Here is a 55,905-nt window from a genome sequence, read left to right as displayed (position 1 = left end):
TCGAGCGCGCGTAGCTGACCAGAGTGCAGCCTCACGCCGACCTGATCCCGACGACATCTGCGGGAATGGGACGGATCGCCCCGCGCGTGGCTAGGTGCACGACCTCGCACGGATGGCAGCGCGGCGGGCGGCGGCATACACGCGAGCCAGCGCCAGCATGACGCGGCGCCGTGTTCCGGTGACCCATCACGTACGACGCCGGCCGCTCAACGACGGAGAAACTGGCCCTCTGTCGTGCTTGTGGACAGGGGCGCCAGGGCCCCGGCCGTTGTCGGTGGGCTCTGGAAGAGTGCTCTCATGACGGCGCTCCCTCACTCCTTCGACCACCAGGTCGCGGCCGCCGCGCGCCGGTGTGCCGACGCCGTCGAGTCGGTCGCGGAAGTGCCGTTGTGGTCGATGGGCTCGGGTGAGGCGGGGGAGACGCTGGTGGTCCTGACCCGGGCGCGGGCGCAACTGGACGAGCTGTTGATGCGGGTCCTGCGTCATGGCGAGACGGTCGACACCGGGCTCGACACCGGGGCCGTGTCGACGACGAGCTGGTGGTCCCACGAGACCCGGACGACGCGCGCCGAGGCGCACCGCACCCGCCGGCTGGCGGAGTCTCTCGAGCGACACGGCTGCGTCCGTGACGCGTTGGCTGGGGGTGGTCTGTTGACCGATCAGGCGAGCGTGATCGTGGACGCGGTCGATGCGCTGCCCGATGACGTCGCCGAGTGGGTGTCTCCGGCAGCGACGGAGTTCTTGTTGGACAAGGCGCGTGACCATGACGCGAAGGCGTTGCGGATCCTGGGTCGGCGGCTGCTCGAGGTCATCGATCCCGAGGCCGCTGATGCGGAGGAGGCGCGTCGGCTGGAGGCGGAGGAGCGCGAGGCGCGGGCGGCGGCGTCGTTCACGATGAGCGACGACGGGCACGGGAGGTGCCATGGCCGGTTCACGTTGCCGACGCTGCACGCGGAGATGTTGCGCAAGCACCTGATGGCGTTGGCCTCGACGTCCCGCCCAGCGACCGAGCCGGGGGAGCGGGTGTTGTCGCGTCACCGGATGGGTCGCGCGTTCATGGACTACATCGAGTCCCGCCCACCCGACACGGTGCCGTCGGCCGGCGGGGTGCCGGCCACGGTGGTGGTGACGATGGAGCTGGAGACGCTGCTGGGCGGCCTCAAGGCCGCGTCGTTGGACACCGGCGGGCGGATCAGTGCCGGTGAGGCTCGTCGTCTTGCGTGCAGGGCCGGGGTCATCCCGGTCGTGCTGGGCGGGCGGAGCGTGGTCCTCGACGTCGGGCGCAAGCGACGCTTCCACTCCGAGGCCCAACGGGTCGTGATGGGTGTGCGCGACGGCGGCTGCACCGCGTTTGGCTGTGATGCCCCGCCCGGTCTGTGTCACGCCCACCACGACGTCGCCTGGTCGAAGGGCGGTGGGACGAGCGTCGAGCAGGGGAGGTTGCTCTGCTCCAGGCACCACACGCTGATCCACGACCCCGCCTTCCAGCACTCCCTCGACAAGCACGGGAAGGTGCTCTTCAGCAGGCGGACCTGAGCTGCAGAGGGTGAGAGACCCGGGCGAGGTCGAGGAGAACGGATCGCAAGACCTCTCGATGCCCATCCCGTCCGGGCCAGGAACGCCGTCGGCTGGAGCTCACCGAGCGCGGTCTCGAAGGCGGTCAAGCCCCGCTGACGCCCGGGGCTAGCCCATGCGCGCGGCCTTCTTGGCCGCCGCCTCGTCCCGCCGCTCGACGAACCGCGTGGCCTCGCCGTCCAGCGCCGCCACGGCTTCCGCGAGCTCGTCGCGCGCCTTCTCCCCGTCGGCGTCGAGACCCTCGAGCTCCCAGACTCCCCACTGCCGCAGCAGCGGAGTGACGATGTCGTCGTGGTGGATCCGCAGGTCATAGATCCCCGCCTTCGCCATCTGGACCGCCTTGCGGGCGAAGCCGGGGATGATGTTGCCCGGCATCTGGAAGCCGACGACCTCCTCGGTGATCGCGCGCATCGTCTGGCTCGGGGCCAGCTGGAGGGCCGCGGTGACGATGTTGCGATAGAAGATCATGTGCAGGTTCTCGTCCTTGGCGACCCGGCTGAGCAGCTTGTCGGCGATGGGCTCCTCGGTGTAGCGCCCGGTGTTGCGGTGCGAGACCCGGGTCGCGAGCTCCTGGAAGGACACGTAGGCGCAGACGTTGAGCAGCGGCTTGTCGATGGCGTCATAGCCGATCTCCATCGTCTCCATCCGTGCCCGCTCCAGCTCCACCGGATCGACGCCCCGGGTGACGAGGAGGTAGTCGCGGATGCAGAACGCGTGCCGTCCCTCCTCAGCGGTCCATCGGTTGACCCAGGTGCCCCACGCACTGTCGCGGCCGAAGGCCCGGTCGATCTCGCGGTGATAGCTGGGCAGGTTGTCCTCGGTCAGCAGGTTGACCTCGAGCGCCGTCCGGGCGATCGGTGACAGCTGGGACTGGGCCACCTCCCATGGGTCGCCGCCGAGGTCGGCGAAGTCCCGCCCGAGGCTCCAGGGCACGTATTCGTGCGGCATCCACTCGTCGGCGGTCGCCAGGTGGCGGTTGAGGTTCTCCGCGACCGCGGGTTCGAGCTCCGCGAGCAGCTGGGCGGTTTCCAGGACGGCCATGTTCCATGCCTACACCCGTCGCGGCTTCGTGACCATGGGCCTGGGCGAGGCCGCGACGCACTGAGCCCCATTGTCCGTCTTGTCCACGGACGCAATCGGGAGCATCGTGGGGAGGAGCAGAGGTCCGCGAGAAGAGGCAGGTGTTGAGATGCACGCGCAGGTGGGCGACACCCTGGTCGCCGAGAGCAACAGGACCGGCACGGCGGCCAAGCGGGGCGAGATCGTCGAGGTCCGCGGCGAGGACGGCGCACCGCCATACGTCGTGAAGTGGAACGACGGGCACGAAGGGCTCGTCTATCCGGGCGCCGATGCCCACGTGCTGCCCGGGAGCCAGTGAGTCGCGGACCAATACCACATCTCCAGGTCGGTCGCGGGGTGGGACGATGCGTCCATGGTCAGGTTCCCAGCCCCGCTCCAGCCCGGTGACCGCATCGGCGTGACCGCCCCCTCGCAGGGCGTCGAGGGTGCCGCCGAGGCGCGCATCGACTTCTGCGTCTCCACGCTGCGCGACGCCGGCTTCGACGTCGTGGTCGGCGAGATGATGGACGGGTCGGGCATCACCTCGGGTCCCGCGGCCGAGCGCGCCGCCGAGCTGACCGACATGCTGTGCGACCCCGCCATCCGGTGCGTGATCCCACCGTGGGGCGGCGAGACCGCCATCGACCTCGTCGACCTGCTCGACTGGGACGCCCTCGCGGCCGCCGAGCCGACCTGGCTGGTCGGCTACTCCGACCTCTCCACCGTCCTGCTCCCGATCACGACCCGCCTGGGCTGGGCGACCCTCCACGGCGACAACCTCGCCGACACGCCCTACGAGGCGCCCGCCGGACTCCTGAAGTGGCTGGACCTCGCCTCCGGACCGGGCCCGCACCGCCAGCGCGACTCGGGACTGATCTCGGAGTGGGTGCGGTTCGAGGAAGACGCACACGCCACCGAGTGGAAGCGCGGCAGCACCGGGCAGTGGAGCCTGCACGGCAGTGACTCGCTGGACGTCAGCGGTCGGCTGATCGGTGGGTGCATCGACACCCTGGTCAACCTCGCCGGCACCCCGTACGGCGATGTCGCAGCCTTCGGGCGTGAGCACGCCGACGACGGGCTGATCGTCTATCTCGAGGCGGCGGAGGACGAGGCGGCCACCATCTGCCGCAACCTGCACGGCATGCGGCTCGCCGGCTGGTTCGACCACGCGCGGGCGATCCTGATCGGCCGGACCAAGGCCCGGGACAACGCGAGGCTGACCCAGCGTGACGCGGTCCTCGATGCGCTGGGCAGGCTCGACCTCCCGATCGTCTTCGACCTCGAGATCGGGCACGTGCCACCGCACCTGCCGCTCGTCAACGGCGCCCTGGCGACCGTGACGTTCGACGGGGACACCCGTGAGATCGTGCAGCACCTGCGCTGATCAGGGATCACGAGACCAGCACGAGCAGCACCGCGTCGACCAGTGCGATGACGATCGCCGCCACGAACGGCCACCGGCCCGGGGCCACGAGGACGACGACGGCGAGGGTCAGCACGACTCCCGACACGGTTCCGACGACCGGGACGGCCGGCGAGGCGCCGACGAGGATGACCGCAGACGCGGTGACCAGCACGAGCGCCGCGACCGGGGCGATCCAGCGGCGACCCAGACGGTGCGGCAGGCCCCTGACCCCCGTCGCGGCGTCGTCGGCGAGGTCGGGCAGCACGTTGAGCAGGTGGGCGCCCACGCCCAGCAACGCCGCGGCCGTGGGCCACCACCACGGGGGCTGACCTGAGCCGGCGAGGCCCACGAACACCGTCAGCCCACCGAACGCCACGGCATAGGGCAACCACGACCAGGGCGTCGCCTTCAAACCCAGGTTGTAGGCCCAGCCCGCAGCCACGCAGGCCAGGTGCACCAGCCCGGCGACGAGGCCGCACGCCAGTGACAGGCCGACGCAGGCCACCACCGCCAGCGCACACGCGACCCTGGCCTGCTTGGCCGAGGCCGTGCCGGCTGCGAGCGGCTTGTCGGCGCGCCCGGTCTGCCGGTCGCGAGCCAGGTCGATCAGGTCGTTGCTCCAGCCGATCGACAGCTGCCCGGAGAAGACGGCGCCGACGACCAGCACCCAGCGGACCGGGCCCACGTCGGCCGTGACCGCCAGCAGGCCGGCCAGCACCGTCACCGCGAGGGCGGGACCGGGGTGGGTGGCGCCGGCGAGTCCGCGCAACCCCGCTGCGGGTGTCTCACGGTCACGAGCCTGGTCAGCGGTCAACGTGCCGACCTCTCCTTCGGGTCGACGATCGATGGGGTGACGCTACCCAAGCCGACTGGCCTTCCCCGCAGACGTTGCCTATGGTCGGTGTCATGGAAGGGACGATGGTGCTGCCGGCGATGACGCCCGAGCGCTCCCACCTGCCTTCCCACGTGCCGTCGGGTGCAGCGCTGCTCGCCCTGGCACTGAGCGAGGAAGCCCACGGCATCCGTGGTCTCGACGTGCTGCGTCGCAGCGTCGACCGCGCCCCGCCCAGCCAGTCCTGAGTCGAGCATCCCTGGGTGCGCCGCCCGTCGGCGTACCTGCCCCTTCACGCACCCCGACAACGGCCGCTGCGTGACGTTCCTCAAGGACTGAACATGACTGCCAACCCTGTTTCCCCCATCGCCGGACCGCGTTCTGTGACCCCCGTCGCCGGACCGCTCCTCCATCTCCCGAGGGCCGCCGGGCCCACCGCCAGGCTCAGGGCCCTGCCCCAACCACGACCGGACCAGGCCGCTGTGCCGTCGGACGTGGACGCCCACCTGGCCCGCCTCGAGGCAGCCCGTCAGGCCCAGCTCGCGACCCTCCCGCAGTCACCGGTCGACGTCGTCGCGGCGGCTCACCGCGGGGCCGTGGTCCGGATCCTCGAGCAGGTCCGCGCCGCTCGCCAGCGGCTTCGTGCCGGGACGTATGGCGAGTGCGCCAAGTGTGGCACCTGGATCGAGCCAGCCCGCCTGGAGCTGCGACCGTGGCTGGTCACTTGCACGGCGTGCGCGGAGGGGTGACGGCCATGTCACAGCGAGTTGCGGTCGTCGGGGCCGGGATAGTCGGGCTGTCCACCGCCTGGTTCCTCCAGGAGCACGGCTTCGACGTGACCGTCCATGACCGCACGCACGTCGCGGCCGGCTCCTCGTGGGGCAACGCCGGCTGGCTGACCCCCGCGCTGACGGCGCCGCTCCCCGAACCAGCCGTGCTGGCCTATGGCCTCAGGGCCGTGCTCAGCCCGGCCTCACCGGTCTATGTGCCCTTGCGCCCGGACCCCCGACTGCTGCGTTTCCTGATCGGCTTCGCCCGCCACAGCACCGCTCGGAGCTGGGGGCTGGGGATGCGCGCCTACGCCCCGATGAACCGGCGCGCGTTGGCTGCCTTCGACGAGCTGGTCGCGGGTGGGGTCGAGGTCCGCACCGAAGCCGCCGACCCGTTCCTGGCGTGCTTCCGGACAGCGGCGGAGCGAGATCCTCTGCTCGAGGAGCTGGCGCACATCCAGGCAGCGGGGCAGGACGTGAAGTTCGACGTCCTCGACGGCGAAGAGGCCAGCGCCGCGGATCCCGGCCTGTCCTCGGCGATCACGTCGGCTGTGCGGCTCCACGGGCAGCGCTACCTCGACCCGCCCGTCTTCCTCGACGCGCTGGCCGCGGCGGTCCGTGATCGTGGTGGCCGGATCCTCGAGGGGGCAGAAGTCACCGCCATCGAGGTGGACAGCGGCGGGGTGGCAGTGCTCGGCGCCGGGGCCCTGGACGGCGACAACCGGTTCGCCTCGGTCGTGATCGCCAACGGCGCCTGGCTCAGCAGGCTGGCGAGCAAGTTCGGCGTCCGACGACTGGTGCAGGCAGGTCGGGGCTACTCCTTCAGCGTCAGTGGGGACCGGCTGCCGCGAGGGCCGGTGTACTTCCCGACCCAGCGCGTGGCCTGCACCCCCCTCGCCACGCCCCGGGGTCCGCGGCTGCGAGTCGCCGGGATGATGGAGTTCAGGGCACCCGAGGCTGCGCTCGACCCCCGGCGCATCGACGCGATCGTCGACGCGGTCCGGCCGCTCCTGTCAGGCGTCGACCTCGACGGGCGAGACGACGAGTGGGTCGGCGCCCGGCCGTGCACGAGCGACGGTCTGCCGCTGATCGGCGCGACGAGCTCCCCCCGGGTGTTCGTCGCCGGGGGCCACGGCATGTGGGGGATCGCTCTCGGCCCCTTGACCGGCCAGCTCCTCGCCGGGCAGATCGCCCGTGGCATCACTCCGACCGAGCTCGTGCCGTTCGACCCGCTGCGCTGAGACCAGGCGGTCCGGGTTCACGGCGCGGCGACCAGCAGCGCAGTTTTGTGAATGTTCTGTGGTGAAGGACTGGGATCGGCGATTCCGCCCCTACGCTCGCGGGTCATGAGGACTGCCTTCGTCATGCGCACCGTCGCCAGCGTGATGGTGCTGATCGGTTGGGCGGTCGTCCTGGTGGGCCTGTACGTCATCCCGGTCTCGCCCGACCCCGAGCTGGACCTCGAGGCAGGGGGTCCTTTGCCGCCGGCTTCGCCATCTATCTGCCGGCCACGGCGCTCACGGTCCTCCTCCTCGGACTGCTGCCCACGGCAGTCTGGGCCAAGTGGGTCGGGCCGCTCGCGGTGGTGATGGCGGCGTGCCTCGTGTGTCCCTTCGGGTTCTGGATCCTCGCCCAGGACTACCTGCTCGACTACCGCCCCGGCCTCGAGGCCCTCGTGTGGTTCCACATCGGCCTCAGCGGAGCCGCACTGATCCTGGGCGCCACGGCTGCGGCCCTCACCCGTGAAGCCTCACTCGCGGCGCCCCTCGAGGTGGAGGTCAGTCCATCAGCTCGGTGACCAGCTGACGACCGGGCGGGCGATGACTCAGTCCAGCGCACCCGGGTCGGCCGGCACGTCCACCGAGTAGGCCTTCAGCACGTCGAGCGGGACGACGTCCAGCGCGCGCTCAGAGGTTGCGGCCAGGACGACGGGAGCGGCGAGCCCGGCGTCATACGCCTGCAGCCAGCGTATGGCGACGACACACCAACGATCGCCCGGCACGAGACCGGGGAAGCTCCACTCCGGTCGGGGCGTCGACAGGTCGTTGCCGACGGAGCGCTGGTGGGCCAGGAACTCCTCGGTCATCACGGCGCAGACCGCGTGCAGTCCGGCGTCGTGCGGGCCGACCGTGCAGGTGCCGTCGCGGTGATAGCCCGTCATCGGGTCGGTGCCGCAGGGCTCCAGCTCGCCGCCGAGGACGTTGCGCTCGCTCATGGACACAGCATGTCGGAACGTCAGCGACAGGGGAGGGACCCGAGCCGCGCGAGCCCCTCGAGGTCGCCGGGGCCGTGATCCACCTGCCCGCCGTTGCTGGCGTGCATCAGCTCCATCGGCTCGTTGACGTGTCCGAGCCCCACCACGTGGGCGATCTCGTGGAGCACCACTGCCTCCATCACGCGCGGCGACTGGGCGGATCGTGGAGTCGTTGAAGTGGGCGGTGTCGAGGACCACCCCGCCGGTCACGTAGTAGCGCCGGCCGGTGACGCCGCTCTCCGCGGAGGCGCCACCCAGCCCGGCGACGCTGCCGGCCAGCCCGGGGAACTCCAGCTCGTCGGCCCAGCCGATGACGACGGGGTCTTCGCCGCCGAGGGGCACGAAGCTGCCCGTGAACGGGCGTCGGTCGCTGTCACCGACGTCCTCGAAGGTCAGGCCGGTGACGGCCGAGGTGCGCTGGATCGCGCTCTCGACCAGGTCTCTGCCACCGACAGGCTCGCCGGTCGGGTTGACCGCGTACTCGATCGTCGAGCAGGGGTCCCAGCCGACCGGATCCTGCGACCCGGGCTGCGTCATGGCGAAGACGTAGTCGCCGCCGGCGGCGACGACCTCCGGCGCCGGCAACGACCGGGCTGGGCTGAGCCCGACGGCTCGGCGCACGGACTGGATCGAGTCGCCCGGATCGACCAGGACCACGACCGCGACGAGCGCGACGGTCAGCAGGGCGCCGACGAAGCGAGGGCGGACCGCGCGCGGCCGGCGACCGACGCCCGTCGCGGGCATCGCCCCCAGGCCGCGCTCCCGGTCGAGACGGTCGAGCGTGCGCATCGCCGCCTCCAGCTCGCGGGCGCGGCGACGTCGCTCCCTCGGCGACAGCTCCTCCCCGGTCACGGTGACGATTATTGCGCCCGGCCGGCTCTCTGACCGGGGTTCAGCCGCGGCGGCCCAGACGCGCGTCCGCGTGCTCGAGCATCCGCAGCATCACGCGGTCGGCGTCGTGGATCGTCGTCTCCAGGCTGGGCGCGGCCGCCAGCAGCTCGGCGACCTCAGGGGGAGGGGTGGCCCCGGCGGAGCGTGCGGCCCCGACGATCACACGGGCGGCTGCCAGGGCGGCGGCGCGGCGCATCGTGATCACCGCTTCATAGGTCGCCGGGCGTCCAGCCTGCGCGGGGACCTCCCAGGCGGCGAGCACCGCGGCGAAGGTGGGGGACAGGGCGACCACGGTCCACTCCCGGCGCATCGGCGAGACGTCCGAGAGCTGGCAGCGTGCGGGTCGGGCCTGCGGGTCGGCCGGCAGGTCGTCGTCGAACTCGGCGAGCACGGCCGACCACGTCGCCGTACGCGCGAGCTCCTCCCAGCGATGACGGGACCGGGCGAACTTGTGGCCCTCCTGGAAGGTGCCGAGGACCACCGACCGGTCGGCGCGAGCCAGGACCTCCTCCTCGATCGCGTGGGAGGCGGCGATGAGCGTCGCCTTGCCGAGCCGTTGTGGCCGCAGGTCGGGGAACTCGCGGATCAGCGTGGCGTGCACCGCCTCGCCGTGCTCCTGGCGGGAGCGCTGCAGGACCGCGTCGACGGCGAGGTGGAGCGGGACTCCCCGGTCGCGCGCCTCCTGCACCTCGCCGACCAGCAGCACGTCGGCCTCGGTGAAGCGCCGGTGTCCGGACGTGGTGCGCCGCCCTGCCGGGAACCCGAATCGGTGCTCCCAGGTGCGCAGCACGTTGGGCGTGACGCCCGTCCGTTGGGCCAGGACACCGATGCTGAAGTCGTCGGTCACGGTTGACCTTTCTCGTCGAACCTCTGGTAAAAACTCCTACATAGAGTTATACATGTCTGTAGAGGTTTTACCTAGTCAAGGAGCTCACCATGATCACCATGATTGTCATCAGTTCGGTCGCACTCTTCGTCGGCGTCGCCGGCAGCATCCTCATCTGGGGGTTCGACGCGTTGCGGGCCAACGAGATCGAGCAGACCTTGGTGGTCGCCGACCCGGCTGCACTGACCCAGGGGTCGGCGACGACTCCGCCCGCGATCACCCCGCGCTGATCAGCCGAGCCCGACGCGCGGTGACCGCACGCGCGGCGTCCTCGCCGGCCAGCTCGGCGTTGATGAAGGCGCCCACCCGCATGCCGTGAGCCGCGGAGGCCATGAGCGTCATGCTGATGTCGGTGCAGTTGCCGGCGGCATACACCCCACTCGCCGACGTCGCCCCTGTCATCTCCACCTGGATCACCGAGCCATACGCATGTCCGCCCATCTCGAACTGCGAGGGCTCGACGCCCAGCGGAGCGAGGATCTCGGCCCGCACCTGTGGCTTGGTCGCCACCACGATCGCCTCTCGCTCCAGGAGGGAACCGTCCGCCAGCCGCAGCCCGACGAGATGCTCGCCGTCGGTCACCACCTCGCGCGGTGTGCCGTGCACGATGCGGACGCCGATGGCCGTCAGCTTCTCCAGGTCGGCCTCGGGCAGCTCGGTGCCGTCGGTCACGACCATCACGACGTCGTCGGAGAGCTGGCGGAACAGCAGCCCGTGGTGGGCCGCCATCGGAGTGGTCGCGAGGACGGCGATCGCCCGGTCACGCACCTCCCAGCCATGGCAGTAGGGGCAGTGCAACACGTCGATGCCCCAGCGCTCCGCGAGCCCCGGGATGTCAGGCAGCTCGTCGACGACCCCGCCGGTGACCAGCACCCTGCGGGCGTCGACCTTCCTGCCGCCCTCGGTCGCGACCGTGAAGCCCGAGCCGGCGCGCTCCACGGTCACGACGCGGTCGGAGAGCAGCTCCACGCCATACGCCATCACCTCGGCCTGCCCGATCTCGAGCAGCTCGAGCGGGGAGTTCCCCTCGCGGCCGAGATAGTTGTGGGCGTGCTCGGCCGGGGCGTTGCGCGGCTCGCCGGCGTCGACCACCAACACGCTCCGCCGGGAGCGTCCCAGGGCCATCGCCCCGCTCAGGCCGGCGACGCCGCCACCGATCACCACCACGTCGAATGTCTTGTCCTGTGTCATGCCCACAGACTGCGCAGGAGCGTGCGTTATTGACAAACATCCTTGCTGGTATGGCAAAGTCTTCGCCATGGACGAGGACGTGCTGCGCGGCGTCGGGCCGCGCCTGCGCCAGCTGCGGCTGGAGCGTGAGGCGACCCTGAGCGACCTGGCCGAGGAGACCGGCATCTCGGTCAGCACGCTCTCGCGGCTGGAGTCGGGACAGCGCAAGCCGACCCTCGAGCTCCTGCTGCCGCTGGCCCGCGCCCACCGGGTCGCGCTCGACGAGCTCGTCGACGCTCCGGAGACCGGTGACCCCAGGGTGCGGTCGAAGCCGGTCGTGCGCCACGGCCGCACCTTCATCTCCCTCACCCGGCGCCCCGGCGGGCTCCAGTCGTTCAAGATGGTGCTGCCCGTCGAGGTGGCGACGACCCCGACCATGAAGACGCACGAGGGCTATGAGTGGCTCTATGTGCTCAGCGGCAAGGTCCGGCTCGTCCTGGGCACGCGCGACCTGGTCCTGGAGCCGGGGGAGGTCGTGGAGTTCGACACCCGCACACCCCACTGGATCGGCAACGGCGGGCAGAACCCCGCCGAGGTGCTGGCGATCTTCGGTCCCCAGGGCGAGCGCATGCACGTTCGCTCCTGAGGCGCCCGGCTCAGCGGCGGACCAGGCGCCGCAGGGCCAGGTGGGCCAGCGGCGCATAGGGGGCGAGGGCGATCGGCAGGTCGACCCAGGCCCGCGCTCCCTCCGGGACCTTGTCGACGCCGTGCTCCATCGTGACGCCCAGCGGCCGACCGACGCGCCACACCCAGCGCAGCTCGTCGCGGTCCACGACCAGGACCTCGAAGGGGATCCGCAGCAGCGCCGGACCGTGGGCCGTCCCCCTGCTGCCCGCGGTGATCACGCTGTCCGGACAAGTCACCCGGCGCAGCTGGGGCGCCCAGGTCGGCCAGAGGTCGGTCCTGGTGAAACGCTCCCAGACCTGCTGCGTGGTCGCCGGACCGGCGGCTGAGATTCGCATGCCTGCCACTGTGCCACTCCGGCTCGGCAGCGGGTCAGACCTTGCCGCGCAGGATGCGTCGGAAGTAGACCCACGGCAGCACGTAGCGGTCCACCCGCCACGTCGACCACCTGGGCCTGACCAGGTCGGGGAACGGGACCGAGGGCTGCGAACGCCCCTCGCGGTCGACCTCGACGAGCATGAGACGACGGCGGCTGAGGGTGATCGGCATGACCGTGTAGCCGTCGTAGTGCTGCATGGAGGCGTCGTCGGCGGCGCGCAGGTTGTGGGCGAGGACGTCGACCTGCTTGCGCAACGCGCCACCGGACGGTCGGGTGGCGACGTCAGCGACGTCGCCCAGCGACCAGATCGCAGGGAACCTGCGATGGCGCAGGGTGAGCGGGTCGACGTCCACCAGGCCACCGGGCGTGTCGCCTGCCAGGTCGCTGTCGGCGATCCACCCCGGCGCCCGGTAGTGGGGGACCACATGGGCAAAGGACAGCTCGTCCAGCTCTCGCTCACCTCCGGGTGTCGCGAGCCGGATAGTCCGGTCCCCGAGACCGACCACCCGGGCCTCCCGGATGACGTTGACCCCGTAGGACCTCAGCGCCTCTTCGACCAGCTCATCGGCACGAGGTATGCCGAGCGGTGTCGCCGTGGGGAGCGCCAACCAGACCTCGATGCGCTCGAGGACGCCTGATCGACGCCAGTGGTCGCACGCCATGAACAGCGGCTTGAGGGCGGTGGCAGCACAAGGAGCCGGTTCGGGCGGCACGGTGAACACCACCCGTCCCTGCTGCAGGTCGCGAAGTGCGGGCCACACGCGCGGGGCTGACTCCACCACGAACGTCGAGCCACCCCAGCCTGCGGCCTGGGACTCGACGAGTCCCGGGGTGTCGTCCCAGTCCTCCTCGAGTCCCGGGCAGAGCACCAGGGTGGTGGCCTGGATGCGACGCCCCTCGGCGGTGAGGACGCGGGGACCGGAGACGTCGACGGCCACGACGCGGTCCGCGATCGCCGTACACCCCTCGGGGACGACGTCGGCGGCCGGCTTCTCCAACGAGCCCATCGTCGCCTCGCCGACGCCGACGTAGTTCAGCAGCGGGCGGTAGCGGTGAACGGGCTCCGACTCGACCACGGCCACGTCGTGGGCTCCGTCTCGCAGGAGCCGGGCGGCGAGCGAGATCCCCGCGTTGCCGCCGCCCACGATCAGGATCTCGTGCTGCTCCACTGCTCCTCCTCGGTGTCCTGGTCGAGCTGATCCGTCGACCGTAGTCGCCACCCGGGAACAGGCCGTGAAGTCCACGAGACACCCACAGAGGTGCTCTTTGTGGTGCGAAGTTCGCCGTAAGTTCGCCCTCTCACCCATCGGGGGGATACTGGGTCAAATGGCTACCTCACCCGGCAACAAGCGCAAGCACCTCGCCAGCAGCCCGTTCCAGCCCGAGCCCGAGCTGGTGATCGAGGTGTATGCAGTGGACGACAAGGTCTGCCACGACCTCTACGGCGTCGGACGCGTGGTCGGTGTCGAGACCCACGCGGTGGCAGTGGACTTCGGATCCCGCACGGTTCGGATCCCCAGCCCCTACCGCAAGCTCCAGCAGCTCTGAGCGACCGGTCGCGCTACAACACCCGATGAGCGCGGCGCATGACCCGAACGGGTGGTTCGCTCTTGACTTCGGCTAGTCGCTTCGGATGAGATCTGTCGAATTTGAGGCGCTCGGCACGCTGCTCTCCCTAGGTTCGGGCGCGTGCCTGCTGCCCTACGGCCGCGTCTCGGAGGCTTCTCCGTCAGCGCGGCACTCATCGCGAGCGCTTTGGCGATCCCGGGAGCGGCAGTCGCCACCCACGCCGTAGCGGCTGGGCCAAGCACCTCCGCGTGCTCGTCGCCGATGCTCGAGCGGCCCACGAAGGTCGCGGCCCTGGTCAAGCAGGTCGGCAAGGACGCGCCCCTGCTCGCCCGGCTCGAGAACGCGGCGCTGCGCAGCTCGGGCCGGTCCGTCGACCTCGTCGAGCTGGCCGCAGACCCGACCGCATGGGTCGGCGGTTGCGGCGAGATCCACTTCGTCGAGCCCCTGCCCGAGGTCGAGGCGACCGACGCGCCCCAGCAGCTCGCGCCGCTGGACCAGACGTTCGGCCTCGAGTCGCGGCCCTCGGCCGGGCGCGTGATCTATCTCGACTTCAACGGCCAGACCGTGACGAACTCCTACTGGAACACGAACCCGAAGTATGGCGCCACGATCGTCGCCGCCCCCTTCTCGCTGGACGCCACCGTGAGCACGGACTTCAGTGAGCTGGAGCTGCGGCACATCCAGAACGTGTGGGCGGCCGTCGCTGAGGACTACGCCCCGTTCGACGTCAACGTGACCACCAAGGACCCCGGGACGGCCGGCATCAAGCGTTCGACCCTGGCCGACACCCAGTACGGCTCGCGGGTGGTGATGACGCAGGGCGGTCCCATCGCCGGCGCGTGCGGCTGCGCCGGCGTGGCCATGCTGGGCACCTTCGACCGCGTCGACGACAGCGAATACATGCAGCCGGCGTGGGTCTTCGGCTCCGGGCACGACACCTACGACGCCCTCACCGCGTCCCACGAGGTCGGCCACAACTTCAACCTCAGGCACCACGGCACGAGCAGCTCCGGCTACTACGCAGGAGCAGAGGCCTGGATCCCGCTCATGGGCGGCGGCGCACTCCGTCGGGTCTCGCAGTGGTCGGACGGGAGCTATCCCGACGCCAACAACGCCACCCAGGACGACCTGGCCCTGATCGCCGCCAAGGCGCCCTACATCCTCGACGACCACCCCGGAGCCGTCGGCGGCACGAACCTGGCGGTGGGCACCTCGGTGGCGGGCCGGATCGCCCGGCGGACCGACGTCGACCGCTTCTCCTTCACCGCCAGCGGTGCGACGACCGTCAGCGTCACCCACACCTCCTGGCTCCCGAACCTCGACGTCGGGCTGACCATCCTCGACGCCCTCGGAGCAACGGTCGCCACCGTCGATCCGATGGTCAGCAGTGACGGGCGCACCGGTCTCTCCGCCACCTGGTCCGGCACGCTGCCCCCAGGGTCCTATGTCGCCGTCGTGGACGGTGTCGGCACCGGTGACCCGAAGACGGCCGGCCGCTACAGCGACTACGCCTCCGTCGGCAGCTATGCCATCGGCCTGACCGCGTCCCTGACCCCGCCGACGACGCAGCCCCCGACCGTCGACCCCACGTCGACCACGGAGCCCACCACGACCGAACCGACCTCCCCGACCCCCACCCCGACGGTGGCCCCGACGCCGTCCCCGACGACGAGCGCGACCACTGCGCCGTTCGTCGGTGAGGTGCAGGTCGGCTCGCGGCCGAGCCGGATGGCGGCTCCGAGGGCCAAGGTACGGCGCACCAGGCTGGTCCTGACGTGGCTGCCGGCCACGTCCAACGGCAGCGCCGTCAAGGGCTACGTCATCGACTTCAAGCGAGGCCGGGACCGGGTCGTCGGCGTCGTCAAGAAGTCGGTGTTCAAGCACATGTTGCGTGGGCGCCACCGGGTCCGGGTCGCGGCCCGGAGCGAGGCGGGGACGTCGGCATACAGCAAGTGGGTCGTGGTCCGGATCCGCTGACCCCATGTCCGCCAGATGCGTCGTGGGCTAGCGTTGCGGCTGATGCCTGAGGATTACTGCGACCTGTGTGACCTGCCGCTGTCGACGTGCGTCCACGGGATGCCTGCGCCGCCCCCACCGCAGCCGGCCGCCCCCAAGGCCGCCAGGGCGCCCAGGACGGTCAAGCCCAGGGTCGCCCGGACGCCCGCTGCGCCGGCTGCTCCCACGCGGCGAGCCCCCCGGAAGTGGACCTCGCCCGAGGAGCTCGCCCCGCACATCGTGGGTGTCCTCCAGCACGCTGGGGGTGAGCTCGACGCGCCCGACCTCTTCGACGCCCTCGAGGCTCGACTGGGCGACGACCTGCTCGACGGCGACCGTCAGCTGACGCCCGAGGGCGAGCTGCGCTGGCGCTATGCCGCCCGCCGGGCCCGGCAGAGCCTGATCCGCGACGGTGTCATGGGCAAGGGCGCGCCCGGGACCTGGAAGCTTGGTTGACGTCCCCCGATCGGGGAAGTGCCCCACAAATGGGCTCCTCCGACCGTCCTAGCCCCAACTCGCCGGGACCAGTTCTCCAAATCCCGCACCTTGAGGCTCGCAAGTCTCTATCTTGAGTTTGGCCCAGTACTGGGCGAGCCGCCTCTCCCGGGCGGCGCGAGGAGAAAGTCATGGGGTTCACATGAGCGACCAGAGCCCGTCCGCCAAGGGGCGCGACTCCCGTCTGGCCATCGAAGGATGGCCGCTGCGACGAAAGGTTGCGCTCGCGCTCGCGGTCCCGCTGCTGCTGGCAGCTGTGTTCGGTGGCCTGCGAGTCACCAACGACCTTGAGAAGTCAGCCAACGCTTCGGCCAGCTCCAAGCAGGTCACCATTCTCGAGCCGGCGATCAAGTACCTGACCGCAGCCGAGGAAGGCATGGTGGCGGCCCAGTCGTCCACCGGCACCAGCCAGAACGACCTCGACGATGCCCTGGTGGAGATCAAGGCGGCCGGTGAGGAGCTCGAGGACACTCGTTCCGAAGCCGAGCTGACCCCCGGGCAGTCCGAGCAGGTCGCTGTCATCCTCGACCTGAGTCGTGCGCTCCGCGAGGGGTCGAGCGACCGGGTCAGCGCCAGCACCTGGATCGCCCAGCTGCGCCAGATGCAGTCTGGTGTCACCGAGCTGATCACGACGATCATCAACGAGCAGATCACTCCCGAGCCGCGCCTCGAGCAGCTCTCGCAGGCGCTCGGTGGTCGCTTCGCCCTGGCCATGCAGCAGGCCCTGACGGCCAACGAGGCCCAGGCCCGCTCGCGCTCCGGCGACCTCGCCCTCTATTCCGAGATCGGCGCCGAGAGCGCCGCCCTCGACCGTCTGGCCGGACAGGTCGGCGAGAAGGGCAACGAGTCCGTCGCCGAGCTGCGCTCCAACAACGGTCAGCGAAGCGACGCGCTCAGCACCGGCGAGACCATCGATGCGAGCAACGACGACTTCGACCCCTACAACCGGCTCCAGGGCCTGCTGATCCAGGGTGTCAACGACCAGCTCGCCGACACCGCGTCCGAGGCTCGCAACAGCGCGATCCTCAACGCCCTGCTGACGCTGCTCGCACTGATCGCCGCCATCCTGCTCGCCGTCACGGTCTCCCGCACCCTGGTCGGCCCGATCCGTCGGGTCCGCGAGGGCGCGCTCCGGGTCGCCAACTCCGACCTCCCGGCCGCGGTCGACCGCATCCGCAGTGGTGCCAGGCCAGCGCCCATCCGCCGCATCGACGTCACCACCGAGGAAGAGGTCGGTCAGCTCGCCCGCGCAGTGGACGACCTCCACCAGCAGGCCGTGACGCTCGCCTCGGGAGAGGCCGAGCTGCGTACGCAGGTCGGCGAGATGTTCGTGACGCTCTCGCGCCGCAACACCACGCTGATCAACCAGCAGCTCAACCTGATCGAGGCACTGGAGCGCGACGAGGAAGACCCGAAGCGTCTGGAGAACCTCTTCCGGCTCGACCACCTCGCCTCGCGCATGCGGCGCACCGCTGACTCGCTCCTCATCCTCGCCGACGCGCCCTCTCGTGCGGCCGGCTGGGAGCAGGTGTCGGTCGGCGAGACGCTGCAGGCAGCGACAGCGGGCGTCACCGAATACCAGCGCGTGCGCGTCGAGTCCCAGCTGGGCGTGCAGGTCGACGAGTCCGCCGCAGGCGACCTGGTCCACCTCGTCACCGAGCTGGTCGACAACTCACTGGCCTATTCCTCACCGCACACCCTGGTCACGCTCGGCGCATCGGAGGGCGACGCCGGCGTCACGATCACCGTTGCCGACTCCGGTCTCGGCATCCCGCCCGCCGAGCTCGAGCAGATCAATGAGAACCTCCGCAGCGGTGTCGAGGTCACGCCCGACACAGCCCGACGCATGGGCCTGTTCGTGGTCAGCCGCCTCGCGCAGCGCCACGGCATCAAGGTGACCCTGAAGGCCAACCGGGGCGACGGCATGACTGCCTACGTCCTGGTGCCGAACTCGATCCTCCCGGAGCGGGCACACCTCGCCCCGGTGGTCGACGCCGAGCCCGAGGTCCCCCTCAGCGCCCCGGTCGACGAGCCGGCCCAGGCCGCGCCCGTCGACCTCACGCCGGAGACGGTCGAGGTCGAGCAGCCCGAGCAGTTCGAGGCCGAGCAGTTCCAGCCCGAGCCCGAGCAGACCGAGCCCGAGCAGTTCGAGCCCGAGCAGTTCGAGCCCGAAGCTGAGCCCGAGCCCGAGCCCGAGCCGGAGCAGCCGGCGGCCAGCGACGACGACTCCGGAGTCGACAAGTCCGACCCGTTGGGCCTCGGCGTCCAGAGCATCTCGGCGCCGGGTGGCCTGCCGACCCGACAGCGCGGGGCAACCCTGCCGAGCCTCTCGGCCGCTGGGGTCGCCATCCCGACGGCCGATGGCGAGGAGGAGGAGAAGCCTTCCGTGTGGGGCAAGCGCCCCACCAGCGGCATCTCCCTGCGGTCCAAGCGCGACCTGACCCCCGTCCCCGACGCCACGGCCGCTGACGAACCCGCCGAACCCGCCGAGGAGCCTGCCGAGCCGCAGGACCTGGAGCAGGCTGCGGAGCTTCCGGAGACCTTCGAGCCAGTCGCGGTCGAGCCCGAGCCCGAGCCGGAGCCGGAGCCTGAGCCGGAGCCGGAGCCCGAGCCCGAGCCCGAGCCCGCCCAGGCAACCGTCGAGCAGGACGAGGCCTCGGCCGCGACCACCGACGACCCCGACGCGACGACGTACGGACAGATCGACGTCGAGGACGCTGCCTCCAACATCTCGGCGCTGATGGCCAAGATCCGCCCGCAGCGTGGTCGCCTGCCCATCCCCGACTACGACGAGGTCGATCACGCCGAGATCCTCGACGGTGGTGGACGCGACCGCGGCACCGCCGGTGACCCGTTGTCCGACCCGATGATTGAAAGTTCCCCCAACGGGACCCCGGTTGCGGCTACCGTTGGCTCATCGGTCGACGAGCCGGTCGCGGCCCACGCTGCGATCAGCTCGGAGCCGACTGCGACCACGGAGCAGCCGGCTCCGGCGGTCACGTCCGCCGGTGCGGACGACGGTCTGCCCCGCTCCTCGTGGCTCACCACCGACGAAGAGGCCCGGACCTGGGCCTCGACCGAGGTGGAGGCCGGGTGGGAGCGGACTGCTGATGTCCTCGAGACGCGGCATGAACCAACCAACGACGCCGGCCTGCCGGTCCGTCAGCCGGGTGCTCGCCTCGTGCCCGGAAGCGTGACCAAGCCGATCGGTGCAGCCGGTCGCGATCCCGAAGCCATCCGTGCCCGACTTTCAGCGCACAAGGCGGGCGTCCGCCGTGGACGCACCACCCCCGTGTCTGACCACCAGTAAGAAAGTAGATCTGAACATGACTCAGTCCCAGGGCCTCTCGGCCACCGACAACAACCTCAACTGGCTGGTGTCTCGCTTCGTCGAGGAGGTGACCGACGCAGCCCACGCCATCCTGGTCTCGGCCGACGGCCTCCTCATGGCCGAGAGCCAGAGCATCCCCGGTGAGCGCGCCGAGCAGGTTGCGGCCGTCTCCTCCGGTCTGGCGAGCCTTGCCGTCGGCGCCGCCCGCCTCTTCGACGGTGGGGCAGTGCTCCAGACCGTGGTGGAGATGGAGCACGGCTACCTCATGCTCATGAGCGTGGGCGACGGCTCCAACCTCACCGTCCTCACCGAGGAGGACGCCGACATCGGTCAGGTCGGCTACGAGATGGCTCTCCTCGTCGAGCGTGTCGGTCGCACGGTCGAGGCAGAGGCGCGAGTCAGCTCCTAGGAGCTGTCTTTCCGGGAGCGTAAGTGACACCAGACTCGAACGGCTCGGAGGACGAGGTCGCCCGACCTCGCTTCGTGCGGCCGTACACCATCACCTCGGGGCGGACCCACTCAACGGTGGACCTGCCGATGGAGGCGACCCTGCGCACCGAGGGCGGCGATGTCGGACAGGTGAGTGCTGCTGCACTCCAGGTGCTCGAAGTGTGCGACAAACGCTCTGTCGCCGAGTGCGCGGCCCTCGTAAAAATGCCGATAGGCGTCGTACGCGTCTTGCTCAGCGACCTCGTTGAGCATGGGTTCATCCGCGTGCAAGCAACCATCACTGAGAACTCGTCCAAGGACGAGCGGATAGAGCTCATCGAAAGGACCCTCCGTGGACTCCGCAGCTACTAGCCCACAGCGGCAGCCGAACTCGGCACCGTCGCGCAAGGCTGCCTCGACCAAGATCGTCATTGCCGGCGGTTTTGGTGTCGGCAAGACGACCATGGTCGGTTCGGTCTCCGAGATCCAGCCCCTGCGCACCGAGGCACTCGTGACCAACGAGTCCGAGGGCGTCGACAACCTCGACGCGGTGCCCAGCAAGCACACCACCACGGTGGCCATGGACTTCGGACGCCTCACCCTGGGTGAGGACCTGATCCTCTACCTGTTCGGAACTCCCGGACAGCGGCGGTTCTGGTTCATGTGGGACGACCTGTGCCACGGCGCCATCGGCGCCGTCGTCATCGTCGACACCTCCAGGCTCGACGACTCGTTCTCGCCGCTCGACTACTTCGAGGCCAAGGGTCTGCCCTTCATCGTGGCGGTCAACCAGTTCGAGGGCATCGAGCAGTACACCCTCGACCAGGTCAAGGAAGCTCTGGCGCTGCCGCCCGAGGTGCCGATCATCTCGATCGACGCCCGCGACCGCGACTCCGCCAAGGCCGCCCTGATCCGCGTGACCGAGTACGCCCTCGAGCACCTCACCCGCAACCTCGCCGGAGCCTCCTGATGGCCAAGCGCGGCATCTCCACGGCGCGTGCAGCCGTCGCCGGAGCGACCCTGCTGGCCCTCGCCGCCTGCGGCACCCAGCAGGCGGCGGGCAGCAGTGAGCCCGACCCGACCTTGATCGAGGACGGCGTGCTCTCGGTGTGCACGTCGCTGCCCTACGAGCCGTTCGAGTTCGAGCGGGACGGCAAGCTCGTCGGCTTCGACGTCGACCTCGTCAACGAGGTCGCAGCCGAGCTCGACCTCGAGGCCAAGTTCGTGAACGAGAAGTTCGAGTCGATCGAGTCCGGGGAGGCCCTCAACGAGGACCGCTGCGACGTGGCAGCTGCTGCCCTGTCGATCAATGGTGACCGCGCCCGGGTCGTCGACTTCTCCAGCCCCTACTTCAACGCAACGCAGGTGCTGGTGACGCTCAAGACCAGCCAGGCCACTGACCTCGCCGCCCTTGCGGGCGGCCGCCTGGCCGTGCAGGACGGCACCACCGGTGCCGTGTACGCCGCCGACCATGCGCCGGCCAACACCCAGATCATCAAGTTCTCCACCAAGGAGGACGTCGACTCGGCTGTCAGCGGCAGCACCGTCGATGCGGGCATCTACGACAACAACATCGTCGCGGAGGCCATCAAGGCCAACCCGGGGTTCCAGGTGGTCGCCGAGTTCGACACGGGCGAGCAGTACGGCATGGCGGTGAAGAAGGACGGCGACGTCGACCTGCTCCGCGTCATCAACAACGTCCTGGCCGACCTCAACGAGTCCGGTCGCTACGAGGAGATCCTCAAGGAGTGGTTCCCGGAGTCGACGTCCACGTCGTAGTCCCTCAGCGACTGACGAGATAGATCCCGACCGCCGACGGGATCAGGCCCACGAGCAGCCAAGCCGACAGTGGTCGGCGGCCGTGGATCGCCAGAGCAGCGGCGACCGCGATCACCCCGAACGCACCCGCGATCAGGCACAGCCCGACCTGGGCGCCTGGTCGCGGGTCGTCGAGGGTGATCGCGGCGACGATCAGGCCCACCACCAGGTGAAAGATCGTGGTGACCGCCAGGACGGACAGCACCCAGCGCTGGACCCGGGTGAGGTTCCTGGCCTCGGAGGCGTGGTCGCGCTGAGGTCGTGGTGCGTCGGGGTCCATCAGGTGGCGGGCGCGGCGCGGCGGGGTGGGCTGGCTCAACTGATGCTCCAGGGGTCGGTCACGGGCGCGCTCATGGCGCGATGGTCAAGAAGACGAAGGCTGCGAAGAGCACCAGGTGGACCCCACCCTGCAGTGGCTTGGCCCTGCCGGGCACGACGGTGAGGATGCTGACCAGCGCGGTCAGCACCAGCAGCACGATCTGCACGTCGTCCAGACCGAGCGTCAGCGGGCCGCTCAACCAGATCGACGCGACGGCGATCACCGGGATGGTGAGGCCGATCGAGGCCATGGCCGAGCCGAACCCCAGGTTGAGCCCGACCTGGACGCGTTCGCGCGCCGCAGCCCGCACCGCCGCGATCGACTCCGGCAGCAGCACGAGCAGCGCGATCACCACGCCCACGACCGCCTGGGGGAAGCCGACAGCGGAGACCCCGTCCTCGATGGCCGGGGACACGATCTTGGCGAGCCCGACGACGGCCACCAGGGAGACGACGAGGAGAGCGGCGCTCCACGTGGTCGTGCGATTGTCCGGGGGGTCTGCGTGGCCGTCGTCGTCCGCGTCGACGGGTTGGCCGGGTTTGAGGTTGGCACCTGCGCGATCGACAGGCAGGAAGAAGTCGCGGTGTCGGATCGTCTGGGTGAAGACGAACAAGCCGTAGAGGACCAGTGAGGCGACAGCCGCGAACGCCAGCTGTGGTCCGGTGTAGACGGCTCCGTTGGCCGACGTCGTGAACGAGGGCAGCACCAGGCACACGGTCGCCAGCGTCACCACGGTCGCCAGCGCGGATCCGGTGCCTTCGGGGTTGAACACGGCCAGGTGGTGCTTGAGCGCGCTGACCAGCAGCACGAGGCCGACGATCCCGTTGAGGCTGATCATCACCGCGGCGAAGACGGTGTCACGGGCCAGTGCGGAGGTGTCCTTGGTCGCCGTGATCATCAGTGTCACGATCAAGGCCACCTCGATCACGGTGACGGCGACTGCGAGCACGAGGGACCCGAGCGGCTCCCCGACGCGGTGGGCCACCACCTCGGCGTGGTGGACCGCGCTGAGCACGGCACCGATCAGCACCACCGCCACCAACGCGAGCACGGCCGAGCCCGGGTCCCTGCCCCAGGTGGCGCCCAGGAGCAGGGCCGCCAGGCCGGGGGTGACGACGTTCCAGCTCAGGCGCGGCATGCACCAACCCTAGTGAGCCGGTCGGCGAGGGGACCTCAGGCCTCCGGTGAGTGCAGCTTCTCCAGGCGAGCCGTCAGCTTGGCGACCCGATGGGAGTTGCCTCGCAGATCGACATACTGCTGACCGAAGATCGCGAGCAGTGCGTCGTCGAGGCGGCGTACGGCGCCTGCCGGATAGCGGTAGCCCATGCGCCGGATGATCGCGTCGGCGTCGACCGAGGTGAGCAGGCCACTCAGCTCGTCGAGCGAGGTGATGCCGAGCTCCAGCAGCAGGCCGCTGATCCAGCCGTAGTGGTCGGTGTGGGACCAACCCGCGTCCGAGTACTGCGCGGCGAGGAAGGACGCCAGCTCCTGCCCGCTGAGGCGGGGGTCGCTCGGATCGGTGTCGGCCACCGAGACCGGAGCCCCGGCCTGGAGCCGGTCGCGGATCGCCGAGAACTCGCGGTCCGCGAGCTCGAGAAGGCCGGCGGCCAGGGTGAAGCGGCGGTCGAGGTCGGGTGCGTGCTCCTGCGGGACCGTGCCCTTGTAGCGGATGTCGTGCTCGAACTCGGCCCACGCGTGCTGCAGGACGGTGCGCACCTGGACGCTCGCGCGGTGGGTGCCGCGGAGCTCGCCCACGTCGCTCGCGGTCAGCAGCAGGTGCCTGCTGGCATAGCCGAAACGCCCGGCGCGGGCCGTCTCCTGGCCGAGATCGCGGTCGTCGAGGACGGTGAGCTCGTCGTCGAGGAGGTCGGCGACCGCCGCCACGTCGCTGTGCACGTAAGTGATGACGCGGATGCCGATCTGGTCGGTCACCTGCGTGAGCGGGTCGGGATAGACGAGGGCGCCGTCGACCGTCCGGGCGGCCTTCGCCGCGAACGATGCGACGCTCTTGGCCCGTCCCGTGACGCTGAGGTAGTTGATGCCGGCGTCGTCGAGCAGGGTCGTGATGAGCTCGACGAAGCGCGCGGTCGGTCCGACCAGGCCGGGCTGGAGGGCCGCATAGGCCCGCACCGCCTCGCGCACGGGCAGGTCGAGGGGAGGTGTGGGCGGCTGATCGGGGGTCTGGTCGGGGGACGGCACGAGCACAGCCTGCCGTGTCTGCCGCCGACGCGCATGCTCTCCGCTCTCCACAGGGCGTCGCAGCCGGTTTGGCCGGTGGCCTCGTGGGGGATCCGGTCCTCATGAACGAGCACGAGGAGCCATCGACCAGGTTGAGCATCAGTCCTCCGCTGGACGAGGGCGAGGTCATGTTCCTGGCCGGCTTCTCCCGAGAACCTGTGCCGGGCCACGGTGGACACGGACCGGACGAGCAGGACCGAGGGGGCGGCGGCAGACCCGCCCGGATCTGGCCGGGTCAGCCGGCCGCGCCGTCCCCCTGGGTTCCGTGCAGGGGGGGCTGCTGCCTGGTCCTGGCCGCGCCCCGACCCGGGATCACGGTGGCGGGCCAGTGGCTCCGCTTCCTCCTCGAGGAGTTCCTGCCCCAGCCGGGTCGGTTGAGCGGCTGGGTGCTCGTGGTCGGGACGCCGGGGCGTCGACCGGGGCTGCTCATGGTGGAGCGGGGGGACGTGTTCGAGGGTCAGCTCGGCGACAGCCTGGGCTGGTCGGGCTGACGCGGCTCGACCAGCACCCCGGCTGCGCGCGCCGGCTCGGCATACTCCCGGGCCAGGGTCGTCACGGTGTGGTGGGCGTTGAGTCCGCTCGGGTTGGGAAGGACCCACAGCTCGGCCGGTCCGAACGGCTCCGGCTGGCGCCCAGTGGCAGCGTCGCGCCGGCCGAAGGCCTGGCGATAGGCGGTGACGCCGAGGATCGCCACCACGCGGGGGCGCAGCTCGGTGACCAGGGAGAGGAGGCGCTCGCCACCGGCGCGCAGCTCGGCGGCGTCGAGCTCGTCGGCCCGGGCGGTCGCGCGCGGGACGAGGTTGGTGATGCCCAGTCCTCGCTCGCGGAACCAGCTGCGGTCGTTCTCGTCCATGCCGGCGCCGGCGTCGATCGGACGATCGATGACGCCGGCCAGGAGCAGGGCGGGGTAGAACCGGTTGCCCGGCCGGGCGAAGTGGGTCTGGGTTGCTGCGGTCCACAGACCGGGGTTGATTCCGACGAACAGCAGCCGGACGTCGGGACCGATCAGGTCGGGAACCTCGGCGTCGCGGAACGACTCCAGCTCGGCGCGGGTGAAGCGGGCCATGTCCGCCAGCCTAGGAGGCGTGGGAACCTCGACCGTCGCAGCCACGTCCCACGTGTCGAAGGCGCGCGGTTCCTCCACCGCGACCGAGATGATCCAAGGAGCCCCCATGTCGGCACGACCCGCCCACACAGCTCGAGGTCGTCACTTCCGCCTGCTGGCCGGAACCGCCAGCACCCTCGTGCTCATCGCGGCAGCCGGCTGCGGCACCGAGACCGACCCCGGGAGCGCCACGGACCCGTCGCCGGCCACACCCTCCCAGACCGAGACGCAGGACGACCCCAGTGCCAAGGTCGGAGCCGACGAGGCGGACGGCGGCACCCTCAGCGTCGGTGACAGCGTCACGCCCGGACAGGCACATGTCGTCAGTGCATCCAACGTCAAGACCGAGCGGCCGCTGAACGCCTCCGCCCTGCCCGATGACGAAGCAGCCGAGGCCTACCTCGCCGATCTCGACCCGCGACTGGCCGAGGCGGTGCGCCCCGCGATCGAGGACGTCGAGGTGCCGTCGGACCACACGCTCTTCGCCTCGCTCGTCTCGGTGGGCTGCGACGAGCCGACACAGATCACCTGGACCAGGACCTTCGAGGGCATCACCGCCAACGGCAAGCTGCCCGTCAAGGGGGTCCAGTGCCTGGTGCCGGTGACGTCGTTGGCGCTGTTCCTGGTGCCCGGCCAGTGACCCGACCCGCGCAGTAGTCGCGAGTCGGCGCGGCCTGCACCTCGAGTCGGCGCGGCCCGCACCCCGAGTCGGCGCGGCCCGCACCCCGAGTCGGCGCGGCCCGCACCCCGAGTCGGCGCGGCCCGCACCCCGAGTCGGCGCGGACCAACACCTGGTGCGCAATACGCCGACTCGACGTGTCACCCGCGCCGACTCGGCCTGTGGTGCGCGCCGACTCGGCCTGTCACCCGCGCCGACTCGGCCTGTGGTGTGCGCCGACTCGGCCTGTCACCCGCGCTCACTCGCGGGCTGTGGGCGGTCAGGAAGCGGGTGCCGGGGTCGGGGTGGGAGCCGGCGCGGGCGGCGTCACGATGACGGGGGCAGCTCCCCGGCGTAGAAGATGCCCAACCCGTTGGCCACCTTGCGCTCGCGAAGGCCGTCCGAGGGCTCGTTGATCACGCCCATCTCGCCGGTCGCCTTGCGGGAGAAGAGCGTCGAGGAGCCGCCGCCGTCGAGGTTGAGGGCGCTGTCGGCGCCGAGCGCCTGCATCATGTTGGCCAGCTCGACCATGGTGTAGCCACGGCTGGCTTCGGAGCGTCCGTCGATGACCAGGAACAGCAGCTTGCGGCCGTCGACGTCGACGCCCACCGCCGTACGCGGGTGCAGGAGGCGGTCGTTGACCACGGTGCGGACGCCGTTGAGCAGCAGCGGCCGGTCGCCGGAGACCGCGACGGTCGCGCCCGGCTTCGACCTGTACTTGAACGTCGCCTTGCGACCGACCTTGAGGGACTTGAGCAGTGCTGCGGACTTGCCGCGGGCGACCATCACCTGTCCCTTGACCTTGCGGCCCTTGGACAGGCGGTGGCTGTTGGAGACGATCCGGCCGCCGACGACGACGACCTCGCGGACCTTCTTGGCCTCGCCGTCGGTGACGGAGTAGCCCTTGGTCCAGCCCCAGTCACTGGTGTAGAGGCCGATGGAATCGGGAGCGACGGTGGGCGCGTTGACCCCGCTGACGGGCCAGCGCGGGCGCTGGCGCAGCTTGGCCCTGGTGGCCAACGGACCGATCTGCGGCTGCCCGGCCGCATCGAGGTAGAAGGACGCGTTCTCCGGGATCCAGCCCGTCTCCGAGCCCTGGACCAGCCCGCGCTCACGGTCGACGCCGACGCCCAGGGCCGCCCCGGTGTCGGAGATGTCGAAGAAGTCGCCGTTGACGGCGCCGATCGTCCCAGCAGCGGTTCCCATCTGGCTCACCGTCTGGCGGCGTACGGCGTAGGGGGCGCCGAGGTAGTCGAGGGAGATGTTGGGGGCGTTCAGGTCGACGGTGAGGAGGTTGGCCCGGACCGGCCCCCGGTGGTCGGTCTGGTCCCACTCCCGGATCGTCAGGCCGGGCGCGATCTCATAGGTCGAGTCAGTGGTCACGACCGGAGTGGTGGCGCGAGCCCCACGAGGAAGCGGCTTGGCGAAGCCGGGGCGCGCACCGTCGGAGGTCTGCCCGGGGCGGCCCATGACCGTCCCGCGCTCGCGCAGTGCCCGGCGCTGCAGCGGACCCAACCGGTCGCGCCGGCCGTCGTCGGTGCCGGTGGCGGTGCCGGCCGTGGCGGGCGTCAGGGCGGCGGAGGCCGAGGTGGCGGGCGCCGTGGCGCCCAGCATGGCGCACGTCATCGCCCCGGCGAGGATGGATCCGGTCAGTCTGGGGAAGGAAAGCACGCCCTCCACATTAAGGCGGCGCTGGCGGCCCGTTCCCGAGGCTCGGGGTGTGTCGGCGCCCGGGCGCCGGTGGGTCAGGAGGAAGTCGGTCACGGAGGTGAAGACGAAGGCCCGACACGGATAGTTGTCGCGGCTAGGCTGCGAGGCGTGGTCGAGCCGGTCGAGAACACCTTCATCGAGGGTGACAACCTCGACGTGCTGCCCACCATCGCGGCCGGCAGCATCGACCTGGTCTACACCGATCCGCCCTACAACACCGGCAACGACTTCGCGTATGCCGACTCCTTCGGGCACCGCGGCGGCGGTCGGGCCGGCCGGCACGCAGCCTGGGTCGAGATGATGCGGCCGCGCCTGGTCGCGATGCGCGACGTGCTGGCCGACCCCGGAGCCGTGTTCATCAGCATCGACGACAACGAGGCGGCATACCTGCGACTGCTGCTCGACGAGGTCTTCGGCGAGGCCAACTTTCTCGCCCAGGTCGTGGTCAACCTCAACCCCAAGGGCCGCCAGCTCGGCAAGGGGTTCGCGACCAGCCACGAATATCTCCTCGTCTATGCCCGCGACGCGCAGCGCTGCGTGCTCGACGCGAGCAGTCCCGACACGGTCGACGCTGGTGACTTCCCGCTGGTTCACGCCGACGGACGCGCCTTCCGGCACCTGCCGCTGCGCAACACCAACAAGAAGTTCAACCCGGTCACCTCGCCCACCCTCCACTTCCCCGTGTACGGCGATCCGCTGACCGGCCGGGTCGCGACCTCACACTTCGGCGAGGCCGTCGAGGTGTGGCCCGTCTTCGGTGACGGGCGGCCCGCCGTCTGGCGCTGGTCGCGTCCGCGGATCGACGAGCGGCCGCACGACCTGGTGTGCCGGGAGATCAGCGGCCGCCACGGCGCCCGGATCGACGTGTTCCAACGCGACTGGCTGCACCGCGAGGGGGGTCGGCGCAAGAAGCTGCGCACCATCTGGCTCGCGGAGGAGGTCGGCTCGACCGACACGGCCGTCGCCGAGCTCAAGGGACTCCTCGGGCACGTCTTCGAGTCACCGAAGCCGACGGGGCTGGTGCGGCGGATCCTGGCCACGATGCCCGCCGACGCGGTGGTGCTCGACCCGTTCGCCGGCAGCGGGACCACCGGGCACGCCGTTGCCCTCGCCAACGCGGCGGACGGCGGCACCCGGCGCTGCATCAGCATCGACGTCGCCGAGCCGACCCGACCCGGCTCGAACGCCGCCAGGGCCGGGCTGGCCACCGTCGCGGACATCACCAGGGCGCGGCTGAGCGCCGTGGCCGAGCGCTTCGGCGGGGGTCTCGAGCTCCGCTGAGCGCCGACTCGCGCTGCGTTGAGCGCCGACTCGCGCTGCGTTGAGCGCCGACTCGGCGGGTGTTGAGCGCCGACTCGGCGTGTGTTGAGCGCCGACTCAGACCCCGGCAGCCTTCTCCAGGGCCTCGAGCTCCTCGTCGAGGTGGCCCAGCAACCGCTGGAGGCTGGGCACGGTGCGCCGGCAGCCGGTGATCCCGAAGCCCATCTTGCCGTCGTAGGACGTGCAGGTGATGTTGAGCGCCATGCCGTTGATGGGGATCGAGAGGGATAGGTGCCGACCAGCTGGGCGCCGTTGTAGTACTGCGTCTGCTGGGGCCGGGGACGTTGCTGATGATCACGTTGAACGGCGGCCGGACGATGCCCTGCAGCCGCAGCATCGGGATGAGGGCCGAGGGGATCATCCCGATCGCACTCATCGCCAGGATCTGGGTGGGAGTCATCGAGGACAGGGCGGCCTTGCCCCGGTCCATCGACCGGTGCACCGACTCCAGCCGGTCGCCGGCGGACGGCAGGTGGGTCCCGAGCTGGACCATCACCGCGCCGACCGCGTTGCCGCCGTCGGCCGAGGCGACCTGGGAGTCCTTGGCGTTGAGCCCGACGGGCACCATCGCGACGAGCGAGGTGTCCGGGAGGGAGTGCTGGTCGAGGAGATAGCTGCGCAGGGCGCCGCTGCACATCGCCATCACGACGTCGTTGATGGTGGTGCCGGTCGCCTTGCCGACCGCCCGCATCCGCTCGACCGGCCAGTCCTGGGCCGCGAAGCGGCGGGAGCCGGTGATCGACTGGTTGAAGATGGTGCGGGGAGCGTGGAGCGAGAGGGCGGACGTCTCGTTGCGGACCCCGGCGTTGAGCGTCCTGATCAGCGCCGCGGGCATCCCGGCAGCCTCAGCGGTGATGCCCAGCGCCGTACGCAACGCGCTCATCGGGATCTGCGTCAGGTCCGCCTCCGCCGTCGGTCGCTCAGGCGCCGACGACGGGCGCGCACCCCACGGCGGGGGCATGTCGCGCTGCTCGGGGTCGGTGCTGAGCACGCTCTGCATCAGCCGCATAGCCGAGACTCCGTCGACGAGCCCGTGGTGGACCTTGGTGTACATCGCCACGCGTCCGTCGCGCAGTCCCTCGATGACGTGGGCCTCCCAGAGCGGACGCTCGCGCGCGAGCCGCGACGAGTGCAGGCGCGAGCAGAGGTCGAGCAGCTCGCGATAGCGACCCGGCTTGGGCAGCGCGCTGTGCCGCACGTGGTGCTCGATGTCGAACTGGGCGTCGGGCTCCCAGACGTATTGCCCGCCGGTGGTCAGGGAGCGGCGAGGGTGCTTGAGGAACAGCGGCGAGATCGCCTGTGGCGACGACATCGACTCATACATCTCGCGCACGTAGTCCTTGCCGGCGCCCTCGGGCTTCTTGAACAGCTGCAGGCCGCCCACGTGCATCGGCTGGGTCCGGCTCTCCGCATAGAGGAATGCGGCGGATGGGGGGTCGATCAGTGTGGCCACGCGGGACAGCCCTCTCGTCGGAGTGGCCCCGATCCTTGCCTGATCCGGTCGGTGCCACAAGGGAAACGACGATCGGGCACGGACGTGATGCTCTGGCAGGATCTGAGCATGGAGGCGAGCCCGCTCGATCGCGCGTGGTCACGCAGCCGGATGTCGATGCGCGCGCGGGTGGGCCGGCTGCGCTCCAAGTCGTTCGCGATCGGGCAGTGTGCCGTGGCGGCCGGTGTGGCGTGGTTGATCGCCAAGGACCTCCTCGGCCACGACGTGCCGTTCTTCGCACCGATCGCGGCGGTGGTGGCGCTCGGCACCTCCTACGGCCAGCGGCTGCGCCGGGTGGCGGAGGTGACGGTCGGAGTCGCTGTCGGGGTGCTGATGGGCGACCTCCTGGTGGTCTGGCTCGGCACCGGTTGGTGGCAGATCACCCTGGTGGTGACGCTGGCGATGTCGCTCGCCCTGCTGCTCGACGGCGGGCCGCTGCTGGTGACGCAGGCGGCAGTGCAGTCGATCGTGGTGACGACCCTGGTCGTCAGTCCCGGTGGCGCCCTGATCCGCTGGACCGATGCGCTCATCGGGGGAGCAGTGGCCCTGGTCGCTGCCACGGTCGTGCCTGCGGCACCCCTGCGCAGGCCGCGAGAGCAAGCCGCACGAGTGCTCCGCAAGGAGGCCGAGCTGCTGCGGGCCGCGGCCGACGTGATGCTCAACGGCGAGGTCGAGCCCGCGCTCGTCCTGCTCGCCGACGCCCGCACCACCGACTACCTCATCGACGAGCTCCAGCAGGCTGCCCACGAGGGTCTGGCCGTGGTCCGCTCCTCGCCCTTCCGGGTCCGCCACAAGCCCGGCCTGCGGCGGTTGGCCGACCTCGTGGAGCCGCTGGACAGGTCGTTGCGCAGCACCCGCGTGCTCGCGCGCTACGTCGCCATGGCGGCCTACCGTCACCGGTCGGTGCCGTCCGACTATGCCTTGGTTGCTCGTCAGCTCGCCGACGCAGTCGACCTCGTCGCCGACGAGCTCCAGGCGGATCGGCTCGCGGTGGTCGCCCGGCCGGCGCTCGTCGCAGTCGGTATGGCGACAGCGCAGCTCCCCCGGGAGGCGGCCCTCTCGGTGGAGGTCGTGCTGGCGCAGCTGCGCGCGGTGGTCTCGGACCTGCTGATGCTGACCGGGATGGGGCAGCTGGAGTCGACCGACGCGCTCCCGCCGCCGCGCGAGTGAGCGGGGCGCGGGGCAGGGGTCAGAGCGAGGCGTGCAGCTCGGCGACCACCGAGTCGACGACGGCCACGAGGTCACCACCGCTGGCGGCGGCGATCTTGCGCTGTCGCTGGTAGGAGGCGCCGTTGCGGGGGATGTCGGCGACCGAGCGCAGCTCGGCCTCGCAGTCGAGACGACGCGCGACCGGGGTGAGCTGCTCGAGCAGGTCGTCGAGGTCGTCGGTGACCAACCGCTCGCGCGACGAGCCGTCGAGGATGACGATCGCGTCCAGGCCGTAGCGCGCTGCACGCCACTTGTTCTCCTGCACGTGCCACGGCGGCATCGTGGGCAGCGTCTCGCCGGCCGCGAGCCTGGTGTCGAGGTCGACGACCAGGCAGTGGATGAGAGCCGTCAGGGCGGCGAGCTCGTTAATGTCGGACATCCCGTCGCACACCCGGTTCTCGATCGTCCCGAGGTGGGGTGCGGGCCGGATGTCCCAGCGCACGTCGGCCATCGTGTCGACCACGCCGGTCGTGGTCTGGTCGCCGATGCAGGACTCGAACTGTTCCCAGGTCTCGAACGTGAACGGCAGCCCCGCGGTCGGCAGCTGCTGGAACATCTGCGACCGGTTGGAGGCGTAGCCGGTGTCCTGCCCGGCCCAGACGGGTGAGCTGGCCGAGAGGGCCAGGAGGTGGGGATAGGTGTTGAGCATCGCGGACAGCACCGGCATCACGCGATCGCGCTCGGGCAGCCCGACGTGGACGTGCACCCCCCAGATCAGCATCTGCCGGCCCCACCACTGGGTGCGGTTGATCAGCTCCTCGTAGCGTGGGCCGTCGGTGAGCTGCTGCGCCGACCAGTTCGCGAACGGGTGGGTGCCGGATCCGAGCAGGTCGACACCCAGGTCGTCGGCCGCCGGAAGCACGACGCCCAGGGTGGTGCGGAGATCGGCGACTGCCTCGGCGACCGTTCCGCAGACACCCGTCACGACCTCGACGGTGTTGCGCAGCATCTCCTTGTGCAGACGCGACGGGTCGGCCAGCTGCGGACCGGCAGCGGCGAAGAGCTCGGCGGCGGTGTTGGAGAGGTCGCGGGTCTCACGGTCGACGATGGCGAACTCCCACTCCACGCCGAGCGTCGGAGCCGGTGAGGCGTGGAAGTCGATGCGCACCCACCCATCGTAGGGAGCGGGTGGCGTCGGTGCGTCACCCGCAGGAGCGGGTGCGAACATGGCGTGGTGGTGGACGACCAGCGCGAGCTCAACCTGACCCTGGACCTGTGCCTGCGCATTGGTGAGGTGCTGCTGTCCTCCGGTGCGGGTGCGGCCGACGTCACGGCGACGATGCAGTCGGTCGCCCGGCACCTCGGGCTGCGGCACCCTGAGATCGACGTGACCTTCACGTCGGTGTCGATGAGCTTCCACGGGTCGCCCGAGGAGCCGCCGGTGCTGATGATCCGCAAGATCAAGAGCAAGGACATCGACTATGAAGACCTCACCCAGGTCGACCACCTCGTCCGCGACCTGCTCGCCAACCGGATGGACCTCTATCTCGCCCGCTCGCGGATGGCGACGATCGTCTCCACCGGGCACCCGTGGCCGCGCTGGTCGGTGACCCTGGCCTGGGGTCTGATGTGTGCCAGCGTCGCCGTCTTCCTCGGGGGCGGGCCGCTGGTCGCGCTCATCGCGTCGGCGGCGGCGATGACGATCGACCGCGCGCAGCTTCGGCTCGCACGCCGGCGGCTGCCGACGTTCTATCTCCAGGTCGCTGGTGGGGCGATCGCCACGCTCTTCGCGGTGGCGGTGGCGGCGACCCCGCTCGAGGTCGACCTGTCGCTCGTGATCACCGCCAACATCGTGATGCTGCTGGCCGGCATCGGCTTCATGGGTGCGATCCAGGACGCGTTGACCGGCTTCTACGTCACCGCGGGCGCCCGGGTGATCGAGGCCCTGCTCGCGACCGCCGGGATCATCGCGGGCGTCAGCGGTGGACTGTCCGTCGCCGACGTCCTCGGCATCGACCTCGGCCGGCTGGTCCCGGGCCAGGCGCTGGGCCACCACGTCCTGATCGGGGTGGTGGGCGCAGCCGTCTCGGCCGCGGCCTTTGCGTTCGCCTGCTATGCCCCCTGGCGGGTCCTGGTCCCGATCGCGCTGACGTCGGGGCTGGCGACCCTGCTCCACGCCGTCGTCGCCGACTCCGGATTCGGTCGCACGTGGGCAGCGGCGACCGGGGCCTTCACCGTCGGACTCGTCGCCTATGCCGTCGCTGGGCGTTTCCGGGTCCCGCCGCTGGTCGTGGCCGTCTCCGCGATCGTGCCGCTGCTGCCCGGACTGTCGATCTATCGCGGGCTGTCGCTGCTCTCGGCCGGCGGGCCGGCGACCTCGCAGGGCATGTTCGCGATGATGACGGCCGCCTCCGTCGCCGTCGCCCTGGCCTCCGGCGTGATCCTGGGCGAATACCTTGCCCAGCCCCTCAAGCGCGAGACCAGGCGCCTGGAGGAGCGGCTGGCCGGACCCCGGCTCGTGGGTCCGCTGCGGGTCCCTCGGCGGGGCAGGTCGCGGGCGCCGCGGGTCAGCTGAAGTCGCGCCGAGCCGCCGCCGGTCACCGCAGGGAGTGCAGCCGGTCCAGCCACACCCCGTGCGCCCCGTCGTACGGCGCTGCGCGCCCTCCCACGAGCGCCACCAGGGCGTCGGCGCTGGCCCGGGCAGCGGCGACCACCTCGGGCGGGTAGTCGTAGGCGGCCTGGTGCTCGAGGAACTCGTCCTCGTCGTCGACGATCACCGTGCCGTTGAAGCCGCGCACCACGTCGAGGTCGAGGTCGACGGCCCGCAGCACCGTGCCGTCCCACTCGGCGGGGGTCGTGACGTCGATGTAGATCTCCGCTGCCGACCCGCCGAGGCTCGGCCAGGGCGACCCGGCCGTGTGGAACGTCGCCAGGTGCCACGGTGCTCGCCCCGCGACGGGAGCGGGGACCAGACCCACGTGGTCGTGCCGGCCGACGAACGACCGGCCCGGCCGTTCGAAGCGGGTGCCGGCGGGGAAACCCAGCCAGGTGCCGTGCTGGTCGTCGCCGAGCAGCACGGCGGCATACGACCAGTGGGGACTGCCGCCCCACTTGGTCAGCTCGCAGCGGACGAGCGTTCCGGGCGGATGAGGCATGCGGCAGACGCTATCGACCTCGCGTCACGCGCGGGGCGACCCGGGCGACGACGTCCTGGTAGCGCGAGCCGGTGAGCTTGGCGAAGTGGTGCAGGACGTGCGCGTCGGCACCGACGAGCACGCGCGCCTTGCCGTTGAGCGCGCCCTTGAGGATGGTCGAGGCCGCCTTGTCCGCGGTCGTCTTGGCCAGCTTCGCGTCGAAGGTGCTGGTCAGCCGGGCGTGGTCCTCACCGGCCGTGGTGCGGCCGTTGCGGACGATGCCGGTCTTGATCCCGCCCGGGTGGACGCAGGTGACGGTGACGGGGTGGCGGTCGACGAGCATCTCCTCGCGCAGCGCCTCGGTGAAGCCGCGGACGGCGTACTTCGTGGCGTTGTAGGCCGTCTGGCCGGGGATCGAGACGAGCCCGAACAGCGAGGAGATGTTGACGACCGCGCCGTTGCCGGAGGCGATCAGGTGGGGCAGGAACTCCTTCGTGCCGTTGACCACGCCGACGAGGTTGATGCCGAGGATCCAGTCGAAGTCGGCATACGTCATCTGCTCGAAGTGGCCGGTGACCGAGACCCCGGCGTTGTTGACCAGCAGGTTGACCCGCCCGAACTGGCCGACCACGTCGGTGGCCCACTGTGCGACCGCGGCCCGGTCGGCGACGTCGACGACGTCGCTGCGGACCTCGGCACCGTGTGCCTTGACCAGGTCGACGGTCTGAGCGAGACCCTCGGCGTCCCAGTCGGCCAGCGCGAGGAGCCCGCCCTGGGCCGCGGACTGGATCGCCAGCGCGCGGCCGATGCCCGAGCCGGCGCCGGTGATGGCGACGACCTTGTCGGTGAGGTTGTCGAGGCTCATGCGGGGGCTCCTTCGGTGGTGCGGACGGGGGTCAGGTCGTAGTTCTCCGCGTCGAAGCGTGAGAGCAGCTTGCGGAAGGTGAAGGTGGCGCGCGGCCACAGGGTGGTGTTGCGGCCGTGCGCGTCGAGATACCAGCTGGAGCAGCCGCCCTGGGACCACACGGTCCGCTTCATCCGCTGCTGGAGGTCGGCGTTCCAGGCGTCCTGCGGCTCCTGGCGCGGCTCGACGGCCGCGTAGCCGTTGTCCTTCATCGTCCGCAGCGCCCCGAGGACGTAGGCGATCTGCGACTCGATCATGAAGACCATCGAGGAGTGCCCCAGGCCTGTGTTGGCGCCGACGAGCTGGAAGAGGTTGGGGAAGCCGTGGGTCGTGGTGCCCTTGTAGGACAGCATCCCGCGCTCGGCCCACACCTGGCTCAGCGACCGGCCCCCGCGGCCGCGGATGTGCTCGGCGATCGGCTGCTCGGTGGTCTGGAAGCCGGTGGCGACGACCAGCACGTCGATGGGTCGCTCGACGCCGTCGGCGGTCACGATCGCGTCGCCGGTCACCTTGGCGATCGGGTCGGTCACGAGGTCGACGTTGTCGGCGGCGAGCGCGGAGTAGTAGGTGTTGGAGATCAGCACCCGCTTGCAGCCGAGGGCATAGGTCGGCGTCACCTTGGCGCGGAGCTCGGGGTCGGTGATGGCCTTGGCGATGTTGGCCCGAGCCGCCTTCTTGGCCGGGGCGGCGATCCGGGGGTCCACCACGAAGGCCGGGACATAGGTCTCGCGGCCCCAGTAGACGGCCGTGCGGTAGGCGCGCCGGACGGCGGGGACGTGCTTGAGGAGCAGCCGCTCGATGCGGGTGTAGCGGCGGTCGCTGCGCGGGATGACGTATGGCGCTGTGCGCTGGTAGAGGTCGAGGTGCGCGACGGCGGGCTGGATCGACGGGACGATCTGGATGCTCGAGGCGCCGGTGCCGATCACGGCGACCCGCTTGCCGGTGAGGTCGACGTCGTGGTTCCACCGGGCGGAGTGGAAGACCTCGCCCTGGAACGTCTCGATGCCCTCGATGTCGGGCAGCTTGGGCGCCGAGAGCCCGCCGGAGCCGGAGATCAGCGTCCGCGCGACCACGTCGCCGCGGGTGGTGCGGACGTGCCAGCGCTGGCTCGCCTCGTCCCACGCGGCGTCGAGCATCTCGGTCTCGAACGCGAAGCGGTCGAGCGTGCCCGACCTCTCCGCGACGCCCCGGAGGTAGGCCTCGATCTCCGGCTGGGCGGAGAACGAGCGCGACCAGCTCGGGTTGGGCGCGAACGAGAACGAGTAGAGCTGGCTCGGCACGTCGCACGCGGCACCGGGATAGGTGTTGGCGCGCCAGGTGCCGCCGACCCCGGAGTCCTTCTCGATGACGAGGAAGTCACCCTCGCCGGCCTCGGCCAGCTTGATCGCCATACCGATCCCGGCGAAGCCTGCGCCCACGACGAGGTGATCGACGGTCTGCGGCAACGTGGTGACAGTCATGGGCGCGAGCCTATTGGCGTTATTGAATATCCGTCAATAGAGTGTGGGGGTGACCACGTCGTCGAGCAGGACCCGCCTCTCACCGGCGGCCCGCCGCGCGCAGCTGCTCGACCTCGGAGCCCGCCTGTTCGCCACCCGCTCGGTCGAGGAGATCTCGATCGACGTGCTCGCCGAGGAGGCAGGCGTATCGCGCGGGCTGCTCTACCACTACTTCGGCTCCAAGCAGGACTTCCGTGAGGCGGTCATCCGCCACGCCGTCGAGGACCTCGTCACGCAGACCGCGCCGCCCGCCGAGGGCGAGCCGCTCGAGCGGCTGCTCGCCTCGCTGGGGGTCTATGTCGACTACGTCCTCGCCAACCTCACCCTCTATCGCTCCCTGGTCCGCGCGGCCGCCGGCGGTTCCGACGAGCTGCGTGCGCTCTATGAGGAAGGGCGCGCCGCACTGACCGACCGCATCTTCCGCGAGGACGCCCAGGGGCAGATCCTCACCGACAACCCGCAGACGCGCCTGATGGTGCGCGGTTGGTCCGCGATGACCGAGGAGCTGGTCCTCGCCTGGGCCGACGACCCAACGGTGATGACGCGCGAGCAGCTGCTCGAGATGCTGGCGATGTCGCTGCCGGCGCTGGTGGACCTGGCCTGAGGGCCCGCCGCTGCCGAACTCCGAACTGGCGGCGTCCGACATGCCCGCGCAACTGGCGGCGCCCGACATGGGATTCACCGTTCCGGGTGTCCTGCGCCGCCAGTTGAGGGGCCGTCGTCACCTAGCTTCCGCCGCAGGGCCCCGACGGTCCGGCGACAACCGGGTTGCGGCATGGGCGAGAATGGGCGGCGTTGTGCACATCACCTATCCCCCGAGCTGCCGGTCTCGGCCCGCCGCGACGACATCGCCGCAGCCATCCGCGACCACCAGGTCGTCATCGTCGCGGGGGAGACCGGGTCGGGGAAGACCACCCAGCTGCCGAAGATCTGCCTCGACCTCGGTCGCGGGCAGGACGGGCGGCTGATCGGTCACACCCAGCCTCGACGGATCGCGGCGCGGTCGGTCGCCGAACGGATCGCCAGTGAGCTCGGCACCGAGCTCGGTGACGTCATCGGCTACCAGGTGCGCTTCACCGACCGCACCACGCGCAGCAGCCGGGTCAAGCTGATGACCGACGGCATCCTGCTGGCCGAGCTGCAGCGCGACCGGCAGCTGAAGAAGTACGACACGATCATCATCGACGAGGCCCACGAGCGGTCCCTCAACATCGACTTCCTGCTGGGCTACCTCAAGCGCCTGCTGCCCCAGCGTCCCGACCTCAAGCTGATCATCACCAGTGCCACGATCGACGTCGACCGGTTCGCGGCCCACTTCGACGCGCCCGTCGTCGAGGTGTCGGGCCGGACCTATCCGGTCGAGGTGCGATATCGCCCGTTGCTCGAGCTGTCCGAGGACGACGACGAGGGCGAGACCGTCGTCCGCGACCAGACCGAGGCGATCCTGGCCGCGGTGCGCGAGCTGTCGGCCGAAGGCCCCGGTGACGTCCTGGTCTTCCTGCCCGGCGAGCGCGAGATCCGCGACACCGCCGACGCCCTCGAGGCCTTGAAGTCCGACCGCCTCGAGGTCGTGCCCCTCTATTCCCGGCTGTCGGCCGCCGAGCAGCACCGCGTCTTCTCCAGCCACCCGATGTCCGTACGCCGAGTGGTGCTCGCCACCAACGTGGCCGAGACCTCGCTGACCGTGCCCGGCATCCGCTACGTCGTGGACACCGGCGTGGCCCGGATCTCGCGGTATTCGCTGCGGACCAAGGTGCAGCGGCTGCCGATCGAGCCGATCAGCCAGGCCAGCGCCAACCAGCGCTCCGGCCGCTGTGGTCGCGTGGAGGCAGGGATCGCGATCCGGCTGTATTCGCAGGAGGACTTCGAGGGGCGATCGCCATACACGGACCCGGAGATCCTGCGCACCAACCTCGCCAGCGTCATCTTGCAGATGACCTCGCTGGGGCTCGGGGACGTCGCCCGCTTCCCGTTCGTCGAGCCGCCCGACAGTCGCAACATCAAGGCCGGAACCGACCTGCTCGAGGAGCTGGGCGCCCTCGACCAGCAACGGCTGACCAAGCTCGGGAGACGCCTGGCCCGGCTGCCGATCGACCCGCGCCTGGGCCGGATGATCCTGGAGGCCGAGCGGCTCGGCTGCGTCCGCGAGGTCATCGTCATCGCCGCCGCGCTCAGCCTCCAGGACCCGCGCGAGCGGCCCGCGGAGAAGCAGGCGCAGGCCGACCAGCAGCACGCCCGCTTCAAGGACGAGACCTCCGACTTCCTCACCTGGCTCAACCTGTGGCGCCACGTCAAGGATCAGCAGCGCGAGCTGAGCTCGAGCGCGTTCCGTCGCATGTGCAAGCGCGAGTTCCTCAACTACCTGCGGGTGCGCGAGTGGCAGGACTTCGAGTCGCAGCTGCGCCAGGTGTGCAAGGAGATGGGTTTCGTGACAGGCCTTCGGCCTTCCTCAACCACCGCCCCTCTCTCGACGGGTGCGCCTTACGACGCCGATGGCATCCACCAGGCGCTGCTCTCGGGCCTGCTCAGCCATGTCGGGGCACTCGAGGAGCGCGAGCGGAGCCGCCCCGGCGAGCGGCGTCCGATGAAGGAATATCTCGGCGCGCGCGGGGCCCGATTCGCGATCTTCCCCGGCAGCGTCCTCAAGGGTCGCAGCCCGGCGTTCGTGATGGCTGGCGAGCTCGTCGAGACCAGCCGGCTGTGGGGCCGTCAGGCTGCCGCGATCAAGCCCGAGTGGGCCGAGCGCCTCGGCGCCCACCTGGTCAAGCGCAGCTATTCCGAGCCGCACTGGTCGACCAAGCGCGCCGCCGTGATGGCCTACGAGAAGGTCACGCTGTATGGCGTCCCGCTGGTCGCCGACCGGCTGATCACCTTCGGCCGCGTCGACCCGGTGCTGTCGCGCGAGCTGTTCATCCGGCACGCGCTGGTGCAGGGGGAGTGGCGCACCCGGCACGACTTCTTCCACACCAACCGTGCGCTGCTCGACGAGGCCGAGGAGCTCGAGCACCGCGCGCGGCGCCGCGACATCGTGGTCGACGAGGAGACCCTCTTCGACTTCTATGACAAGCGGGTGGGGGCCGATGTCGTCAGCGGCGCCCACTTCGACCAGTGGTGGAAGCGCGAGCGGCACCAGCGGCCCGGCCTGCTGACCTTCGACCTCGACATGCTCACCCACGCCAATGCCGACGAGATCCGGGCGACCGACTTCCCGACCAGCTGGCACGACTCCGACTCCGCGGGGCTGACCTTCCCGATCAGCTATCACTTCGAGCCGGGCTCGGACGAGGACGGCCTGACGATCGAGCTGCCGGTCGCGACCCTCAACCGGGTCGAGGCGACCGACTTCTCGTGGCTGGTGCCGGGCCTGCGCGAGGAGCTCGTGACGGCCCTGATCCGAAGCCTGCCCAAGAACCTGCGCGTCAGCTTCGTGCCGGCCCCCAACACGGCACGGGAGTTCCTCGCCGCCGTACCAGCCGGCGCGGAGCCGCTCCTCGACGCGCTGGAGCGTCACCTGCTGTCGCGCACCGGCGTCGTCGTGCCGCGCGACGCGTGGGACTGGACCAAGGTGCCCTCACACCTGCAGCCGACGTTCCGGGTCGTCGACGAGTCCGGCCAGGTGGCGGGCCGCGGCAAGGACCTCGAGTCGCTCAAGGCGCCGCTGCGCCCCAGCTTCGAGCAGGCGATGGCCGAGGTGGCCGCGGACTCGGGGGTCGCCGCCACCGGCCAGACGACCTGGACCTTCGGCACGCTGGAGGAGTCCAGCACCTGGAAGCGCGCTGGGCACGAGGTGCGCGGATTCCCGGCGCTGGTCGACGAGGGCGCGACCGTCGGCGTGCAGGTGCTTGCGTCGGCGAGCGAGGCCGCGGCCCACCACCGCCTGGGCGTACGCCGACTGCTGCTGGCCGCGCTGGGCCAGCCACCGACGGCCGACTCTCTCGGCCTCGACCAGCGACAGAAGCTCGCCCTCGTCGGCTCGCCCTATCCGACCGTCGGCGAGCTAATCGACGACGTCCGCGCGGGCGTGGTCGGCGACCTGGTCGATGTGCGGCCGCCCGTGCGGGACGAGGCGTCGTACGCCGATCTGCTGGCCACCGTCCGTCAGGAGCTCGACGCGGCCGTGACCGCGGCAGTGCACGACGTGATCCGCGTCCTCGACGCGTGGCGTGCCTGCGACAAGGCGCTGTCCGGCCGGGCCGAGCTGACCACACTGCCGGCCCTGACCGACATGCGGGCCCAGGTCGAGCGGCTGGTGAGCCGCGGCTTCGTCGGCGACAGCGGCGCGGCCCGGATGAGGGACTACCCGCGCTACCTCGCCGCCGTGCAGCACCGCCGCGAACGGCTCGACGAACAGGTCGCGCGTGACCGTCAGCTGATGGACCAGCTCGCCGACCTGCAGGCCGCGTGGTTGCACCAGGTCGCGGCGCTCCCCCCGGTCAGCCGCCGACCGAGCAGCAGCGGACCGTGCGCTGGCTGCTGGAGGAATACCGCGTCTCGCTCTGGGCCCAGCACCTCGGCACGAAGGTCGCGGTCAGCGACCAGCGGATCCGCAAGGCTCTCGCTGCGACTGCCTGAGCTGCCTGGCGGGGTAGTTCAGGACAAGACGGTCGTGGATCGGTGGTCAGGACGACACACTTGTCCTGAACTACCCCCGAAATCGGTGGTGGAGCACGCCGGACCGGGAGCGCCTCACGGCGCGTGGCCGCTCGAAGCGGCTTAATTTGGGACCCGGGGCTGCCGCGATCCGGCGTGCTCCACGGAGGAGTCTACGACCCATCGGTGGTAATGCCAGGGAATCGCGGAGCTCAGGCCAACGAGTCGCGCAGCTCAGGCCAACGAGTCGCGCAGCTCCAGGTGGCCAGCCGCCTCGAGGTGCTCGGCCAGCGTCAGCATCCGCACCGTCTCGGCGTGCCCCGAACCCTCCAGGGACGCGCGCCCGCCGGCGATCACGCGGGCGAAGGCCGCGGCACGGAAGAGAGTCACGGCGAAGTCCCCGCCGGTGATCCCGCGCAGCACCTCGTCGATCATCGCCCTCAGCTCGTCGGGGCCGGGCGGGTCGGCCACCCCGGCGACCACGCGCGCGACCTGGGCGCGCGCCCGGCCGGCGTCGTACTCCCGCGCGACCTCGGCCGGTGACCGGTGCACCCACGCACGCAGGACGTAGAGGCGCCACAGGCAGCCGGCGAGCGTGTCGGGTGGCGCGCCCGACCACACGTCGGCGAGGGTCTCGAGGCCCTCGGTGTCGGCGAGGTGGATGATCCGCTCGGCGAGATCGACGTCGGGTGCGCGCTGGGCCCCGCGGACGAGCAGGGTGGCCGCCAGGTCGCCCGCCTCCCGCACAGCGGCCGGGTCGGCGCCGCCGGTGATGTCCTCGAAGAACGCAGCGCCGGGCACGGCCGGGCGGTGGTGCCGAGGCGAGGAGGGTGTCACCCGGCCACTCTACGAGGCGCCTGTGGCCGGCGCGTGACCGCGAGCCCACTAGTCTGACCTCGGCCAGGAACACTATTCAGAACGGGGAGCAGATGTCACGGCGGGCGACCACGATGGCGCTGGTGCTGGTGTCAGGTATGGCGCTCGCGGCCTGCTCGGACACCGAGCCCGCACCCCCGAAGCCCAGCCCCAGCCCGACCTCCGCGGCGCCCGACAAGCCCCGGCAGCTCTCCTTCGGCGTCTTCGGCCAGCCGGCCGAGATCGCAGCCTTCCAGGAGGTCGTCGACTCCTTCAACGCCTCCTCCCAGACCCGCCAGGTCAAGCTCGTCAGCTGGTCGGACCACCGCGAGGCCGCCGACGCGATCGTGGACGGCAAGGCGCCCGACGTCTTCATGGCCTCGCGCAGCGACCTCAGCCAGGTCGCGCAGAGCGAGACGACCCGGCCGGTCAGCCTGCTTCTCGACGAGCGGGGCGTGGACTTCGGTGACCGGTTCTCGCGCGACGCGCTCGAGGCGTTCTCCTATGACGACGACCTGCAGTGCATGCCCTACTCCGCCTCGCCGATGGTCATGTACTTCAACGACGAGCTCGTCGACTTCGACAAGATGGAGCGACGCGAGCTCGAGGTGCCTGCGGTCAACGACGAAGGAGTACGCAGCGACCGGTGGTCGCTGGCGGAGTTCGCCGCGGCGGCCCAGTTCGCCGTACGCCGAGGGCGGGTCGACGGCGTCTGGATCGAGCCGACGCTCCAGGGCCTCGCGCCCTTCATCTATTCCGGCGGGGGACAGGTCTTCGACGACGAGGACGACCCCAAGTCCCTGACCTTCTCCGAGGACGACACCCGCTCCGCGCTCGACGAGACCCTGGCGATCCTGCGCGACCCCATCCTGACCCCCAGCTCTGGCGAGCTGCGTCGCTCGAGCGCGCTCGCCCGGTTCAAGCGGGGCAAGCTGGCGATGATCGCCGGCTTCCGCGACCTCGTGCCCGAGCTGAGGGACGCGGAGGGGCTCTCCTTCGACACGATCTCGATGCCCGTGATCGACAACGCGGCCACCGTCGGAGACATCGACGGGCTGTGCATCTCGGCCGAGACCGAGCACGTCAACGATGCGGCCGACTTCCTCGCCTACGCCGTCTCCGACGCAGCGATGGAGACCGTCACCCGCACCGGCTACATCATGCCCGCCAACACCGAGGTCGCCGGCTCCGAGGCGTTCTTGGCGCCCACGCTGGAGCCCGCCCACAGCACGGTCTTCAACTCCGCGGTCCGCGGCATGGTGGTGCCCCCGCTGCTGGACGAGGCTCCTGAGCTGACCGAGGAGGTCGAACCGCTGCTCAAGGACCTCGTCGTGGGTCCCGGGATCCTCGACCTCGAGGCGGCGACCGAGGAGATCGACGAGGTGTCGCGCACCATCCTGGACCCCGAGTCGGTCAGCGAGACGCCCGCTGAATAGGCGCGCAGCCGGCGTCACTGCTCCGGTGCGGACTCCGGCTGGGGTGCGGGTGCCGGCTCAGGTTCGGGCTCGCGGTCGCCGATCAGCACCGCCCCGGTCAGGGCGCCGGTGACCAGCTGCACCTGCCAGTCGCGGGCGCCGTACGCCCGGAGCTGTTCGCGCAGCTCGTCGGCGAGCTGGGCCGGCTCGCGCGTCGCGGGCGGCTCCCACATGGCACGGCGCACGTAGTCGGGGCTGAGCAGGTTCTCCACCGGCAGCCCGAGGTCCTCGGCCAGGGTCAGCATCGAGGAGCGGGCGGCCTTGAACCGACGGTCGGCGACCGGGTCGCGATCGGCCCAGGTGCGCGGATGGGGCGGCCCGTCGGTGCGGGGGGTGCGGGTCGGCAGCTCGTCCTCGGACATCTTGCGCACCGCATCGAGGACCTCGGCCCAGGTGCGGGAGTAGCGCTCGGCGCCGCGGCCGTGGAAGCCCTGGGTCTGCAGCAGTGCGGCGCGATCGGTGGGCAGGGCGGTCGCAGCCGCGACGAGGGCGGAGTCGGGGATGATCCGGCCCGGCGTGACGTCGCGGCGGGCGGCGATCTCGTCGCGCGCCTCCCACAGCGCCTTGGCCGCCGCCAGCGAACGTCGTCCGCGCAGCCGGTGTACGCCGGAGGTGCGCCGCCAGGCCTCCTGGCGTATGGCGGGCTCGAAGCCGAGGAGGTGCTCGAACTCCTGGCGCGCCCACTCTGCCTTGCCGGCCTTCTCCAGCTCGTCGACCATGTGCTCGCGCAGCTCGGTCAGCACCTCGACGTCGAGCGCCGCGTATTCGAGCCAGGGCCGGGGGAGCGGCCGGGTCGACCAGTCCGCGGCGGAGTGTTCCTTGCGCATGCGCTGACCCAGCAGGGTCTCGACGAGGGTGGCCAGACCGACGCGGGGATAGCCGAGCAGCCGGCCGGCGAGCTCGGTGTCGAACAGCGCCGTCGGCACCAGCCCGACCTCGCGCAGGCACACGAGGTCCTGGGTCGCGGCGTGCAGGATCCACTCGGTCCCGGCGAGCGCCTCCTGCAGGGGGGCGAGGTCGTCGAAGGCGATCGGGTCGATGAGCCAGGTGCCGGCGCCCTCGCGGCGCAGCTGGATGAGATAGGCGCGGGCCGAGTAGCGGTAGCCCGAGGCGCGCTCGGCGTCGATCGCCACCGGCCCCGTCGCTGCTGCGAGGGCGGCGCAGGCCTCGGCCAGGCCCTCGGCGGTGTCGACGATGTCGGTCAGCCCGTCGCGCAGCACCAGCAGGGGCGCCGGCGGCGGAGGCTCGGGTGTCTCGGCGGGCTCCACGTCGGTGCCCTTGTCGTCGGTCGCTGCCTCGTCCATCCTCACGAGCCGCGCTGACCGCGCCGGCTGGGGATGGCGGTGACGCCCTCCGGGACGGGGGGCAGGCCCACGGCGGTGCACAGGAGCTCGGCCCACGCCTCGACGTGGGGCCCGATGTCGATGGGGCTGTCGGGGTCGTCGGCCACCGGGGTCCACGAGGCGCGGACCTCGAGCTGGACCGTGGGCTCCTCGTCCGCCATACCGCCGAAGCTCTCGGTGGAGACGCACGTGACGGAGCCGGCCGCTGCGGTGTAGGAGGCGCCGTGTGCCTCGAGCGCCTCGGTCAGCCACGACCAACCCACGGCCGCGAGCATCGGGTCGGAGCTCAGCTCCGGGTCGAGCTCTGCGCGGGCATAGGCCACGCAGCGGAAGGTGCCGTCCCAGGCCTCGTTGCCGGCCGGGTCGTGGAGCAGGATGATGCGGCCCGTGCCGAGGTCCTCGTCGTCGACGGTGACGTCGGCGGTGAGTGCGGAGGAGTATGGCGCGATGCGCTGTGGCGCCGGCATCTCCTCGCAGAACACCTCGGGGCGCAGCGCGGCGGAGCGCATGCTGGCGACGGCCGCGCGGAACTCCGCGGGGCCTGCACCGGTGCCGGGGTGCGTCTCGGGGCGCGCGACCATTGCTCCAGAGTAGGTCAGGAGTCGCTGACCGCGATGTGTCGCCACGCCGCCTGACCTGCGAAGATTCGCTCGTGACAGCCCAGCTCGCCGACAGTGCCTTCCTCGCCGCCGCCCGTGGGGAGACCGCCAGCCACACGCCGGTGTGGTTCATGAGGCAGGCAGGCCGGTCGCTCCCCGAATATCTCAAGCTCCGCGAGGGCGTCGGGATGCTGGAGTCCTGCATGGACCCCGACCTCGTCACCGAGATCACCCTGCAGCCGGTCCGGCGCTATGGCGTCGATGCCGCCATCTTCTTCTCCGACATCGTCCTGCCGCTGAAGGCGGTCGGCGTCGACCTCGACATCAAGCCGGGCATCGGGCCGGTCGTCGCGTCGCCGGTTCGCACGCTCGCGGACGTCGAGGCCATCCCCGACCTCGACCCGTCCCACGTCCCGTTCATCAGCCAGGCCGTGCGGCAGCTGGTCGCCGAGCTGGGCGGCACCCCACTGATCGGGTTTGCCGGCGCGCCGTTCACCGTGGCGTCCTACCTCGTCGAGGGCGGGCCGTCGAAGGAGCACGCAAAGACCAAGGCGATGATGTTCGGCGCCCCGGACGTGTGGGACGCGCTGATGCGCAAGATCGCCGGCATCGCCGCCGACTACCTCCGGGTCCAGGTCACCGCTGGCGCGAGTGCGGTGCAGCTCTTCGACTCGTGGGCCGGGGCGCTGACCCCTCGCGACTATGCCGACCACGTGATGCCGCACTCGGCGCGGGTGCTGGCCGCGGCCGGCGAGCTCGGGGTGCCGCGCATCCACTTCGGTGTCGGCACCACCAACCTGCTGTCGCTGATGGCCGAGGCGGGTGCCGACGTCGTCGGCATCGACTGGCGCACGCCGCTCGCGGACGGCATCGCCCGCGTCGGCGACCGCGCCGTGCAGGGCAACCTCGACCCGACGCTGGTCTTCGCGCCGACCGAGGTGATGACCGAGCGCGCGGCAGAGATCCTCGACGCCGGCCGGGCCGCGAAGGGCCACATCTTCAACCTCGGTCACGGGGTCATCCCGTCGACCGACCCCGGTCAGCTGAAGGCGCTGACGGAGTTCGTGCAGTCCTACTCGGGCTGACCCACCTGCCCGTGACGGCTGTCAGTCCTGGGGCGCCGTGGTCTTCTTGGCTGCGCGGGTCCGGGTCGTGACGGTCACCTTCGGCGTCGCGGGCTTCTCGACGGGCGTCTCGACCGGCGTCTCGACCGGGGCCTCGGAGGGTGCCTCCACCGTCGCGTCCGCCCCTTGCGACTTCGCAGGGGCCCTGCGCCTGCTCGTGGCCTTCTTGGCCGCGGCGGCCTTGCGCGGCGACTTCAGCCGCAGCTCCAGGGTGTTGGCCTCGCCGCGGGTCTCGAGGTAGGGCTGGGCCTGCACGAGCGCGGTCAGCTTGCCGTGCCCGAAGTTGCGCGGGTCGAAGGACGCATGGGTGCGGTTGAGGTGGTTGCCGATCTGGGAGACCGTGGCCCAACCCTCGTCGTCCGCGGTGGCGTTGACGGCCTTGGTCAGCGCGCTCTGCAGGTTGAGCGAGGGTGACTCCTGGGCGGACTTCTCCTCGCTGGCCCGGTCGCCGCCCTTGCGGTCGAGGACCTTCTCGTCGGCTGCTTCCTCCTGCGCGTCGGTCATCAGCACCTCGAGGGCGATGAACCGGTCGCAGGCGTTCTGCAGCGACGACGGCGTGTTCTTGCGGCCGAGGCCGTAGACCTTCCGACCGGACTCGCGCAGTCGCAGGGCCAGGCTGGTGAAGTCGCTGTCGCTGCTCACGATCGCGAACGCCTCGACGTTGCCGGCGTGCAGCAGGTCCATGGCGTCGATGATCAGCGCCGAGTCGGTCGAGTTCTTCCCGGTGGTGAAGGCGATCTGGTGCATCGGCCGGATCGCACGCGCGTTGAGCTCGCGGGTCCAGCCCGACAGCTGTTGGGAGGAGAAGTCGCCGTACGCCCTCTTGATCGTGGGGGAGCCATACTTCGCGACCTCCTCCAGCAGCGCCTCGGCGTACTTCGGTGAGGTGTTGTCGGCGTCGATGAGGACGGCGATGCGGGTGCCTCCGTGGAGGTCAGAGTCCATGGGGCGACCCTAGCCCGCGTGGACGTCCACCTCGCGCTCGGCTGCGGACCCACCCGGGCGGCCCTGCCTGCGGCGGGCGTGGCGCACGAGCAACCACGTCGGCACGCCGATGACGGCGAGGACCATCGCGAACGGGAGGACAGCCCCGACGACGGTGCCCAGGCCTTCGGCGAACGCGCCGAGCGCCTTCAGGCCGCTCTTGAAGCCACTGAGGAAGCCCGCGTCCTCGTCGGTCTCCTCGTCCTCCTCGGGGACGTAGCGGCGCTCGATGTCGACGGTGATGGTCGAGTCGCTCGTCTGGTCAGCGAGCCAGGCCTGCTGTGACTTCAGGGAGTCGAGCTCGGCCTGGCGCCGAGTCAGCTGCGACTCGATCCAGATGATGTCCTTGAGCGAGTCGGCCTCGGCCAGGAGCTGCTCGACGCGACGCAGGCTGGACTCCTGGGCGCGGACGCGGACCCCGGTGTCGATCACCTCCGTGGTCACGTCCTCGCTGGTGAGACCGGCCGAACGCAGCTCGGCGGCCTTCTCCAACGAAGCCATCGTCACGGCGAAGGAGTCGGCCGGCACCCGCACCACGAGGCGGGCGTAGGTGGCGACGCCCTTGTCGTCGGTCTCGGTGTTCTCCTCGGCGACCGTGCCGTGCTGGGCATCGACGATGCGCTGCACGTCGTTGCGGGCCTTGGCCACGTCGTCGCTCACCAGGGAGACGGTGCCCTTGGAGATCACCGCGCGCTCGCTGGCGGGAGCGCGGAGGGACGCGGTGCTGTCCGACCCATCGTCGAGGGCAGCGTCCCGGTCGGCCGACTTGCCTGCGTCGCCCGACCCTTCCGAGTCACCCGACTCGGCGTGGCCCTCCTGGGGGGCCTCGAGCGAGCTGAGGCCCGAGCCCCCGGCGTCGCCCTCGGCCGAGTCGCCGGAGTCGCTGGAGGAGCAGGCGGCCACCGCGCCGAGGAGGGCGGCCGTCATGGTCAGGGCGACGACGAGACGGGCCCGGCGGCCGCCTCGCGGGTGGAGCCTGCTGGATGTCTGCATGGGGGTCCGACGCGCGGCACGTCGACAGCGGTTCCCCGCGCGGCTTCCCGTGACCGAACCGTGACGCGGGCCGCGTGCCAGAGTTGGCGCCGTGAGACATGACGTCGTGGTCGTCGGTGGGGGCATCGCCGGGCTGAGCGCCGCCCGCGAGCTCTCACGGTCCGGCAGCGTCCTCGTCCTGGAGGGGTCACCACGAGTCGGCGGAAAGCTCAGGCTCGAGACGGTCGCCGGGGTGCCGGTCGACGTCGGCGCCGAGGCGATGCTCAACCGTCGGCCGGAGGGAGTCGACCTCGCGCGCGCCCTGGGGCTGGAGGTGGTCCACCCGACCGCTGCGACGTCGCGCATCTTCTCGCGCGGCGAGCTGCGGCCGCTGCCGCGCTCGCTGATGGGTGTGCCGTTCGACATCGCCGAGGTGGCGGCCTCCGGGGTCCTCTCCGACGAGGGCCTGGCCCGGTTGCGCGACGAGCACGTCACGCCTGTCGAGGGCGACGTCTCGGTCGGGGACCTCGTCGGGTCGCGCCTGGGCGAGGAGGTCGTGGACCGGCTCGTCGAACCGTTGCTGGGCGGGGTCTATGCAGGCAGCGCTCGCCGGCTCTCGGCGGCGGCGGCCGTGCCCCAGCTGCTCGCGATGGCGGCGCGGGGCCCGTTGCTCGACCAGCTCGTCGGCGTACGGCGAAGCGACGAGCCTGTCTTCGCCGGCATCCCGGGCGGGATGGGGCTCCTGCCGGGGGCGGTCGCCTCAGGCCTGGAGGTCCGGACGGACGCGCCGGTGCGGGCGCTGCGTCGTGACGGCTCGGGCTGGCTGCTGACCGTCGGCTCTGCCCACGCCCCCGAGACGATCCGGGCCGGCCGGGTCGTGCTCGCTACTCCGGCTGCCCCGACTGCACGGCTGCTGGCGGACCTTGCTCCCGAGGCTGCCCGGGAGATCGCGTCCATCGAGTCGGCGAGCGTCGTCGTGGTCACGCTCGCCCTGCCGCGAGACGCCGTGGCCGGGCTGACGGACCGCTCCGGGTTCCTGGTGCCGCCGGTCGAGCAGCGCGCGATCAAGGCAAGCACCTTCTCCTTCGCCAAGTGGGACTGGGTCGGGTCGGCCGGCGGCGACCTCGCGATCCTGCGGACCTCGCTGGGTCGCGCAGGGGAGGAGCGCACGCTCCAGGCCACCGACGACGAGCTGGTGGGGCGCTCTCTCGCCGACCTCGCGGAGCTGGCCGGGATCAGGGCGACACCGGTCGAGACGCACGTGCAGCGGTGGGGTGGAGGCCTCCCGCAGTACGCCGTCGGCCACCTCGACCTGGTCGCGCGTGTGCGGTCAGCCCTGCCGCGCGGGATCGCGGTCTGCGGAGCGTGGTGCGACGGGGTCGGCATTCCTGCGGTCATCGGCTCGGCCCGACAGGCAGCGGAGGCGCTCCACCACTAGAGGGGCGGCCGATCAAAGGAACTGTCGGGCCATTTGTGCGTCTGTTCCTGTGGACTTCGCATTCCCGACACTTCCAGTGTGGATAACTCGAACAGAGGTTCTAATACAGGTGTCATGCGCATAGAATCAGCCCATGGAAACCACTCACGACAAGGGGCAACAACACCCGCTGCTGGGCGTCGTCGCGAGCATTTCCGAGGGCTTCGACAAGGCCGCGACCTTCAACCCGACCTTCCTCACCCCCACCGACAAGGCAGCCGCACTGGTCGAGCTGTCCGGCGTCGTGTCTCGCGCCCAGGGGCTGATGTTGTCGGTGCTGGCCACCTCCGGGGACGTGGCCCACGAGGCCGGCGCCCGGACGGCCGGTGACTGGTTCGCCGCCGCCACCCGTCACGACCACCGGCCGAGCATCGGGCTTCACCGGCTCGCCCGATCCCTCGACACCGAGCACGTCCACCTCGGCGCCGCGGTCCGCGACGGCCGGGTCAACCTCGACCAGGCCCGTGTCATCGCCTCTGCCCTCGACGACCTCCCCGACGACATCGTCACCCCCGCGGTCCGTGAACAAGCCGAGCTCCACCTCATCGACCTCGCCGACCACTGGGCACCCACCCCGCTGCGGCGCCTGGCCCGCAAGGTCCTCGACGTCATCGCCCCCGAGATCGGCGAACAAGCCGAACGCGACGCCCTCGAACGCGAGGAACAGGCCGCCGCCGAACGCACCCGCCTGACCCTGACACCCCAAGGCGACGGCACCACCCGCATCTCGGGGCGGATCAGTGACGCCACAGCCGCGCGACTGCGGACCTATCTCGAAGCGTTCGCCTCACCCCGCCGTACGGCGAACGAGTCCGACGGACAACCCATCCCCACCCCGCGGCTCCTCGGCCTGGCGCTGACCGACCTCCTCGAAGCCCTGCCCGCCCAGGTGCTGCCCGCCCACGGGGGCACCGCGACCACCGTGACCGTCCACCTCGACCACGACCACCTCACCGCCGCCCTCGAGAAGGCCGGGGTCGCGACCCTGGAGACCGGCGACGCCATCACTTCCTCCCACGCCCGGCGCCTCGCCTGCCAGGCCAAGATCCTGCCCGCCGTCCTCGGCGGACGATCAGAAGTCCTCGACCTCGGCCGCTCCCGCCGTCTCCACTCAGCGGCGCAACGCAAGGCCCTGCGGATCCAACAACCCCAGTGCCAAGCGCACGGCTGCACCGTGCCCGCGGCCTGGTGCGAGACCCACCACCCCCACGCGTGGTCCGACGGCGGCACCACAGACCTCGACAACGCCGCCCTGCTCTGCTGTCACCACCACCACCGCGCCCACGACGCCCGCTACCTCACCCAGCGCATGCCCAACGGCGACTACCGATTCACCAGACGCAACTAGGCCGACAGCGGTTGGAATGGTCTCGAAGCGACTTCGTTCTGTCCTGAAAAGCTCGTTCCGTACGCGGGTAGGCTTTCGTGTGGATGCCCATTTACGCGAAATAGATTTGGTAGTAACGTCGCTTGACATGAAAGCTCGCGCCTACCGGATGGCGGCCCGCGCAGAAGGGGTCCAGGCCACCCGCATCGCGATTCTCGACGCGTGTCTCATGCTGTCGACGCAGCAACCCATTGCCTTGATCACGCTCGAGGCGGTGGCCGTCCAGGCGCGAGTGAGCGTGCAGACCATCCTGCGGCACTTCGCCAGCAAGGCCGGCCTGATCGAAGCCACCGTTGCCTACGGGACGGAACTGATTGCCGCAGCGCGCACCGCCGAACCGGGGGACATCGACTCCGCGGTGCGGCGTCTGTTGGATCAGTACGACGCCGGCGAGGGCAAGCTGGCCCTCCTGCTGCTCGCCCAGGAGGAGACAGATCCCGAGGCCGTCGCGACCATCGCTGCGACAGGCAAGGCGGTCCACCGTCGGTGGGTCGAGGACGTCTTCGCGCCGTACACGAACGACCCCGCGGTGATCGACCTACTTGTCATTGCGACCGATGTCTACACGTGGAAGTTGCTGCGCCGCGACCGGGGCCTGAGCCGAACCGACACCGAAGCCCGCGTTCACGCCCTGATCAACGCGATCCTGGATCGAAAGGGCTCGCCATGACCAGGTATCTCTTCGTGACCTTCGACGGTGGCGGCAACCTTGACCCGGAGCTTGCGGTTGCAACCGAGCTGCAGGTCCGTGGCCACGAGGTTCGCTTCCTCGGTCACAGAGCGCAGGAACAACGGATCCGAGATGCCGGCATGGTGTTCTCGACGTACATCACGGCGAAGCCGTTCGACGGTCGTGAGCCCCACTCCACCGCCCGAATGCTCGCCTTGGTGAGTGACCGCACCATGGGCCGGGATGTCTTGACGTCGCTGGAGACCGCGCCGGCGGACGTCGTGGTGGTCGACGGGTTGCTCTTCGGGGTCATGCAGTCCCTGCGTGCGGCCGGACGCTCGTGGGTGACCTTCGCGCACGCCTTCGACAGCTATTGGCGCAAGGCTGCTCGAGGCCCGCTCGGCCTGGCGCTCCGGCTGCGCGGCTGCCCTCTCTTGTCGTTGTACGACGCCGGTTCACCGACGCTGGTGATGGCGCTGCCGGACCTGGACCAGGGTGCCGGCAACGTTGTGCATGCCGGACCGACTGCGACCGGTCAGCCAGCGACCCCTGGCGAGAAGACCATCCTGGTCAGCTTCAGCACCTTCGGTTTCGCCTCTCTCGTCGGACTGTGGCAGCGGACCTTCGACGCGCTCGGCGGTGTCGACGCGCGCGTCATCGCCACTGTCGGTCCGTCGGTGCCAGTCGGTCGACTACGCATCCCGGGGTCGGTCGAGGTGCACCAATGGCTGCCGCACTCGCAGGTCCTTCCGGAGGCGTCCCTGGTGATCAGCCACGGCGGTCACGGGACAGCGATGGCAGCGCTCGCGCACGACGTCCCGCTGTTGATCCTGCCGCTCGACCGTAGGAGCGACCAACCCTTGGTCGGCCGGGCGATCAGCCGCGCCGGCGCGGGACTGAGCCTGTCCCGACACTCCAGGCCTGCGCGAATCGGGGCGGCCGCCGAACAACTGCTGGCCGACGGTCCGCACCGCGCCGCCGCGGCCCGACTGGGAGCCGAGATCCGCGAGTTCGACGGCCGCCGCCGCGCGGCCGACATCCTCGAGAAGGTGAGTCATGGCTGACCCACCCAGCGCCACCGTGAACCTCGGCAGGCTCTGGTCCTTGAGCCTCAACCCATCGCGCGGCGGCTGCAGTCCTCCGGGCACAATGACGCCATGGCATCCAAGGCTTCCCAGGTCCGCGAGCTCAACGACACCATCCGCTACACGATGTGGTCGGTGTTCAAGCTGCGTGACCCCCTCGGGGCCGGCGACCGCGAGGCCGAGGCGGCCGAGCTGGAGGCGCTGTTCGCGTCCCAGGCCGAGGAGGACATCGTCGTACGCGGCGTCTATGACGTCTCGGGGCTGCGGGCCGACGCCGACCTGATGGTGTGGTGGCACGCCGAGGACAGCGAGATGCTGCAGTCGGCCTACAACACCTTCCGCCGAACCACCTTCGGCGCGCGCCTCGAGCCGGTGTGGTCGCAGATGGCGCTCCACCGCCCCGCCGAGTTCAACAAGTCGCACATCCCGGCGTTCCTGGCCGAGGAGGAGTCGCGGGCCCACATCTGCGTCTATCCCTTCGTGCGGTCCTATGAGTGGTATCTCCTCGAGGACAGCGAGCGTCGCGCCATGCTCGCCGAGCACGGCAAGATGGCCCGCGACTACCCCGACGTCCGCGCCAACACGGTCGCCTCGTTCGCGCTCGGTGACTATGAGTGGATGCTGGCCTTCGAGGCCGACGAGCTCTATCGCATCGTCGACCTGATGCGACACCTCCGCGGCTCGGAGACCCGTCGGCACGTGCGCGAGGAGGTGCCGTTCTACACCGGGTCCCGGGTGACGCCGGCCGACCTGCTCGCCCGCCTGCCCTGACGAGGGAACCGACCATGAACCCGTCGCGTCCCACCACCATGCTGCGCCCCCTCACCGCGCTCGCCGCGACCCTCGCCCTCACCCTGACCGCCGCCTGCAGCACCGAGGAGCAGATGCGCGGCGTCGACCCCGCCGGCCAGAGCGCGGATGCCGACGACCACGGCGCCCCCGCTGCGCCGGACGAGATGCCGAGCGCCATACCTGCTGCTGACGGGTTGGTCCGCACCGAAGGACTCGTGACCGTCCTCGACGACGGCGACGGCCCCCAGCTGTGCACCTTCGTGGCCGAGTCGCTGCCGCCGCAGTGCGAAGGGACCCCGCTCGCCGGGTGGGACTGGGCAGCGCACCCCGAGCACGAGGACCAGTCCGGCACCAGGTGGGGCGACTTCGCGCTCACCGGCACCTTCGACGGCGAGAGCCTGACGGTCACTGACGCAATCCCCGCCGCGTTGTACGACACCGTCAGCCAGCCCCCGGAGCCGAGTCCCACCAGCCCCTGCGACCCGCCTGCCGGTGGCTGGGCCGTGGTCGACCCGGCCAAGGCCGACCAGGCGTCGATGGACGCCACCTTCGCCACGGCTGGCGGCCTTCCGGGCTATGCCGGCGCCTGGCTCGACCAGGGTCCCGACGAGGCTGCGGCCAACGACCCGACCAAGGTCGTCATCAACGTCGCCGTCACCCAGGACCCGGCCGGCGCCGAGGCGAAGCTCCGGGAGACCTGGGGCGGCGCGTTGTGCGTGAGCGAGGCCCGCTTCACCGAGGCCGAGCTCAACGAGGTCGCGATGGAGCTGCAGAAGCTCCCCGGCGCCACCACGTCGTCGGCCGCCGACGACGTCGTGCAGCTCGGAGTGCTCTTCGACGACGGTTCGCTGCAGGCCTGGGCCGACGAGACGTATGGCGAGGGGCGGGTCGAGATCACCTCGACACTGGGCCCAGTGGGCTGACTTCAGACGAGCAGGTGGCGGGCTGCCTGGCGCAACAGATGCTGGCAGCTCGTCGCCGTCGGGCCACGACGTGCGGGTACCTCGCGATCAGGCCCCACAGCAACGCCCACGATCCGCGCCTGCCACGAGAACCGCACTGGTCACGACCATCACCACACCAGGGCTTCGTCACGAGTCGAGACCGCGTCAGAACCCAAAGGGCCAAAGCGCTGGATCCGCTGGGACCACGCGATCGAACCAGGGACCTACGCGGTGGAGTAGGTATGCGAGATCGTGGGGCAGGACTGACCACCGCGGTACCCCGCCCCACACCCACACATAAGGCACGAGTAGCCAAACCGCCAGCAGTGCGGCTACCTCGATCCGTTGGTAAGACCGCAGTAGTTGCTCGTCCAGCAGGACGAACACCCCCAGTACGAGCAGCGACGTGCTCGCGACGACTCGTGTCTGGTCTCCCACGATGGGCAGCAGGGCCAGCGCAACTGCCAGTCCGGACAGGAGAGGGAACGCATCGCGGCCGAGATCGAAACTACGCAGGATGACCAACCAACCCAAGCCC

At 70.7% G+C, this 55,905-nt stretch carries 56 protein-coding genes (2 of these 56 cut by a window edge); 33 read left to right on the top strand and 23 right to left on the bottom strand.

The window, feature by feature from the left end:
- Together G7071_RS01765 and G7071_RS01760 are read left to right on the top strand one after the other, a co-directional pair.
- Positions 1 to 14, top strand: the end of a protein-coding gene (locus G7071_RS01765; protein WP_166314117.1) for a hypervirulence associated TUDOR domain-containing protein. The gene continues 199 nt to the left of window position 1, outside the view; 14 of the gene's 213 nt are visible here — the last part of the coding sequence; its start codon lies off the left edge, out of view; the stop codon is at positions 12 to 14.
- Between the two features lie 283 nt (positions 15 to 297).
- Complete coding sequence (locus G7071_RS01760) at positions 298 to 1,536, top strand: HNH endonuclease signature motif containing protein (RefSeq protein ID WP_166314114.1); 1,239 nt, start codon at positions 298 to 300, stop codon at positions 1,534 to 1,536.
- Between the two features lie 147 nt (positions 1,537 to 1,683).
- Here the strand turns inward: G7071_RS01760 and G7071_RS01755 are convergent, their stop codons facing one another.
- Positions 1,684 to 2,616: an acyl-ACP desaturase gene (locus G7071_RS01755; protein ID WP_166314111.1), complete on the bottom strand. Its 933-nt coding sequence runs from the start codon at positions 2,614 to 2,616 to the stop codon at positions 1,684 to 1,686.
- Between the two features lie 148 nt (positions 2,617 to 2,764).
- Between G7071_RS01755 and G7071_RS01750 the strand changes: the two genes are divergently transcribed.
- Positions 2,765 to 2,953 carry a DUF1918 domain-containing protein gene (locus G7071_RS01750; RefSeq protein ID WP_166314108.1) on the top strand — a complete coding sequence of 63 codons (189 nt, stop codon included), beginning with the start codon at positions 2,765 to 2,767 and terminating at the stop codon, positions 2,951 to 2,953.
- A gap of 54 nt (positions 2,954 to 3,007) precedes the next feature.
- On the top strand, positions 3,008 to 4,018 hold the full coding sequence (locus G7071_RS01745) for a S66 family peptidase (protein WP_166314105.1): 1,011 nt from the start codon (positions 3,008 to 3,010) through the stop codon (positions 4,016 to 4,018).
- Between the two features lie 7 nt (positions 4,019 to 4,025).
- Here the strand turns inward: G7071_RS01745 and G7071_RS01740 are convergent, their stop codons facing one another.
- Positions 4,026 to 4,853, bottom strand: a complete 828-nt coding sequence (locus tag G7071_RS01740; protein WP_246210308.1) for a UbiA family prenyltransferase — start codon at positions 4,851 to 4,853, stop codon at positions 4,026 to 4,028.
- A gap of 92 nt (positions 4,854 to 4,945) precedes the next feature.
- Between G7071_RS01740 and G7071_RS01735 the strand changes: the two genes are divergently transcribed.
- The 4 genes from G7071_RS01735 (at position 4,946) to G7071_RS01720 (ending at position 7,439) form a co-directional block, all read left to right on the top strand.
- A complete protein-coding gene (locus tag G7071_RS01735) occupies positions 4,946 to 5,119 on the top strand; it encodes a hypothetical protein (RefSeq protein ID WP_166314102.1) in 174 nt (57 codons plus the stop codon).
- A 234-nt stretch (positions 5,120 to 5,353) separates the two neighbouring features.
- Positions 5,354 to 5,620, top strand: coding sequence for a TraR/DksA family transcriptional regulator (locus G7071_RS01730; protein ID WP_206062876.1), 267 nt, complete (start codon positions 5,354 to 5,356; stop codon positions 5,618 to 5,620).
- A gap of 5 nt (positions 5,621 to 5,625) precedes the next feature.
- On the top strand, positions 5,626 to 6,882 hold the full coding sequence (locus G7071_RS01725; RefSeq protein WP_166314096.1) for an NAD(P)/FAD-dependent oxidoreductase: 1,257 nt from the start codon (positions 5,626 to 5,628) through the stop codon (positions 6,880 to 6,882).
- A 158-nt stretch (positions 6,883 to 7,040) separates the two neighbouring features.
- Complete coding sequence (locus G7071_RS01720) at positions 7,041 to 7,439, top strand: hypothetical protein (protein WP_166314093.1); 399 nt, start codon at positions 7,041 to 7,043, stop codon at positions 7,437 to 7,439.
- Positions 7,440 to 7,466: 27 nt separating this feature from the next.
- On the opposite strand, the gene G7071_RS19895 is transcribed toward G7071_RS01720, so the two are convergent.
- Positions 7,467 to 8,747 carry a DUF2237 family protein gene (locus G7071_RS19895; protein WP_246210307.1) on the bottom strand — a complete coding sequence of 427 codons (1,281 nt, stop codon included), beginning with the start codon at positions 8,745 to 8,747 and terminating at the stop codon, positions 7,467 to 7,469.
- Positions 8,748 to 8,787: 40 nt separating this feature from the next.
- Entirely contained in the window at positions 8,788 to 9,633 is an 846-nt protein-coding gene (locus G7071_RS01700) for a DICT sensory domain-containing protein (RefSeq protein ID WP_166314084.1), read from the bottom strand.
- An 89-nt stretch (positions 9,634 to 9,722) separates the two neighbouring features.
- On the opposite strand from G7071_RS01700, the gene G7071_RS01695 reads away from it, so the two are divergent.
- Entirely contained in the window at positions 9,723 to 9,902 is a 180-nt protein-coding gene (locus G7071_RS01695; protein WP_166314082.1) for a hypothetical protein, read from the top strand.
- Here the strand turns inward: G7071_RS01695 and G7071_RS01690 are convergent.
- Positions 9,889 to 10,863, bottom strand: coding sequence for an NAD(P)/FAD-dependent oxidoreductase (locus G7071_RS01690; protein WP_166314080.1), 975 nt, complete (start codon positions 10,861 to 10,863; stop codon positions 9,889 to 9,891). The two genes, G7071_RS01695 and G7071_RS01690, sit on opposite strands and share 14 nt — an antisense overlap.
- A 67-nt stretch (positions 10,864 to 10,930) precedes the next feature.
- On the opposite strand from G7071_RS01690, the gene G7071_RS01685 reads away from it, so the two are divergent.
- Positions 10,931 to 11,488 (top strand): helix-turn-helix domain-containing protein, encoded by a 558-nt coding sequence (locus G7071_RS01685; RefSeq protein WP_166314078.1) that lies wholly within the window; start codon positions 10,931 to 10,933, stop codon positions 11,486 to 11,488.
- Between the two features lie 10 nt (positions 11,489 to 11,498).
- Here G7071_RS01685 and G7071_RS01680 read toward each other — a convergent pair whose 3' ends face one another.
- Positions 11,499 to 11,864 (bottom strand): SRPBCC family protein, encoded by a 366-nt coding sequence (locus G7071_RS01680; protein WP_166314076.1) that lies wholly within the window; start codon positions 11,862 to 11,864, stop codon positions 11,499 to 11,501.
- A 34-nt stretch (positions 11,865 to 11,898) separates the two neighbouring features.
- Entirely contained in the window at positions 11,899 to 13,074 is a 1,176-nt protein-coding gene (locus G7071_RS01675; RefSeq protein ID WP_166314074.1) for an FAD-dependent oxidoreductase, read from the bottom strand.
- 157 nt (positions 13,075 to 13,231) lie between these two features.
- On the opposite strand from G7071_RS01675, the gene G7071_RS01670 reads away from it, so the two are divergent.
- From G7071_RS01670 to G7071_RS01635, 8 genes are all read left to right on the top strand, one after another.
- Positions 13,232 to 13,453 (top strand): hypothetical protein, encoded by a 222-nt coding sequence (locus G7071_RS01670; protein ID WP_166314072.1) that lies wholly within the window; start codon positions 13,232 to 13,234, stop codon positions 13,451 to 13,453.
- Between the two features lie 141 nt (positions 13,454 to 13,594).
- Positions 13,595 to 15,451, top strand: coding sequence for a hypothetical protein (locus tag G7071_RS01665; protein WP_166314070.1), 1,857 nt, complete (start codon positions 13,595 to 13,597; stop codon positions 15,449 to 15,451).
- Between the two features lie 42 nt (positions 15,452 to 15,493).
- Complete coding sequence (locus G7071_RS01660) at positions 15,494 to 15,925, top strand: hypothetical protein (RefSeq protein ID WP_246210306.1); 432 nt, start codon at positions 15,494 to 15,496, stop codon at positions 15,923 to 15,925.
- Between the two features lie 181 nt (positions 15,926 to 16,106).
- Positions 16,107 to 19,274, top strand: coding sequence for a sensor histidine kinase (locus G7071_RS01655; protein WP_166314068.1), 3,168 nt, complete (start codon positions 16,107 to 16,109; stop codon positions 19,272 to 19,274).
- Between the two features lie 16 nt (positions 19,275 to 19,290).
- The gene (locus tag G7071_RS01650) at positions 19,291 to 19,704 is read left to right on the top strand and encodes a roadblock/LC7 domain-containing protein (protein ID WP_166314066.1); all 414 of its coding nucleotides are present in this window, start codon (positions 19,291 to 19,293) and stop codon (positions 19,702 to 19,704) included.
- Between the two features lie 116 nt (positions 19,705 to 19,820).
- Complete coding sequence (locus G7071_RS01645; protein ID WP_246210305.1) at positions 19,821 to 20,096, top strand: DUF742 domain-containing protein; 276 nt, start codon at positions 19,821 to 19,823, stop codon at positions 20,094 to 20,096.
- Positions 20,077 to 20,694: a GTP-binding protein gene (locus G7071_RS01640; protein WP_166314064.1), complete on the top strand. Its 618-nt coding sequence runs from the start codon at positions 20,077 to 20,079 to the stop codon at positions 20,692 to 20,694. The genes G7071_RS01645 and G7071_RS01640 overlap by 20 nt, the downstream gene beginning before the upstream one ends.
- On the top strand, positions 20,694 to 21,503 hold the full coding sequence (locus G7071_RS01635) for an ABC transporter substrate-binding protein (RefSeq protein WP_166314063.1): 810 nt from the start codon (positions 20,694 to 20,696) through the stop codon (positions 21,501 to 21,503). Before G7071_RS01640 ends, G7071_RS01635 begins: the two co-directional genes overlap by 1 nt.
- 4 nt (positions 21,504 to 21,507) lie before the next feature.
- Here G7071_RS01635 and G7071_RS01630 read toward each other — a convergent pair whose 3' ends face one another.
- Genes G7071_RS01630 through G7071_RS01620 form a run of 3 tightly spaced genes read right to left on the bottom strand, consistent with a single transcriptional unit; the run spans position 21,508 to position 24,060 of the window.
- Positions 21,508 to 21,861, bottom strand: a complete 354-nt coding sequence (locus G7071_RS01630; protein ID WP_246210304.1) for a hypothetical protein — start codon at positions 21,859 to 21,861, stop codon at positions 21,508 to 21,510.
- A 31-nt stretch (positions 21,862 to 21,892) separates the two neighbouring features.
- Complete coding sequence (locus G7071_RS01625; protein ID WP_166314062.1) at positions 21,893 to 22,999, bottom strand: calcium:cation antiporter; 1,107 nt, start codon at positions 22,997 to 22,999, stop codon at positions 21,893 to 21,895.
- Positions 23,000 to 23,034: 35 nt separating this feature from the next.
- Entirely contained in the window at positions 23,035 to 24,060 is a 1,026-nt protein-coding gene (locus G7071_RS01620; protein ID WP_281351717.1) for a GTP pyrophosphokinase, read from the bottom strand.
- Positions 24,061 to 24,161: 101 nt separating this feature from the next.
- Here G7071_RS01620 and G7071_RS01615 point away from each other — a divergent pair, with 101 nt between their 5' ends.
- Complete coding sequence (locus G7071_RS01615) at positions 24,162 to 24,590, top strand: hypothetical protein (protein ID WP_166314061.1); 429 nt, start codon at positions 24,162 to 24,164, stop codon at positions 24,588 to 24,590.
- Here the strand turns inward: G7071_RS01615 and G7071_RS01610 are convergent.
- Positions 24,557 to 25,165: a mismatch-specific DNA-glycosylase gene (locus G7071_RS01610; protein WP_166314060.1), complete on the bottom strand. Its 609-nt coding sequence runs from the start codon at positions 25,163 to 25,165 to the stop codon at positions 24,557 to 24,559. The genes G7071_RS01615 and G7071_RS01610 overlap by 34 nt on opposite strands.
- Before the next feature lie 19 nt (positions 25,166 to 25,184).
- Here G7071_RS01610 and G7071_RS01605 point away from each other — a divergent pair, with 19 nt between their 5' ends.
- Positions 25,185 to 25,844, top strand: a complete 660-nt coding sequence (locus G7071_RS01605; RefSeq protein ID WP_166314059.1) for a hypothetical protein — start codon at positions 25,185 to 25,187, stop codon at positions 25,842 to 25,844.
- 345 nt (positions 25,845 to 26,189) lie between these two features.
- Here the strand turns inward: G7071_RS01605 and G7071_RS01600 are convergent, their stop codons facing one another.
- Positions 26,190 to 27,533: a phosphodiester glycosidase family protein gene (locus G7071_RS01600; protein WP_166314058.1), complete on the bottom strand. Its 1,344-nt coding sequence runs from the start codon at positions 27,531 to 27,533 to the stop codon at positions 26,190 to 26,192.
- A 147-nt stretch (positions 27,534 to 27,680) separates the two neighbouring features.
- Here G7071_RS01600 and G7071_RS01595 point away from each other — a divergent pair, with 147 nt between their 5' ends.
- Positions 27,681 to 28,853 carry a site-specific DNA-methyltransferase gene (locus tag G7071_RS01595; protein ID WP_166314057.1) on the top strand — a complete coding sequence of 391 codons (1,173 nt, stop codon included), beginning with the start codon at positions 27,681 to 27,683 and terminating at the stop codon, positions 28,851 to 28,853.
- On the opposite strand, the gene G7071_RS01590 is transcribed toward G7071_RS01595, so the two are convergent.
- Positions 28,792 to 30,345 (bottom strand): wax ester/triacylglycerol synthase family O-acyltransferase, encoded by a 1,554-nt coding sequence (locus G7071_RS01590; RefSeq protein WP_206062875.1) that lies wholly within the window; start codon positions 30,343 to 30,345, stop codon positions 28,792 to 28,794. The genes G7071_RS01595 and G7071_RS01590 overlap by 62 nt on opposite strands.
- A 108-nt stretch (positions 30,346 to 30,453) precedes the next feature.
- Here G7071_RS01590 and G7071_RS01585 point away from each other — a divergent pair, with 108 nt between their 5' ends.
- A complete protein-coding gene (locus G7071_RS01585; protein WP_166314056.1) occupies positions 30,454 to 31,554 on the top strand; it encodes an FUSC family protein in 1,101 nt (366 codons plus the stop codon).
- 19 nt (positions 31,555 to 31,573) lie between these two features.
- On the opposite strand, the gene G7071_RS01580 is transcribed toward G7071_RS01585, so the two are convergent.
- Positions 31,574 to 32,701 (bottom strand): glutamate--cysteine ligase, encoded by a 1,128-nt coding sequence (locus G7071_RS01580; RefSeq protein WP_206062874.1) that lies wholly within the window; start codon positions 32,699 to 32,701, stop codon positions 31,574 to 31,576.
- Positions 32,702 to 32,770: 69 nt separating this feature from the next.
- Here G7071_RS01580 and G7071_RS01575 point away from each other — a divergent pair, with 69 nt between their 5' ends.
- Positions 32,771 to 34,108, top strand: a complete 1,338-nt coding sequence (locus tag G7071_RS01575) for a threonine/serine exporter family protein (protein WP_166314053.1) — start codon at positions 32,771 to 32,773, stop codon at positions 34,106 to 34,108.
- A gap of 22 nt (positions 34,109 to 34,130) precedes the next feature.
- On the opposite strand, the gene G7071_RS01570 is transcribed toward G7071_RS01575, so the two are convergent.
- From G7071_RS01570 to G7071_RS01560, 3 genes are read right to left on the bottom strand one after another with little or no spacing between them, the layout of a single operon-like run.
- Positions 34,131 to 34,688 (bottom strand): DUF402 domain-containing protein, encoded by a 558-nt coding sequence (locus tag G7071_RS01570; RefSeq protein ID WP_166314051.1) that lies wholly within the window; start codon positions 34,686 to 34,688, stop codon positions 34,131 to 34,133.
- Between the two features lie 10 nt (positions 34,689 to 34,698).
- Positions 34,699 to 35,532: an SDR family NAD(P)-dependent oxidoreductase gene (locus tag G7071_RS01565; RefSeq protein WP_166314049.1), complete on the bottom strand. Its 834-nt coding sequence runs from the start codon at positions 35,530 to 35,532 to the stop codon at positions 34,699 to 34,701.
- Positions 35,529 to 37,031 carry a flavin-containing monooxygenase gene (locus tag G7071_RS01560; RefSeq protein WP_166314047.1) on the bottom strand — a complete coding sequence of 501 codons (1,503 nt, stop codon included), beginning with the start codon at positions 37,029 to 37,031 and terminating at the stop codon, positions 35,529 to 35,531. Before G7071_RS01560 ends, G7071_RS01565 begins: the two co-directional genes overlap by 4 nt.
- A gap of 49 nt (positions 37,032 to 37,080) precedes the next feature.
- Between G7071_RS01560 and G7071_RS01555 the strand changes: the two genes are divergently transcribed.
- Together G7071_RS01555 and hrpA are read left to right on the top strand one after the other, a co-directional pair.
- Positions 37,081 to 37,674 carry a TetR/AcrR family transcriptional regulator gene (locus tag G7071_RS01555; protein WP_166314045.1) on the top strand — a complete coding sequence of 198 codons (594 nt, stop codon included), beginning with the start codon at positions 37,081 to 37,083 and terminating at the stop codon, positions 37,672 to 37,674.
- A 171-nt stretch (positions 37,675 to 37,845) separates the two neighbouring features.
- Positions 37,846 to 41,787, top strand: a complete 3,942-nt coding sequence (gene hrpA, locus G7071_RS01550; protein WP_425489408.1) for an ATP-dependent RNA helicase HrpA — start codon at positions 37,846 to 37,848, stop codon at positions 41,785 to 41,787.
- 107 nt (positions 41,788 to 41,894) lie between these two features.
- Here hrpA and G7071_RS01545 read toward each other — a convergent pair whose 3' ends face one another.
- Positions 41,895 to 42,497 carry a hypothetical protein gene (locus G7071_RS01545; RefSeq protein WP_166314043.1) on the bottom strand — a complete coding sequence of 201 codons (603 nt, stop codon included), beginning with the start codon at positions 42,495 to 42,497 and terminating at the stop codon, positions 41,895 to 41,897.
- A gap of 92 nt (positions 42,498 to 42,589) precedes the next feature.
- Here G7071_RS01545 and G7071_RS01540 point away from each other — a divergent pair, with 92 nt between their 5' ends.
- The gene (locus G7071_RS01540) at positions 42,590 to 43,951 is read left to right on the top strand and encodes a sugar ABC transporter substrate-binding protein (protein WP_166314041.1); all 1,362 of its coding nucleotides are present in this window, start codon (positions 42,590 to 42,592) and stop codon (positions 43,949 to 43,951) included.
- 14 nt (positions 43,952 to 43,965) lie between these two features.
- Here G7071_RS01540 and G7071_RS01535 read toward each other — a convergent pair whose 3' ends face one another.
- Positions 43,966 to 45,294 carry an HRDC domain-containing protein gene (locus G7071_RS01535; RefSeq protein ID WP_166314039.1) on the bottom strand — a complete coding sequence of 443 codons (1,329 nt, stop codon included), beginning with the start codon at positions 45,292 to 45,294 and terminating at the stop codon, positions 43,966 to 43,968.
- A 2-nt stretch (positions 45,295 to 45,296) separates the two neighbouring features.
- The gene (locus G7071_RS01530; RefSeq protein WP_166314037.1) at positions 45,297 to 45,914 is read right to left on the bottom strand and encodes a DUF3000 domain-containing protein; all 618 of its coding nucleotides are present in this window, start codon (positions 45,912 to 45,914) and stop codon (positions 45,297 to 45,299) included.
- A 71-nt stretch (positions 45,915 to 45,985) separates the two neighbouring features.
- Here G7071_RS01530 and hemE point away from each other — a divergent pair, with 71 nt between their 5' ends.
- Positions 45,986 to 47,017, top strand: coding sequence for a uroporphyrinogen decarboxylase (hemE, locus tag G7071_RS01525; protein WP_206062873.1), 1,032 nt, complete (start codon positions 45,986 to 45,988; stop codon positions 47,015 to 47,017).
- 21 nt (positions 47,018 to 47,038) lie between these two features.
- On the opposite strand, the gene G7071_RS01520 is transcribed toward hemE, so the two are convergent.
- Both G7071_RS01520 and G7071_RS01515 read right to left on the bottom strand, forming a co-directional pair.
- Entirely contained in the window at positions 47,039 to 48,001 is a 963-nt protein-coding gene (locus G7071_RS01520) for an NYN domain-containing protein (protein ID WP_166314033.1), read from the bottom strand.
- 9 nt (positions 48,002 to 48,010) lie between these two features.
- Positions 48,011 to 49,033: a DUF4349 domain-containing protein gene (locus G7071_RS01515; protein ID WP_166314031.1), complete on the bottom strand. Its 1,023-nt coding sequence runs from the start codon at positions 49,031 to 49,033 to the stop codon at positions 48,011 to 48,013.
- Between the two features lie 91 nt (positions 49,034 to 49,124).
- Here G7071_RS01515 and hemG point away from each other — a divergent pair, with 91 nt between their 5' ends.
- From hemG to G7071_RS01485, 6 genes are all read left to right on the top strand, one after another.
- Complete coding sequence (gene hemG / locus G7071_RS01510; protein ID WP_206062872.1) at positions 49,125 to 50,450, top strand: protoporphyrinogen oxidase; 1,326 nt, start codon at positions 49,125 to 49,127, stop codon at positions 50,448 to 50,450.
- A gap of 133 nt (positions 50,451 to 50,583) precedes the next feature.
- Positions 50,584 to 51,837 (top strand): HNH endonuclease signature motif containing protein, encoded by a 1,254-nt coding sequence (locus tag G7071_RS01505; protein WP_166314029.1) that lies wholly within the window; start codon positions 50,584 to 50,586, stop codon positions 51,835 to 51,837.
- 127 nt (positions 51,838 to 51,964) lie between these two features.
- Positions 51,965 to 52,546, top strand: a complete 582-nt coding sequence (locus G7071_RS01500; protein WP_166314027.1) for a TetR/AcrR family transcriptional regulator — start codon at positions 51,965 to 51,967, stop codon at positions 52,544 to 52,546.
- Positions 52,543 to 53,610: a glycosyltransferase gene (locus tag G7071_RS01495; RefSeq protein ID WP_166314025.1), complete on the top strand. Its 1,068-nt coding sequence runs from the start codon at positions 52,543 to 52,545 to the stop codon at positions 53,608 to 53,610. Before G7071_RS01500 ends, G7071_RS01495 begins: the two co-directional genes overlap by 4 nt.
- A 93-nt stretch (positions 53,611 to 53,703) precedes the next feature.
- On the top strand, positions 53,704 to 54,402 hold the full coding sequence (gene hemQ / locus G7071_RS01490) for a hydrogen peroxide-dependent heme synthase (RefSeq protein ID WP_166314023.1): 699 nt from the start codon (positions 53,704 to 53,706) through the stop codon (positions 54,400 to 54,402).
- Between the two features lie 14 nt (positions 54,403 to 54,416).
- Positions 54,417 to 55,346: a hypothetical protein gene (locus tag G7071_RS01485; protein ID WP_166314020.1), complete on the top strand. Its 930-nt coding sequence runs from the start codon at positions 54,417 to 54,419 to the stop codon at positions 55,344 to 55,346.
- Between the two features lie 186 nt (positions 55,347 to 55,532).
- On the opposite strand, the gene G7071_RS01480 is transcribed toward G7071_RS01485, so the two are convergent.
- Positions 55,533 to 55,905: the 3' portion of a hypothetical protein gene (locus G7071_RS01480; RefSeq protein ID WP_166314018.1), read on the bottom strand. 758 nt of this gene lie beyond the right edge of the window; the window shows 373 of its 1,131 coding nt (coding positions 759-1,131); its start codon lies off the right edge, out of view; its stop codon occupies positions 55,533 to 55,535.

The sequence above is a fragment of the Nocardioides piscis genome (genome assembly GCF_011300215.1).
Lineage (GTDB): Bacteria > Actinomycetota > Actinomycetes > Propionibacteriales > Nocardioidaceae > Nocardioides > Nocardioides piscis.
The sequence above is the reverse complement of the archived record's forward strand: the minus strand, read 5'-3'. Positions and strand labels throughout refer to the sequence as shown.

Bases quoted from the DNA above. Each gene is read 5' to 3' on its own strand.
- G7071_RS01760 (WP_166314114.1), top strand. From the start codon at position 298: ATGACGGCGCTCCCTCACTCCTTCGACCACCAGGTCGCGGCCGCCGCG.
- G7071_RS01755 (WP_166314111.1), bottom strand. From the start codon at position 2,616: ATGGCCGTCCTGGAAACCGCCCAGCTGCTCGCGGAGCTCGAACCCGCG.
- G7071_RS01750 (WP_166314108.1), top strand. From the start codon at position 2,765: ATGCACGCGCAGGTGGGCGACACCCTGGTCGCCGAGAGCAACAGGACC.
- G7071_RS01745 (WP_166314105.1), top strand. From the start codon at position 3,008: ATGGTCAGGTTCCCAGCCCCGCTCCAGCCCGGTGACCGCATCGGCGTG.
- G7071_RS01735 (WP_166314102.1), top strand. From the start codon at position 4,946: ATGGAAGGGACGATGGTGCTGCCGGCGATGACGCCCGAGCGCTCCCAC.
- G7071_RS01725 (WP_166314096.1), top strand. From the start codon at position 5,626: ATGTCACAGCGAGTTGCGGTCGTCGGGGCCGGGATAGTCGGGCTGTCC.
- G7071_RS01695 (WP_166314082.1), top strand. From the start codon at position 9,723: ATGATCACCATGATTGTCATCAGTTCGGTCGCACTCTTCGTCGGCGTC.
- G7071_RS01690 (WP_166314080.1), bottom strand. From the start codon at position 10,863: ATGACACAGGACAAGACATTCGACGTGGTGGTGATCGGTGGCGGCGTC.
- G7071_RS01685 (WP_166314078.1), top strand. From the start codon at position 10,931: ATGGACGAGGACGTGCTGCGCGGCGTCGGGCCGCGCCTGCGCCAGCTG.
- G7071_RS01680 (WP_166314076.1), bottom strand. From the start codon at position 11,864: ATGCGAATCTCAGCCGCCGGTCCGGCGACCACGCAGCAGGTCTGGGAG.
- G7071_RS01670 (WP_166314072.1), top strand. From the start codon at position 13,232: ATGGCTACCTCACCCGGCAACAAGCGCAAGCACCTCGCCAGCAGCCCG.
- G7071_RS01660 (WP_246210306.1), top strand. From the start codon at position 15,494: ATGCCTGAGGATTACTGCGACCTGTGTGACCTGCCGCTGTCGACGTGC.
- G7071_RS01655 (WP_166314068.1), top strand. From the start codon at position 16,107: ATGAGCGACCAGAGCCCGTCCGCCAAGGGGCGCGACTCCCGTCTGGCC.
- G7071_RS01650 (WP_166314066.1), top strand. From the start codon at position 19,291: ATGACTCAGTCCCAGGGCCTCTCGGCCACCGACAACAACCTCAACTGG.
- G7071_RS01635 (WP_166314063.1), top strand. From the start codon at position 20,694: ATGGCCAAGCGCGGCATCTCCACGGCGCGTGCAGCCGTCGCCGGAGCG.
- G7071_RS01625 (WP_166314062.1), bottom strand. From the start codon at position 22,999: ATGCCGCGCCTGAGCTGGAACGTCGTCACCCCCGGCCTGGCGGCCCTG.
- G7071_RS01615 (WP_166314061.1), top strand. From the start codon at position 24,162: ATGAACGAGCACGAGGAGCCATCGACCAGGTTGAGCATCAGTCCTCCG.
- G7071_RS01610 (WP_166314060.1), bottom strand. From the start codon at position 25,165: ATGGCCCGCTTCACCCGCGCCGAGCTGGAGTCGTTCCGCGACGCCGAG.
- G7071_RS01585 (WP_166314056.1), top strand. From the start codon at position 30,454: ATGGAGGCGAGCCCGCTCGATCGCGCGTGGTCACGCAGCCGGATGTCG.
- G7071_RS01570 (WP_166314051.1), bottom strand. From the start codon at position 34,688: ATGCCTCATCCGCCCGGAACGCTCGTCCGCTGCGAGCTGACCAAGTGG.
- G7071_RS01565 (WP_166314049.1), bottom strand. From the start codon at position 35,532: ATGAGCCTCGACAACCTCACCGACAAGGTCGTCGCCATCACCGGCGCC.
- G7071_RS01560 (WP_166314047.1), bottom strand. From the start codon at position 37,031: ATGACTGTCACCACGTTGCCGCAGACCGTCGATCACCTCGTCGTGGGC.
- hrpA (WP_425489408.1), top strand. From the start codon at position 37,846: ATGGGCGAGAATGGGCGGCGTTGTGCACATCACCTATCCCCCGAGCTG.
- G7071_RS01540 (WP_166314041.1), top strand. From the start codon at position 42,590: ATGTCACGGCGGGCGACCACGATGGCGCTGGTGCTGGTGTCAGGTATG.
- G7071_RS01535 (WP_166314039.1), bottom strand. From the start codon at position 45,294: ATGGACGAGGCAGCGACCGACGACAAGGGCACCGACGTGGAGCCCGCC.
- G7071_RS01530 (WP_166314037.1), bottom strand. From the start codon at position 45,914: ATGGTCGCGCGCCCCGAGACGCACCCCGGCACCGGTGCAGGCCCCGCG.
- G7071_RS01520 (WP_166314033.1), bottom strand. From the start codon at position 48,001: ATGGACTCTGACCTCCACGGAGGCACCCGCATCGCCGTCCTCATCGAC.
- G7071_RS01515 (WP_166314031.1), bottom strand. From the start codon at position 49,033: ATGCAGACATCCAGCAGGCTCCACCCGCGAGGCGGCCGCCGGGCCCGT.
- G7071_RS01505 (WP_166314029.1), top strand. From the start codon at position 50,584: ATGGAAACCACTCACGACAAGGGGCAACAACACCCGCTGCTGGGCGTC.
- G7071_RS01500 (WP_166314027.1), top strand. From the start codon at position 51,965: ATGAAAGCTCGCGCCTACCGGATGGCGGCCCGCGCAGAAGGGGTCCAG.
- G7071_RS01495 (WP_166314025.1), top strand. From the start codon at position 52,543: ATGACCAGGTATCTCTTCGTGACCTTCGACGGTGGCGGCAACCTTGAC.
- hemQ (WP_166314023.1), top strand. From the start codon at position 53,704: ATGGCATCCAAGGCTTCCCAGGTCCGCGAGCTCAACGACACCATCCGC.
- G7071_RS01485 (WP_166314020.1), top strand. From the start codon at position 54,417: ATGAACCCGTCGCGTCCCACCACCATGCTGCGCCCCCTCACCGCGCTC.